General features: G+C 55.7%; 62 protein-coding genes, 4 tRNA genes and 1 pseudogene (1 of these 67 only partly in view). 60 read left to right on the top strand and 7 right to left on the bottom strand.

The window, feature by feature from the left end; genetic code table 11:
* The 4 genes in view from LF252_RS14085 to nadD are tightly spaced (at most 25 nt apart) and all read left to right on the top strand, a layout consistent with a single transcriptional unit that may run on beyond the window.
* On the top strand, positions 1-104 hold the final stretch of the coding sequence (locus LF252_RS14085) for a sigma-70 family RNA polymerase sigma factor (protein ID WP_226270210.1). Its footprint begins 538 nt before the window's first position; 104 of the gene's 642 nt are visible here — the last part of the coding sequence; its start codon lies beyond the left edge, outside the window; it ends in the stop codon at positions 102-104.
* Between the two features lie 25 nt (positions 105-129).
* A complete protein-coding gene (locus LF252_RS14080; RefSeq protein ID WP_226270209.1) occupies positions 130-423 on the top strand; it encodes a hypothetical protein in 294 nt (97 codons plus the stop codon).
* Positions 424-432: 9 nt separating this feature from the next.
* Positions 433-1,017, top strand: a complete 585-nt coding sequence (gene gmk / locus LF252_RS14075; RefSeq protein WP_226270208.1) for a guanylate kinase — start codon at positions 433-435, stop codon at positions 1,015-1,017.
* On the top strand, positions 1,014-1,622 hold the full coding sequence (gene nadD, locus LF252_RS14070; protein ID WP_226270207.1) for a nicotinate (nicotinamide) nucleotide adenylyltransferase: 609 nt from the start codon (positions 1,014-1,016) through the stop codon (positions 1,620-1,622). Before gmk ends, nadD begins: the two co-directional genes overlap by 4 nt.
* A gap of 105 nt (positions 1,623-1,727) precedes the next feature.
* Here the strand turns inward: nadD and frr are convergent, their stop codons facing one another.
* The 3 genes from frr to LF252_RS14055 form a co-directional block, all read right to left on the bottom strand.
* Entirely contained in the window at positions 1,728-2,291 is a 564-nt protein-coding gene (gene frr / locus LF252_RS14065; RefSeq protein WP_226270206.1) for a ribosome recycling factor, read from the bottom strand.
* Between the two features lie 97 nt (positions 2,292-2,388).
* Positions 2,389-3,177 carry a UMP kinase gene (gene pyrH / locus LF252_RS14060; protein ID WP_226270205.1) on the bottom strand — a complete coding sequence of 263 codons (789 nt, stop codon included), beginning with the start codon at positions 3,175-3,177 and terminating at the stop codon, positions 2,389-2,391.
* Between the two features lie 112 nt (positions 3,178-3,289).
* Positions 3,290-3,796: a biotin/lipoyl-containing protein gene (locus LF252_RS14055; protein WP_226270204.1), complete on the bottom strand. Its 507-nt coding sequence runs from the start codon at positions 3,794-3,796 to the stop codon at positions 3,290-3,292.
* A 100-nt stretch (positions 3,797-3,896) separates the two neighbouring features.
* Between LF252_RS14055 and LF252_RS14050 the strand changes: the two genes are divergently transcribed.
* From LF252_RS14050 to LF252_RS13775, 56 genes and pseudogenes are all read left to right on the top strand, one after another.
* Positions 3,897-6,491, top strand: a complete 2,595-nt coding sequence (locus LF252_RS14050) for a M1 family metallopeptidase (protein WP_226270203.1) — start codon at positions 3,897-3,899, stop codon at positions 6,489-6,491.
* A 251-nt stretch (positions 6,492-6,742) separates the two neighbouring features.
* Positions 6,743-6,825 (top strand) — tRNA-Tyr (locus tag LF252_RS14045).
* 87 nt (positions 6,826-6,912) lie between these two features.
* Positions 6,913-6,985, top strand: a tRNA-Gly gene (locus LF252_RS14040).
* A 92-nt stretch (positions 6,986-7,077) separates the two neighbouring features.
* Positions 7,078-7,149: transfer RNA gene (locus tag LF252_RS14035), tRNA-Thr, on the top strand.
* Positions 7,150-7,318: 169 nt separating this feature from the next.
* A complete protein-coding gene (gene tuf / locus LF252_RS14030) occupies positions 7,319-8,506 on the top strand; it encodes an elongation factor Tu (protein WP_226270202.1) in 1,188 nt (395 codons plus the stop codon).
* A 127-nt stretch (positions 8,507-8,633) separates the two neighbouring features.
* Positions 8,634-8,707: transfer RNA gene (locus LF252_RS14025), tRNA-Trp, on the top strand.
* Positions 8,708-8,770: 63 nt separating this feature from the next.
* The gene (gene secE, locus LF252_RS14020; protein WP_125428268.1) at positions 8,771-8,965 is read left to right on the top strand and encodes a preprotein translocase subunit SecE; all 195 of its coding nucleotides are present in this window, start codon (positions 8,771-8,773) and stop codon (positions 8,963-8,965) included.
* Between the two features lie 21 nt (positions 8,966-8,986).
* Positions 8,987-9,553 (top strand): transcription termination/antitermination protein NusG, encoded by a 567-nt coding sequence (gene nusG / locus LF252_RS14015; protein WP_125427631.1) that lies wholly within the window; start codon positions 8,987-8,989, stop codon positions 9,551-9,553.
* Between the two features lie 118 nt (positions 9,554-9,671).
* Positions 9,672-10,115, top strand: coding sequence for a 50S ribosomal protein L11 (gene rplK, locus LF252_RS14010; RefSeq protein ID WP_044003266.1), 444 nt, complete (start codon positions 9,672-9,674; stop codon positions 10,113-10,115).
* Between the two features lie 19 nt (positions 10,116-10,134).
* Positions 10,135-10,830, top strand: a complete 696-nt coding sequence (gene rplA, locus LF252_RS14005) for a 50S ribosomal protein L1 (protein ID WP_139925660.1) — start codon at positions 10,135-10,137, stop codon at positions 10,828-10,830.
* A gap of 20 nt (positions 10,831-10,850) precedes the next feature.
* Positions 10,851-11,405, top strand: a complete 555-nt coding sequence (gene rplJ, locus LF252_RS14000) for a 50S ribosomal protein L10 (protein WP_226270201.1) — start codon at positions 10,851-10,853, stop codon at positions 11,403-11,405.
* Between the two features lie 64 nt (positions 11,406-11,469).
* Positions 11,470-11,847 carry a 50S ribosomal protein L7/L12 gene (gene rplL / locus LF252_RS13995; RefSeq protein WP_226270200.1) on the top strand — a complete coding sequence of 126 codons (378 nt, stop codon included), beginning with the start codon at positions 11,470-11,472 and terminating at the stop codon, positions 11,845-11,847.
* A 290-nt stretch (positions 11,848-12,137) separates the two neighbouring features.
* The gene (gene rpoB, locus LF252_RS13990; protein WP_226270548.1) at positions 12,138-16,013 is read left to right on the top strand and encodes a DNA-directed RNA polymerase subunit beta; all 3,876 of its coding nucleotides are present in this window, start codon (positions 12,138-12,140) and stop codon (positions 16,011-16,013) included.
* 325 nt (positions 16,014-16,338) lie between these two features.
* Positions 16,339-20,691, top strand: coding sequence for a DNA-directed RNA polymerase subunit beta' (gene rpoC / locus LF252_RS13985; protein ID WP_226270199.1), 4,353 nt, complete (start codon positions 16,339-16,341; stop codon positions 20,689-20,691).
* Positions 20,692-21,002: 311 nt separating this feature from the next.
* Positions 21,003-21,356: a DUF3467 domain-containing protein gene (locus LF252_RS13980; RefSeq protein WP_226270198.1), complete on the top strand. Its 354-nt coding sequence runs from the start codon at positions 21,003-21,005 to the stop codon at positions 21,354-21,356.
* A 291-nt stretch (positions 21,357-21,647) separates the two neighbouring features.
* Positions 21,648-22,076, top strand: coding sequence for a 30S ribosomal protein S12 (gene rpsL / locus LF252_RS13975; RefSeq protein ID WP_045688446.1), 429 nt, complete (start codon positions 21,648-21,650; stop codon positions 22,074-22,076).
* A gap of 86 nt (positions 22,077-22,162) precedes the next feature.
* Entirely contained in the window at positions 22,163-22,630 is a 468-nt protein-coding gene (rpsG, locus tag LF252_RS13970) for a 30S ribosomal protein S7 (protein ID WP_110976705.1), read from the top strand.
* Positions 22,631-22,735: 105 nt separating this feature from the next.
* A complete protein-coding gene (gene fusA, locus LF252_RS13965; RefSeq protein WP_226270197.1) occupies positions 22,736-24,877 on the top strand; it encodes an elongation factor G in 2,142 nt (713 codons plus the stop codon).
* A gap of 22 nt (positions 24,878-24,899) precedes the next feature.
* Positions 24,900-25,205 carry a 30S ribosomal protein S10 gene (gene rpsJ, locus LF252_RS13960; RefSeq protein WP_022822123.1) on the top strand — a complete coding sequence of 102 codons (306 nt, stop codon included), beginning with the start codon at positions 24,900-24,902 and terminating at the stop codon, positions 25,203-25,205.
* A 175-nt stretch (positions 25,206-25,380) separates the two neighbouring features.
* A complete protein-coding gene (locus tag LF252_RS13955; protein WP_226270196.1) occupies positions 25,381-26,661 on the top strand; it encodes an O-antigen ligase family protein in 1,281 nt (426 codons plus the stop codon).
* 248 nt (positions 26,662-26,909) lie between these two features.
* On the top strand, positions 26,910-27,530 hold the full coding sequence (gene rplC / locus LF252_RS13950; protein WP_226270195.1) for a 50S ribosomal protein L3: 621 nt from the start codon (positions 26,910-26,912) through the stop codon (positions 27,528-27,530).
* Positions 27,531-27,539: 9 nt separating this feature from the next.
* Positions 27,540-28,178 carry a 50S ribosomal protein L4 gene (gene rplD / locus LF252_RS13945; RefSeq protein ID WP_044003254.1) on the top strand — a complete coding sequence of 213 codons (639 nt, stop codon included), beginning with the start codon at positions 27,540-27,542 and terminating at the stop codon, positions 28,176-28,178.
* Complete coding sequence (rplW, locus tag LF252_RS13940) at positions 28,178-28,465, top strand: 50S ribosomal protein L23 (RefSeq protein WP_226270194.1); 288 nt, start codon at positions 28,178-28,180, stop codon at positions 28,463-28,465. Before rplD ends, rplW begins: the two co-directional genes overlap by 1 nt.
* A gap of 40 nt (positions 28,466-28,505) precedes the next feature.
* Positions 28,506-29,333, top strand: coding sequence for a 50S ribosomal protein L2 (gene rplB, locus LF252_RS13935; RefSeq protein ID WP_226270193.1), 828 nt, complete (start codon positions 28,506-28,508; stop codon positions 29,331-29,333).
* Between the two features lie 3 nt (positions 29,334-29,336).
* Complete coding sequence (gene rpsS / locus LF252_RS13930) at positions 29,337-29,615, top strand: 30S ribosomal protein S19 (protein ID WP_110976712.1); 279 nt, start codon at positions 29,337-29,339, stop codon at positions 29,613-29,615.
* A 2-nt stretch (positions 29,616-29,617) separates the two neighbouring features.
* The gene (gene rplV / locus LF252_RS13925; protein WP_226270192.1) at positions 29,618-30,100 is read left to right on the top strand and encodes a 50S ribosomal protein L22; all 483 of its coding nucleotides are present in this window, start codon (positions 29,618-29,620) and stop codon (positions 30,098-30,100) included.
* A gap of 5 nt (positions 30,101-30,105) precedes the next feature.
* Positions 30,106-30,960 (top strand): 30S ribosomal protein S3, encoded by an 855-nt coding sequence (rpsC, locus tag LF252_RS13920; RefSeq protein ID WP_226270191.1) that lies wholly within the window; start codon positions 30,106-30,108, stop codon positions 30,958-30,960.
* A gap of 39 nt (positions 30,961-30,999) precedes the next feature.
* On the top strand, positions 31,000-31,425 hold the full coding sequence (rplP, locus tag LF252_RS13915; RefSeq protein WP_226270190.1) for a 50S ribosomal protein L16: 426 nt from the start codon (positions 31,000-31,002) through the stop codon (positions 31,423-31,425).
* Positions 31,426-31,429: 4 nt separating this feature from the next.
* Entirely contained in the window at positions 31,430-31,642 is a 213-nt protein-coding gene (gene rpmC, locus LF252_RS13910; protein ID WP_226270189.1) for a 50S ribosomal protein L29, read from the top strand.
* A 2-nt stretch (positions 31,643-31,644) separates the two neighbouring features.
* The gene (rpsQ, locus tag LF252_RS13905; protein WP_226270188.1) at positions 31,645-31,935 is read left to right on the top strand and encodes a 30S ribosomal protein S17; all 291 of its coding nucleotides are present in this window, start codon (positions 31,645-31,647) and stop codon (positions 31,933-31,935) included.
* A 1-nt stretch (position 31,936) separates the two neighbouring features.
* Positions 31,937-32,305 (top strand): 50S ribosomal protein L14, encoded by a 369-nt coding sequence (rplN, locus tag LF252_RS13900; protein WP_110976717.1) that lies wholly within the window; start codon positions 31,937-31,939, stop codon positions 32,303-32,305.
* A 3-nt stretch (positions 32,306-32,308) separates the two neighbouring features.
* Positions 32,309-32,557: pseudogene (gene rplX / locus LF252_RS13895) on the top strand (50S ribosomal protein L24); the annotation flags it as partial.
* Between the two features lie 29 nt (positions 32,558-32,586).
* Positions 32,587-33,147, top strand: a complete 561-nt coding sequence (rplE, locus tag LF252_RS13890; RefSeq protein WP_226270187.1) for a 50S ribosomal protein L5 — start codon at positions 32,587-32,589, stop codon at positions 33,145-33,147.
* Positions 33,140-33,409: a 30S ribosomal protein S14 gene (gene rpsN, locus LF252_RS13885; protein ID WP_088462455.1), complete on the top strand. Its 270-nt coding sequence runs from the start codon at positions 33,140-33,142 to the stop codon at positions 33,407-33,409. Before rplE ends, rpsN begins: the two co-directional genes overlap by 8 nt.
* Positions 33,410-33,608: 199 nt before the next feature.
* Entirely contained in the window at positions 33,609-34,007 is a 399-nt protein-coding gene (rpsH, locus tag LF252_RS13880; protein WP_044003241.1) for a 30S ribosomal protein S8, read from the top strand.
* A gap of 20 nt (positions 34,008-34,027) precedes the next feature.
* Positions 34,028-34,582 (top strand): 50S ribosomal protein L6, encoded by a 555-nt coding sequence (gene rplF / locus LF252_RS13875; protein ID WP_226270186.1) that lies wholly within the window; start codon positions 34,028-34,030, stop codon positions 34,580-34,582.
* Positions 34,583-34,591: 9 nt separating this feature from the next.
* Entirely contained in the window at positions 34,592-34,942 is a 351-nt protein-coding gene (gene rplR / locus LF252_RS13870; protein WP_226270185.1) for a 50S ribosomal protein L18, read from the top strand.
* 6 nt (positions 34,943-34,948) lie between these two features.
* Positions 34,949-35,551, top strand: a complete 603-nt coding sequence (gene rpsE / locus LF252_RS13865; RefSeq protein WP_226270184.1) for a 30S ribosomal protein S5 — start codon at positions 34,949-34,951, stop codon at positions 35,549-35,551.
* A 6-nt stretch (positions 35,552-35,557) separates the two neighbouring features.
* On the top strand, positions 35,558-35,737 hold the full coding sequence (gene rpmD / locus LF252_RS13860) for a 50S ribosomal protein L30 (protein ID WP_226270183.1): 180 nt from the start codon (positions 35,558-35,560) through the stop codon (positions 35,735-35,737).
* 13 nt (positions 35,738-35,750) lie between these two features.
* Positions 35,751-36,194 carry a 50S ribosomal protein L15 gene (gene rplO, locus LF252_RS13855; RefSeq protein WP_226270182.1) on the top strand — a complete coding sequence of 148 codons (444 nt, stop codon included), beginning with the start codon at positions 35,751-35,753 and terminating at the stop codon, positions 36,192-36,194.
* A gap of 12 nt (positions 36,195-36,206) precedes the next feature.
* On the top strand, positions 36,207-37,523 hold the full coding sequence (secY, locus tag LF252_RS13850; protein WP_226270181.1) for a preprotein translocase subunit SecY: 1,317 nt from the start codon (positions 36,207-36,209) through the stop codon (positions 37,521-37,523).
* 1 nt (position 37,524) lies between these two features.
* Complete coding sequence (gene map / locus LF252_RS13845) at positions 37,525-38,295, top strand: type I methionyl aminopeptidase (protein WP_226270180.1); 771 nt, start codon at positions 37,525-37,527, stop codon at positions 38,293-38,295.
* Positions 38,296-38,299: 4 nt separating this feature from the next.
* Positions 38,300-38,518 (top strand): translation initiation factor IF-1, encoded by a 219-nt coding sequence (gene infA / locus LF252_RS13840; RefSeq protein ID WP_022822146.1) that lies wholly within the window; start codon positions 38,300-38,302, stop codon positions 38,516-38,518.
* A gap of 9 nt (positions 38,519-38,527) precedes the next feature.
* Entirely contained in the window at positions 38,528-38,644 is a 117-nt protein-coding gene (gene rpmJ / locus LF252_RS13835) for a 50S ribosomal protein L36 (protein ID WP_045688470.1), read from the top strand.
* A gap of 27 nt (positions 38,645-38,671) precedes the next feature.
* Positions 38,672-39,049, top strand: coding sequence for a 30S ribosomal protein S13 (gene rpsM, locus LF252_RS13830; protein ID WP_045688471.1), 378 nt, complete (start codon positions 38,672-38,674; stop codon positions 39,047-39,049).
* A gap of 79 nt (positions 39,050-39,128) precedes the next feature.
* Entirely contained in the window at positions 39,129-39,521 is a 393-nt protein-coding gene (gene rpsK, locus LF252_RS13825; protein ID WP_044003231.1) for a 30S ribosomal protein S11, read from the top strand.
* A gap of 124 nt (positions 39,522-39,645) precedes the next feature.
* Complete coding sequence (gene rpsD / locus LF252_RS13820; protein WP_226270179.1) at positions 39,646-40,251, top strand: 30S ribosomal protein S4; 606 nt, start codon at positions 39,646-39,648, stop codon at positions 40,249-40,251.
* 148 nt (positions 40,252-40,399) lie between these two features.
* Positions 40,400-41,389, top strand: coding sequence for a DNA-directed RNA polymerase subunit alpha (locus LF252_RS13815; protein ID WP_125427659.1), 990 nt, complete (start codon positions 40,400-40,402; stop codon positions 41,387-41,389).
* Positions 41,390-41,612: 223 nt separating this feature from the next.
* Positions 41,613-42,206: a 50S ribosomal protein L17 gene (gene rplQ, locus LF252_RS13810; protein ID WP_226270178.1), complete on the top strand. Its 594-nt coding sequence runs from the start codon at positions 41,613-41,615 to the stop codon at positions 42,204-42,206.
* Between the two features lie 306 nt (positions 42,207-42,512).
* Positions 42,513-43,535 carry a sensor histidine kinase gene (locus LF252_RS13805; protein ID WP_226270177.1) on the top strand — a complete coding sequence of 341 codons (1,023 nt, stop codon included), beginning with the start codon at positions 42,513-42,515 and terminating at the stop codon, positions 43,533-43,535.
* A gap of 28 nt (positions 43,536-43,563) precedes the next feature.
* The gene (locus tag LF252_RS13800) at positions 43,564-44,355 is read left to right on the top strand and encodes a LytR/AlgR family response regulator transcription factor (RefSeq protein WP_226270176.1); all 792 of its coding nucleotides are present in this window, start codon (positions 43,564-43,566) and stop codon (positions 44,353-44,355) included.
* A gap of 74 nt (positions 44,356-44,429) precedes the next feature.
* Positions 44,430-44,738, top strand: a complete 309-nt coding sequence (locus tag LF252_RS13795; protein WP_226270175.1) for a hypothetical protein — start codon at positions 44,430-44,432, stop codon at positions 44,736-44,738.
* Positions 44,739-44,814: 76 nt separating this feature from the next.
* Complete coding sequence (gene eno / locus LF252_RS13790; RefSeq protein WP_226270174.1) at positions 44,815-46,086, top strand: phosphopyruvate hydratase; 1,272 nt, start codon at positions 44,815-44,817, stop codon at positions 46,084-46,086.
* Between the two features lie 179 nt (positions 46,087-46,265).
* Complete coding sequence (locus LF252_RS13785; RefSeq protein WP_226270173.1) at positions 46,266-46,580, top strand: FtsB family cell division protein; 315 nt, start codon at positions 46,266-46,268, stop codon at positions 46,578-46,580.
* A 113-nt stretch (positions 46,581-46,693) separates the two neighbouring features.
* Positions 46,694-47,731 carry a CARDB domain-containing protein gene (locus tag LF252_RS13780; RefSeq protein WP_226270172.1) on the top strand — a complete coding sequence of 346 codons (1,038 nt, stop codon included), beginning with the start codon at positions 46,694-46,696 and terminating at the stop codon, positions 47,729-47,731.
* 48 nt (positions 47,732-47,779) lie between these two features.
* A complete protein-coding gene (locus LF252_RS13775; RefSeq protein WP_226270171.1) occupies positions 47,780-48,193 on the top strand; it encodes a hypothetical protein in 414 nt (137 codons plus the stop codon).
* Positions 48,194-48,294: 101 nt separating this feature from the next.
* Here LF252_RS13775 and LF252_RS13770 read toward each other — a convergent pair whose 3' ends face one another.
* From LF252_RS13770 to hscA, 4 genes are all read right to left on the bottom strand, one after another.
* A complete protein-coding gene (locus LF252_RS13770; RefSeq protein ID WP_226270170.1) occupies positions 48,295-49,638 on the bottom strand; it encodes a RagB/SusD family nutrient uptake outer membrane protein in 1,344 nt (447 codons plus the stop codon).
* 29 nt (positions 49,639-49,667) lie between these two features.
* Entirely contained in the window at positions 49,668-52,721 is a 3,054-nt protein-coding gene (locus tag LF252_RS13765) for a SusC/RagA family TonB-linked outer membrane protein (protein WP_226270169.1), read from the bottom strand.
* A gap of 113 nt (positions 52,722-52,834) precedes the next feature.
* On the bottom strand, positions 52,835-54,046 hold the full coding sequence (locus LF252_RS13760) for an anhydro-N-acetylmuramic acid kinase (protein ID WP_226270168.1): 1,212 nt from the start codon (positions 54,044-54,046) through the stop codon (positions 52,835-52,837).
* Between the two features lie 190 nt (positions 54,047-54,236).
* On the bottom strand, positions 54,237-56,099 hold the full coding sequence (gene hscA, locus LF252_RS13755) for a Fe-S protein assembly chaperone HscA (protein ID WP_226270167.1): 1,863 nt from the start codon (positions 56,097-56,099) through the stop codon (positions 54,237-54,239).
* Between the last annotated feature and the right edge of the window lie 134 nt (positions 56,100-56,233).

The raw sequence follows: 56,233 nt of genomic DNA, 5'->3' as shown, positions 1-56,233 counted from the left end.
GGGCGCGCAACTTCCTCAAAGAAAAACTTGAAAAATATGCCAAGTCAATGGGCTATGGCTCCGATGATCATGGCGATGCAGACTCTTCCGACGAATCCGAATAATTTCCCTTCAGCCAAAGCCCCCGCTATGGAAACTACGTCTACAAAGCAAACCAACCAGAGCGGTGCCCCTGCTGCCAGCAGCGGCCCCGACTGTGAACGTGTGAATACCATACTCGATCAAATCATTGTAGGCCAGGAGCCCACGGCGGAGGATGCGGAGTACTTCGTGGATAACGCCAAAGACTGCTCACCATGCTTCGACAGCATTGAGAAGCAGCACATTTTCATCGATTTCGTGAACGAGCATTTGGGCCGTAAAAGCGCCCCCGCCACGTTATCGGATTCAATTCTTGCAAAACTTCAGAGAGAAATGGCCTAATTTTGCCTGATGCAGGGTAAAATTATCGCCTTTTCAGCCCCCTCGGGCGCTGGCAAGACCACCATCGTACACCGGCTGCTGGAGCGCATGCCGGAGTTAAGCTTCTCTATTTCAGCGTGTACTCGCGATAAGCGAGGCCGCACCGAAGCCAACGGCAAGGATTACTACTTCATATCCGTACAGGAGTTTCAGGAGAAGATCCGGCACGATGATTTCGTGGAATGGGAGGAAGTGTACGAAGGAGCCTTTTACGGCACACTAAAATCCGAGGTGGAACGCATTTGGGAAAATGGCCAACACGCCATCCTGGATGTGGATGTGAAAGGCGGGTTGAGCATTAAGGAGTTTTATAAGGAACGAGCCCTGGCCATCTTTGTGAAGCCACCTTCTCTGCAAGTGCTGGAGCAGCGCCTGCGTAACCGGGCTACCGATTCTGAATCCAGCATTTCGGCCCGCATCTACAAGGCCAATTTCGAGTTGACGTTTGAGGACCGATTCGACGTGGTAATCGTCAACGACGACTTGGACCGAGCCATTGATGAAGCCGAAAAGCTGGTGCGCGCCTTCATTACTTCCGAATCAGCCATTCTGTGAGCAGTCCTGCTGCCGTTGCCCCCGCGGGCCGGAAAGTAGGACTGCTTTTCGGTTCTTTCAATCCCATTCACGTCGGGCATCTAATCCTAGCCAACTTCATGGCCACCCAAACCGATTTGGATGAGGTATGGCTGGTAGTGTCGCCGCAGAGCCCGTTCAAGGTTGGGCAGGAACTGCTGCCAGAATCGGACCGTCTGTTGCTGGTTGAACTGGCCATTGCGGGCAACAATCGGCTGCGGGCGGTTGATATCGAGTTTGGCCTGCCCAAGCCCAGCTATACAATTGCTACGCTGGATGAGTTGCGCCGCCAGTACCCCGAACAGCAGTTTGTGCTGCTCATGGGCGGCGACAACCTGCCGGGGCTACCCCGCTGGAAAGAAGCCGACCGTTTGCTGAGCGAGTATCAGGTGTACGTATACCCGCGGCCCGGTACCGCACTTCCCGATGTTGCTCACTTATCAAAGATTGAGGTAGTGGAAGCACCCATGCTGGATATTTCGGCCACGTTTATCCGAGCGTGTGTACAGCAGGGCAAATCAATCCGGTATCTGGTACCAGATGCAGTAGAGCAGCAAATTGTCACGGCCGGCTACTGGCAGGAATAAACTAAGCGGCAACGAAAAAGCGGGGAGACGTTTGAGAAGGCTTTTTGGCCTGTACCCAAACGTCTCCCCGCTTTTTTGGCAGTTGAGCCTACCTGATGCCGGGCATTAGATGGTCATAATTTCTGCCTCTTTCTTGCTCAGCAGCTCATCCACCTTGCTGATGTAGGTGTCGGTGAACTTCTGCACTTTGGCTTCGGCATCCTTCACGGCGTCTTCCGAGGCACCTTCTTTCTGCAGCTTACGTAGCGACTCGTTCACGTCTTTGCGGATGCCCCGGATACGCACTTTGCCGCTCTCCGATTCGTTCTTAGCCTGCTTTACCAGGTCACGACGACGCTCCTCCGTCATGGGCGGAATGTTTAAGCGCACACCTTCGGCATCCGACTGGGGGTTCAGGCCTAGGTCGCTGTTTTTGATAGCCTTGGCAATTTCGCTGATCATGTTCTTCTCCCAGGGCTTAATAAACAGGGTGCGCGCATCGGGAGCAGCAACGTTAGCTACCTGGGCCACGGGCGTGGGCGTACCGTAATAATCTACGCGCAGAGAATCCAGCATGGCCGGAGTGGCCTTGCCAGCCCGGATACGGCCAAACTCTACTTGCGTGTGCTGTAGGGCCTTGCCCATTGATTCCTCGGCTTCGTCCAGGTAGAACTTAATTTCTTCGTCCATGTGTGTGAGTGAATTAAATAGTGAGAATTAAAAAGTGAAGACGGGCAAGCAGCATACTGGTACCGTTGCAGCCGTGCTTTTCGTTTTTAACTCTTTTTTAGGCTTGTTCAGAAGATCCACCGTCGGTGGCAGGCTGCAGGCTGCTGTGGTTAGGGTTCAGCTCGGCGGCTTTGCTACCGTGCATGCTTACCAGTGTGCCTACGCTTTCCCCATCAAGCAGGCGTTGCAAGTTGCCCTCTTTGTTCATGTCGAAAACAATTATAGGCAGGTTATTCTCTTTGCACAGCGTGAAGGCCGTCATGTCCATCACGTTCAGATTCTTCTCCATTACCTCATCAAAGGTAATTTCGGGGAAGCGCACGGCCGTGGGGTCTTTCTCCGGGTCGGCGGTGTAGATGCCATCTACGCGGGTGCCTTTCAGCACTACATCGGCCTCAATTTCGATGGCGCGTAGCGAGGCGGCCGAATCGGTGGTGAAGTAAGGTGAGCCAATGCCGGCTCCAAAGATGACCACGCGGCCTTTTTCCAAATGGCGCATAGCGCGGCGCCGGATATACGGCTCACACACGCGCTGAATGGTAACGCCGGAGAGCAGGCGGGTGCTCACGCCCAGCTTTTCCAACGCGCTCTGCAGGGCCATGGAGTTGATAACCGTCGCCAGCATGCCCATGTAGTCGCCCTGTACCCGGTCAAGGCCGAAAGCCTCGGCCTGTACCCCGCGGAAGATGTTGCCCCCGCCAATTACCACGGCCACCTGCGTACCGGTATCGGCCACGGCCTTGATTTCCTCGGCGTATTGCATGAGGCGGTTGGCATCAATGCCATACTGCTGCTGGCCCATCAGGGCTTCACCGCTTAGCTTGAGCAGAATTCGGTTGTACTTCAAGGTGAGAGAGGTTAAGCGTGAAACACGACTACACGTAGCAAGGCCGTAAGCAACTACCGGCGGCTAAGGCCGCATGGTATCCGCTTACGGCCCTGGGCAAAGAAGGTGCGGCTTAGCTGAACTGCACCAGTACCTGGCCCTTCGTTACGTTGTCGCGCAAATTGACTTTTATGGCGGCCACGGTGCCATCACCGGGGGCTTTCAGAATGTTCTCCATTTTCATGGCTTCCAGCACCAGCAGCGGGTCGCCTTTCTGCACCGTCTGGCCAGGAGCTACGCGCACATCCACAATCAGGCCGGGCATGGGGGCCTTCAGTTCGTTTACCTTCTGACTGGCAGCATTGCTCATGCCTAGCTTATCCAGTAGCAGGTCGAACCGGTCTTTGGCTTGGAGCTCAATACGCTGCCCATTCACTTTCAATATCACGGCCTTAGTGGCGTAGTCCGCCGAAATCAGCTCGGCTGAGTAGGAGCGACCCTCGTGCAGAATATGGTAGCGGCCGTTGCCCAGCGGGGCAATATCCCAGGCAAATGGCTGACCGTTGAGGGTGATGGTACCCGTGGGCTGATAATCGACTTCCCAGGCAGGCTGGGCATCGGCAGTGCGGATCTGGAGCATTGGGGGCTGGGCAGGGGGTAGGGCGGAAATGGGCTTAAAGATAGGCCAATTCTGAAATAAATTCGGAACTTGACCCTCCAATGTCCTAGTGCCTTTCCGCATGAAATATCCGGTCTTCGGTGCCTTGTTTATGGTGCTGATGTGTCAGCTACCCGCTTCCGCTCAGGCAGTTAAATCCAGCCGTCCCGCCTCTACTGTCAGCCATCCTACGCGCAAAAAAGTAGTTGAGCCAGCAGCGGCGGCGCCGGTAGCTGCCAGCGTAGCCGTGCCCAACTGGCTGCCGTCCACCAATCCGGTACAGACCTCGGCTACCATCCTGCACGACCTGTTCGATACGAAGCTGGACGTGCGGTTTGACTGGAACAAGCAGTGGCTGCTCGGCACGGCCGTCCTCACACTGCGCCCGCACTTCTACCCGCAAAGCCAGCTGGTGCTGGATGCCAAGGGATTCGACGTGAAAAGCGTGGAACTGATGAGCGGGTCCCGCAAAGGCCGGGACCTGAAGTTCAACTACGACAAGAAGAAGCTAACAATTACGCTCGACCGCCTCTATCAGCGGACCGAGCAATACCAAGTGCGGATTCAGTACGTGGCCAAGCCCAACGAACTGCCCAAAGGCGGCAGCGAGGCCATAACCGACGACAAAGGCCTGTACTTTATCAATCCACTAGGTACTGACAAGACCAAGCCCCGGCAGGTATGGACGCAGGGCGAAACGGAGGGTAGCTCCTGTTGGTTTCCCACCATCGACCACCCCAACCAGCGCATGACGCAGGAAATCAGCCTGACTGTGGAAAGCGGCCAGAAAACCCTGTCTAACGGTCTGCTGGTATCATCGCGCCGCAACCCCGATGGCTCCCGCACCGATACTTGGAAGCTCAACCAGCCCCACGCACCCTACCTGGCTATGCTGGCGGTGGGAAATTTTGCTGTAGTGTCCGACTCCTGGCGGGGTAAGCCCGTGGAGTATTACGTGGACCCGGCCTATCAGTACACCGCCAAGCAGGTGTTCGGCAATACGCCCGAAATGCTGGAGTTTTTCTCTAAAAAGCTGGGCGTTGATTTTCCCTGGGACAAGTACGCGCAGGTTGCCGTGCACGACTTCGTGTCGGGAGCTATGGAAAACACTACGGCTTCCACGTTTCAGCAGCAGCTAGTACAGTTTACCCCCCGTGAGTTGCCCGACGTAACGTACGATGGTTCCGAATCCGTTATTGCGCATGAGCTGTTTCACCAGTGGTTTGGCGACTACGTAACTACTGAGTCGTGGAGCAACCTCCCCCTCAACGAGTCGTTTGCCGATTATTCCGAGCTGCTGTGGGCCGAGCATAAGTACGGGGCCGATGCCGCCGCACTGGTGCAGCAAACCAAGCTGCGCAACTACCTGGAGGAAGCTCAGATGAAGCGGGAGCCCCTCATCCGGTACCGCTATGTTACCAATGAGGATATGTTTGACCGGCACTCTTACGACAAGGGTGGCCGGGTGCTGCACATGCTGCGCAAATACGTTGGCGATGATGCTTTCTTCGCTTCCATCAACCGGTATCTGGTCCACAACAAGCTGTCCAGCGTCGAAATTGCCAAGCTGCGGATTGCCTTCGAGGAAACAACCGGTGAGGACCTGATGTGGTTTTTCGACCAGTGGTTTATGCAGCGAGGCCACCCCGAACTGCGCGTAACGCACAGTTTCGAAAACAGCCAAGTGGTACTGCGGGTGCAACAGGTGCAGGACACCCTATACCAGCCAGTGTACCGGCTGCCGGTTACGGTGGCCACTTGGAACGGCAATCAGCCCACTGAGCACCGTATCCTTATCACCAAAGCTGACCAGACGTTCCGGTTGCCCGTCAATCAGCGCCCCAGCCTAGTAAAGTTCGATGATGAGGGCATGCTGCTAGCGGACATCGATGAAACTCAGAGCCAGGAAGAACTGCTGTACCAACTCAGCCACGCCCGCGGCTACTTGCAGAAGTACAAAGCTATTCAGGCCCTGCGCACCAAATCCGGCGACCTGCTAGTGAGTGCCGCTTTTCGTAATCTGCTCAACGACCCCTTCTGGGGTACCCGTATTGCGGCCCTCGAAGGGTTGCGCCGTTACCGCGGAGCCGAAGGCAGTGCCGTGCGGAAGGACTTGCAACGCGTAGTGCAATCGGAAAAGAACGGAGCTGTGCGCGCTACCGCTATTAAAGTCTTGGCGTCGTTCCCCAACGAAGATTACAGTGAACTATACAACGCGGCGCTGAAAGACAGCTCCTACTTAGTAGCCAGCGCGGCGGTAGAGGCGCTGTCCCACGCGCCTAACGTCAACACGCGTACCCAGATTGCCGCCCTCCAGAACACCAACAATCCGGCGCTACTCACGGCTCTCTCCACGTACTACGGCCTCAACGGCACGCTCGATGACTATCAATGGTTTCTGCAGCGCAGTAAAGATGCCCCGGCGGAGGTGCTATATGTGATGCTCGAAAACTTTGGCCTGCTGATGCAGCGGATTCCGCCCATTGAGCGGGAGAAGGGCATCCAGCGGCTCGAAACCCTAGCCCGTACCCACCCCCAGATGTACGTGCGCCTCGGCGCCTATAAAGGGCTACACGAGCTTGTGGCCAGCATGCCGGCTTTAAAGCCAACCCTACAGGACATCCGCAACAAGGAAAAGGACAGCAACCTGAAGGCTATGTACAGCCTCATCCAGTAGAAAAGCAGATTTTTTTCGATGATCGTCAAGTTTTTTTGCGGCAGCGCTTGTGCTAGGTAGTCAGATAATTACCTGCTGATAAGCTCTCGAAAGAGCCGTAGGGGATAATAAAAAGTTAAAACCTTTTTGGCGCAGGGCTTGACTTGCATCGGAAAGCCACTAATTTTGCAACTCCAATCGACACAGTAACGGTTTCGGCCGCCAAAGTTGAGAAGGACAAGTCCTGGCAATCGGCGTAGGAAATAATAGCTGGGGGCGTCGCATAGCGGCAATTGCGGGTGACTGTAACTCACCTCCTTCGGGTTCAAAGGTTCGAGTCCTTTCGCCCCCACCACAAAATAAGGTCTGAGTTTATGAGGGTAGAGGTGCATGAGGTTTACCTCACACACACTTGCCCTCATAGCCTCAAGCCCTATGAAATGCGGGAGTAGCTCAGTTGGTAGAGCGGCAGCCTTCCAAGCTGCAGGTCGCGGGTTCGAACCTCGTCTCCCGCTCGGTGTCAGGAATGACAGCGACGAAGTACATGGATAGCTTAGCTGGTAAATGTTTCTGCGCTGTTGTATCTTTGCCAAACAAAACAAAATAAGCCGTTTTAGCTCAGTGGTAGAGCACTTCCTTGGTAAGGAAGAGGTCATGGGTTCAAATCCCATAAATGGCTCAGAATTACGAGTACCAACGGGGCAGCGCGACTGCACCGTTTGGAAACTGTCAGCAAAGTAAAGCGACGTGCAGTCCCGACTAAACGGAGCTGTGTTTCGCTTTCTTACTGTATAGTCTAGTCGCGTTTTCCCCCTCATCACCTCAAAATTCCTCTTAACCTCTTTACAATGGCTAAAGAAACTTTTGACCGGTCCAAGCCGCACGTAAACATCGGCACGATTGGTCACGTGGACCACGGCAAAACTACCCTCACCGCTGCCATTACCACGGTTCTGGCTAACAAAGGTCTGGCTGCCAAGCGCGACTTCTCTTCGATTGACAATGCTCCCGAAGAAAAAGAGCGTGGTATCACCATCAACACCGCTCACGTAGAATACGCTACCGAAAACCGTCACTACGCTCACGTTGACTGCCCTGGTCACGCTGACTATGTGAAAAACATGGTTACCGGTGCTGCTCAAATGGACGGCGCTATCCTCGTAGTAGCTGCTACTGACGGCCCGATGCCCCAGACTCGTGAGCACATCCTGCTCGCTCGTCAGGTAGGTGTACCTCAGTTGGTTGTGTTCATGAACAAAGTGGACATGGTTGACGACCCCGAGCTGCTCGAGCTGGTTGAAATGGAAATCCGCGAACTGCTCTCGTTCTACGATTTCGACGGCGACAACATTCCGGTTATCCAGGGTTCGGCTCTGGGCGGCCTGAACGGCGACGCTAACTGGGTTCCGAAAATTGAGGAACTGATGGCTGCTGTGGACAGCTACATTCCGATTCCTCCCCGTCTGACCGACCAGCCCTTCCTGATGCCGGTAGAAGATGTATTCTCGATTACGGGTCGTGGCACGGTTGCTACCGGTCGTATCGAGCGTGGTGTTATCAACTCGGGTGAGCCGGTTGAAATCCTCGGTATGGGTGCTGAAAACCTCAAGTCGACCGTAACGGGCGTTGAGATGTTCCGCAAAATCCTCGACCGTGGTGAAGCTGGTGACAACGTAGGTCTGCTGCTCCGTGGTATTGAAAAAGAAGCCATCCGTCGTGGTATGGTTATCTGCAAACCCGGTTCGGTTAAGCCTCACCAGAAGTTCAAAGCTGAGGTGTACGTGCTGTCGAAAGAAGAAGGTGGTCGTCACACCCCGTTCTTCAACAACTACCGTCCCCAATTCTATTTCCGCACCACCGACGTTACCGGCATCATCTCGCTGGGCGAAGGCGTAGAAATGGTAATGCCCGGCGACAACGTAACTATCTCGGTTGAGCTGATCAACTCGGTAGCTATGGAGAAAGGCCTGCGTTTCGCTATCCGTGAGGGTGGCCGTACCGTAGGTGCCGGTCAGGTAACCGAAATCCTCGACTAGTTTTCGCAAGAAAATTGGTAAAACATCAAATCCGCCCTCGAAATTTTCGGGGGCGGATTTGTTTTGTTTAAAGAGTTCCATACATTTGCAGTCCCAATCCAGTACCTTGACTGGTAGGGACGTACACACGGGCGTAGTTCAAGGGTAGAATAGAGGTCTCCAAAACCTTTGATGGGAGTTCGAATCTCTCCGCCCGTGCCACCACAAAGAACTACGGCTGCTTCGGCAGCCGTAGTTTTACACCCCAAATCGGTGCTTTCCATCATGAGCAAGCTAACCAACTACTTCCGGGAGACTTCTGAGGAGATGCGTTACAAAGTGACGTGGCCGTCTTTGGAAGAACTGCAGAAAAGCGCCGGCCTGGTGCTGATCGGGTCGTTGTTGTTTGCGGCCGTGGTAGGGGTGCTGGACGTGGCTTTCAAAGAAGGCTTGGAAGCGTTTTATAACTCAGTCCGTTAATCGGTAGAATACACGACGACAATGGGTGAGTTGAAATGGTACGTAGTTCGCTCGGTTAGCGGACAAGAGAAAAAAGCCAAAACCTATCTGGAAACTGAGATTGGCCGTCATGGCCTTTCTGACTTGGTGCCCCAAGTACTGATTCCGGTGGAAAAGGTGTTCGAGATGCGCAACGGCAAAAAGCGCGTGCGTGAACGGAACCTGTATCCTGGCTATATCATCATTCACGCTGACCTGACCCACGGTGAGGTAGACCACATTATCACCAGCACGCCTGGCGTAATTGGTTTCCTGAGTGACAAGGAAGGCAAAGCAGCCAACCAGAATACGAAACCTGTTCCCCTGCACATTTCCGAAGTAAACCGCATCCTTGGGATTGTGGATGAAGTGGAGGAGCAGGCCGCTACGCTGGAAACCCCCTTCGTGGTGGGTGAACTGGTGAAGATTGTGGATGGTGGCTTCGCGGGTATGTCGGGCACCGTGTCCGAGGTATTCGAGGAACGGAAGAAACTGAATGTTATCGTGAAAATTTTCGGCCGTAGCACTCCTATGGAGCTCAGCTACACGCAGGTTGAAAAGGAAGCATAGCTGATACAACAACGTCACCGGTTATCCGCTCCGGACCGGTGGTGCTTCCACTTTTGGAGCAATTTTCATCTGAGGGTAGGTGCGAGTTACCGCACAAGCCCGAAGCCTTTCAAACCAAATGGCCAAGGAAATTAGAGGTTATCTGAAGCTTCAGATAAAGGGAGGCGCCGCAAACCCTGCGCCGCCGGTTGGACCTGCACTTGGTAGCAAAGGCCTTAACATCATGGAGTTCTGCAAGCAGTTTAATGCGCGGACCCAGGATAAGGCCGGCCAAGTTTGTCCTGTACTCATCACCATGTACACCGACAAGTCGTTCGACTTCGTGGTGAAGACTCCTCCGGTGCCGGTTCTGCTCATGGAAGCAGCCAAGCTCCAGAGCGGCTCGAAAGAGCCGAACCGTAACAAGGTAGGGTCGGTATCATGGGACCAAGTGCGCACCATCGCCGAGACCAAAATGCCCGACCTAAACGCCTTTAAGGTGGAGTCGGCCATGAAGCAGGTGGCTGGTACGGCTCGTAGCATGGGTATCACCGTGTCGGGCACTTCTCCCTTTGCTGAATAATTAACAACGGAGAAGACACATGGCAAAGATTAGCAAAAAGCGCAAGGAAGCCCTTGCCAAGCACGACCTGACCGAAGTTCGGAACTTGGTGGAAGCTGCCAAAGTGGTAAAGGACATCACCTATACCAAGTTTGACGCTTCTGTTGACATCGACGTTCGTCTGGGTGTTGACCCCCGCAAAGCTGACCAGATGGTACGTGGCGTAGCCACGCTGCCCCACGGTACCGGCAAAACAGTTCGCGTTCTGGCCCTCGTAACGGCCGACAAAGAAGCTGAAGCTACTGCAGCTGGTGCTGACTACGTTGGTCTGGACGATTACATCTCAAAAATCGAGAAAGGCTGGACCGATATCGACGTAATCATCACGATGCCGTCGGTAATGGCGAAGGTAGGCCGTCTGGGTCGCGTACTGGGTCCTCGTGGCCTGATGCCGAACCCCAAGTCGGGTACCGTAACTACGGACGTAGCCAAGGCCGTGCAAGAGGTGAAGGCTGGTAAAATCGACTTCAAAGTTGACAAAACCGGTATCATCCACTGCTCGGTTGGTAAAGTGTCGTTCGACGAGCAGAAGCTCGCTGAAAACGCCATCGAAGTAATCCAGACGCTCCAGCGTCTGAAGCCTTCGTCGGCTAAAGGCACCTACATCAAGAGCATCACGCTGTCGAGCACGATGTCGCCCGCCGTTCCGGTTGACACGCAAGTAACTTCCGCCTAAGTTTTAATCAACACGACGATATGATCCGGGAAGACAAACAAGCCCTCGTCGACGAGTTGAGCGAGAAGTTTCAATCGCACAACGCGTTCTACATTGCCGATGCCTCGGGAATGTCGGTGGCGAAAATCAACGAATTCCGTCGCCTGTGCTTCAACCGCGGCATGGAGTTCAAAGTGTACAAGAACACGTTCATCCGCAAGGCTCTCGACACCCTCGGTGCCGACACTACGGAAATGGACGCTGCACTGAAAGGCCAGTCGGGTATCCTGTTCTCGAAAGAGTCGGGCAATGCTCCTGCCAAACTGCTGCAGGAGTTCTACAAAGCTCAGGCATACGGCAAAGGCGTTGAGCCCAAGCCCTCGCTGAAAGGCGCTTACGTAGATGCCAGCATCTACCTGGGTGCTAACCAGCTCGAGACACTGAGCACGCTGAAAGGCAAAAATGAGCTCATCGGTGACATCATCGGTCTGCTGCAGTCGCCCGCCAAGAACGTTATCTCTGCTCTGTCGAGCGGCGGCAACAAACTGGCCGGTATCCTCAAAACGCTTTCCGAAAAAGAAGAGGTTGCAGGCTAACCGCTGCTCATCTTTTTCACTTTCAATTTCCTTCAACAACCCCCCTTTTTAACAATCTACAGAAATGGCAGATTTGAAAGCATTCGCCGAGCAGCTCGTTAGCCTGACGGTAAAAGAAGTAAACGAACTGGCTACCATCCTGAAAGACGAGTATGGCATTGAGCCTGCTGCTGCTGCTCCCGTAATGGTTGCTGGTGGTCCCGGTGCTGCTGCTGACGCTCCTGAGGAAAAAACCTCGTTCGACGTAATCCTGAAGTCGGCTGGTGCTGGCAAACTGGCTGTGGTGAAACTGGTGAAAGACCTGACCGGTCTGGGCCTGAAAGAAGCCAAAGAACTGGTTGACGGTGCTCCCAAGCCCCTGAAAGAAGGTGTTGCTAAAGACGAGGCTGAAGGCCTGAAGAAGCAACTGGAAGAAGCTGGCGCTGAAGTAGAAATCAAGTAATCTCTGCTGCCTGCTCGTAAAACCAGCAAATAAGGAGAGGCCTGGCAACTAAGCCAGGTCTTTTCCTGTTTGTAGGCAACAAACTAATCGGAAGTCCGTTTGCGCGCCGCTTTGCGGCTTTTTGTGCCTACGGCTGCCGGAAGCGCAAGGTTGAGGCTTTGCGCTTTCGTGCGCCCGGCGCTTCCGAAATTTTCTCAGATTTCTGGCTTTGCCGGGAGTTTGAGTTGGATTCACTCTGTATCCATTTCCTAACCCCACATACATTGGCTACATCGAAAGCACAGGCAGGGCTGCAGAAACTCTCAGCCGCTGACGAGCGGATCAACTTCGCCAAGATTAAAAAGGTTATTGAGTACCCGGATTTTCTGGACGTGCAGGTTCGCTCGTTCATGGATTTCTTCCAGTTGGAAACGGCTGCCGAGAACCGTACCGATGAGGGCCTCTTCAAAGTATTCGCCGAGAACTTCCCGATTTCGGACTCGCGCGAAAACTTCGTGCTGACCTTCCTCGACTACCACGTTGACCCGCCCAAGTACTCGGTTGACGAATGCATTGACCGGGGCCTCACGTACTCGGTTCCGTTGAAAGCCAAATTGCGCTTGGTCTGCAATGACTCGGACAACGAAGATTTTGAGACGATTGAGCAGGAAGTGTTCTTGGGAAACATTCCCTACATGACCGAGAAAGGCTCGTTCGTAATCAACGGGGCGGAGCGCGTAATTGTATCGCAGTTGCACCGCTCGCCGGGTGTGTTCTTTGCTCAGAGCAAGCACACCAACGGCACCAAGCTGTACTCGGCCCGTATCATCCCGTTCAAAGGCTCGTGGATTGAATTCGCCACGGACGTGAACAACGTGATGTACGCCTACATCGACCGGAAGAAGAAATTCCCGGTTACTACGCTGCTGCGCGCCATCGGCTACGGCACCGACAAAGACATTCTCGACCTGTTCGGGCTGTCGGAAGAGGTGAAAGCCGACAAGAAAAACCTGAAGAAGGCCGTAGGCCGCAAGCTGGCCGCCCGCGTGCTCCGCACCTGGACGGAAGACTTCGTGGACGAGGATACCGGTGAAGTGGTATCCATCGACCGGAACGAGGTTCTGCTGGAGCGTGACTCGACCATCGAGGAGGAGGATATCGACGTAATCCTGAACGCCGGGGCTAAGTCGGTAATTCTGCACCGCGAGAACGTAAACATTGCCGACTACGCAATCATTTACAACACGCTGCAGAAGGACAACTCCAACTCGGAGAAAGAAGCCGTGGAGCAAATCTACCGTCAGCTCCGGAACACGGAGGCTCCTGACGAAGAAACCGCCCGCGACATCATCCAGAAGCTGTTCTTCTCGGATAAGCGCTACGACCTCGGGGACGTAGGCCGCTACCGTATTAATAAGAAGCTGGGTATTGACACGAACTGGGACGCCCGCGTGCTGACCAACGAGGATATCGTCCTCATCGTGAAGTACCTGATCGGTCTGATCAACTCGAAGGCCATTGTCGATGACATTGACCACTTGAGCAACCGCCGTGTGCGCACGGTAGGGGAGCAGCTCTACGCCCAGTTTGGCGTGGGTCTGGCCCGTATGGCGCGTACCATCAAGGAGCGCATGAACGTGCGCGACAACGAGGACTTCAAGCCGGTTGACCTGATCAACGCCCGTACGCTGTCGTCGGTAATCAACTCGTTCTTCGGCACCAACCAGTTGTCGCAGTTCATGGACCAAACCAACCCGCTGGCCGAGGTGACGCATAAGCGTCGTGTATCGGCACTGGGGCCGGGAGGTCTGTCGCGTGAGCGGGCTGGTTTCGAGGTACGTGACGTTCACTACACGCACTACGGCCGCCTTTGTACCATCGAAACGCCGGAAGGACCGAACATCGGTCTGATTTCGTCGCTGTGCGTGCACGCCCGGGTAAACTCGATGGGCTTCATCGAGACGCCTTACCGCACGGTAGAAAATGGCAAGGTGGACACCACGGAAAACGTGAAATACCTGACCGCCGAGGAGGAAGATACCCACCACATCGCGCAGGCTAACGCCCGCATCGACGAGGAAGGTAACTTCATCAACGACCTGGTAAAGGGCCGTTTCGAAGGTGACTTCCCCGTGGTAGGTCCCGACGAATACAGCTACATGGACGTTGCCCCGAACCAGATTGTATCGGTGGCTGCTTCGTTGATTCCGTTCCTGGAGCACGATGACGCCAACCGTGCCCTGATGGGTTCGAACATGCAACGCCAGGCCGTACCGCTGCTGCGCGCTGAGGCGCCCATCGTAGGTACCGGTCTGGAAGGCCGCGTGGCCATTGACTCCCGCACCCTGGTAGTAGCCGAGGGCGAGGGCGTGATTGACTACGTGGACGCCAACAAGATTGTGGTGAAGTACGACCTGACGGAAGACGATATCCTCGTAAGCTTCGACGCTGAGAAGATTTCGTACGACCTGATCAAGTTCCGTCGTACCAACCAGGATACCTGCATCAACCTGACGCCCATCGTGAAGAAGGGCGAGCGGGTGAGCAAAGGCCAGCCCCTGTGCGAAGGCTACGGCACGAACAAAGGGGAACTGGCGCTGGGCCGCAACATGCAAGTGGCCTTCATGCCGTGGCAGGGCTACAACTTCGAAGACGCCATCGTTATTTCGGAGCGTGTAGTTCGGGACGACATCTTCACCTCGATTCACATTGAGGAGTTTGAGCTGGAAGTACGCGAGACTAAGCGCGGCGAAGAAGAGCTGACCTCGGAAATTCCGAACGTGAGCGAAGAAGCCGTGCGTAACCTCGACGACAACGGCATCATCCGTTTGGGTGCTGAGGTGCGCGAAGGCGACATCCTTATCGGTAAGATTACGCCGAAGGGCGAAACCGACCCGACCCCGGAGGAGAAGCTGCTCCGTGCCATCTTCGGTGACAAAGCCGGCGATGTGAAGGATGCCTCCCTCAAGGCGCCGCCGTCCCTGAACGGGGTGGTTATCGGCACCAAGCTGTTCTCGCGTCCGAAGAAAGACAAAAACCTGCGGGCCAAGTCGAAGAAGGAAGTAGAGGAGCTGAAGGAGTCGTATGCTCGTGAGTTGCGCGCCATCAAGGCTGTGATGATCGAAAAGCTGGTGGATTTGCTGGAAGGCAAAACCTCGCAGGGCGTGAAGCACAAGTTTGGCGACGAAATCCTGACCAAAGGGGCCAAATTCGGCAAGAAGAACATCACCGATGCCCTCTTCCCCGAGAAGAACCCCTACAAGGACGAGAGCAACTACGCCGTACCGGAAGAGGTGAACATGTTCAAAGACCTCATCCTGGAAAACTGGACCGCCGACGCGAAAGTGAATGGTATGCTGGCTGAACTGGTGAAAAACTACACCAAGAAGCGCAACACTATCACGGCTCGTTTCAAGCGTGACCGGTTTACGCTGGAGGTGGGCGACGAACTGCCTGCCGGTATCGTGCAGCTGGCTAAAGTGTACATCGCCAAGAAGCGTAAGCTGAAGGTGGGTGACAAGATGGCCGGTCGTCACGGTAACAAAGGGGTAGTAGCCCGCATCGTGCGTGATGAGGACATGCCCTTCCTGCCCGACGGCACCCCGATGGACATTGTGCTCAACCCGCTGGGTGTACCGAGCCGCATGAACATCGGGCAGATTTACGAGACCGTACTGGGCTGGGCTGGCCTGAAGCTGGGCCGTACCTACGCTACCCCCATTTTCGACGGTGCTACCGAAGAGGAAGTATCGAAGGAACTGGCGGAAGCCGGGCTGCCGCACTTCGGCCGGGCATACCTGCACGACGGTCTGACGGGTCAGCGCTTCGACCAGCCGGTAACCGTGGGCGTGATTTACATGCTCAAACTCGGTCACTTGGTTGACGACAAGATGCACGCCCGTTCAATCGGGCCGTACTCGCTCATCACGCAGCAGCCGCTGGGTGGTAAGGCGCAGTTCGGTGGTCAGCGCTTCGGCGAGATGGAAGTGTGGGCGTTGGAGGCCTTCGGTGCTTCCAACGTGCTGCAGGAAATCCTCACCGTGAAGTCGGACGACGTGGTAGGTCGTGCCAAAGCGTACGAAGCCATTGTAAAAGGCGACGTACTGCCCAAGCCGAATATCCCCGAGTCATTCAACGTACTCATCCACGAGTTGCGCGGTCTGGCCCTGGAAATCACGCTTGACTAAGACTTGAAAAGTGGCTGCTGATATGTGAGTATCAGCAGCCACTTTTCAAGTCTTACTATATAGAATACCGCAGCCGAAACTGCCGGCGTCGTTCCGAGATATGGTCAGAGCGACAACAGAAGCCGATAGTGAGAAGCCGCAACCCGGTTCAGCTTGCTGAACCACCCGCATACCCAGACCTGGCGGAAACCTACTGCGCGGCGTACCTATCCGACCCGCAGAGCACTTTTCGCAGAGTCGAACTGTTATGTTCTTTCCGACCGCTCTTAAGACTGGCGGAACCAACGAACAGATAAAAGCCACCAGCTAACAACAGCTACCCTACATGGCGTTTGCAAAAAACAAGAAACTGGTACAGGACTTCTCGAAAGTTACCATTTCGCTGGCCTCGCCCGAATCCATTCTGGAGCGGTCGAACGGTGAAGTTGTAAAGCCCGAGACGATCAACTACCGGACGTACAAGCCCGAGATGGGCGGCCTGTTTTGCGAGCGGATTTTCGGTCCCGTAAAGGACTGGGAATGTCACTGCGGCAAATACAAGCGGATTCGCTACAAAGGCATCATCTGCGACCGGTGCGGCGTGGAGGTGACCGAGAAGAAAGTACGCCGGGAGCGGATGGGCCACATCGAACTGGTGGTGCCCGTTGCGCACATCTGGTACTTCAAGTCCCTGCCCAATAAAATCGGCTACCTGCTGGGCCTGCCCACCAAGAAGCTCGATCAGATTATCTATTACGAGCGGTATGTAGTAGTACAGCCGGGCGTATTGGCCGAGGAAGGCGTGCAGCAGCTCGACTTCCTCACCGAAGACGAGTACCTCGACATCATCGACAAACTCCCCCGCGAGAACCAGATGCTGCCGAACGAGGACCCCAACAAGTTCATCGCCCGCATGGGTGCTGATGCCCTGCAGCTTCTGTTGGAGCGCATCAACTTGGACGAGTTGTCGTACTCGCTGCGTGACTCTGCTGCCCACGAAACTTCGCAGCAGCGTAAGGCTGAGGCGTTGAAGCGTCTGCGCGTAGTAGAAGCCTTCCGTGATGCTTCGACTCGCATTGAGAACAAGCCCGAGTGGATGGTAATCCGCATGGTACCGGTTATTCCGCCGGAACTGCGCCCCCTCGTGCCGCTGGATGGTGGCCGTTTCGCTACCTCCGACCTGAACGATCTGTACCGTCGCGTTATCATCCGCAACAACCGCCTCAAGCGTCTGATCGAAATCAAAGCGCCCGAGGTGATTCTGCGGAACGAGAAGCGCATGTTGCAGGAAGCCGTTGACTCGCTGTTTGACAACTCGCGGAAAGTAAACGCCGTGCGTGCCGAAGGCAACCGCGCCCTGAAGTCGCTGTCCGATATGCTGAAAGGCAAGCAGGGCCGCTTCCGTCAGAACCTGCTCGGTAAGCGTGTAGACTACTCCGGTCGTTCGGTTATCGTGGTAGGTCCTGAGCTGAAGCTGCATGAGTGCGGCCTGCCCAAAAATATGGCCGCCGAGCTGTTCAAGCCGTTCATCATCCGCAAACTCATCGAGCGCGGCATCGTGAAGACGGTAAAGTCGGCTAAGAAGATTGTAGACCGCAAGGACGCTGTCGTATGGGACATCCTGGAGAACGTGCTGAAAGGCCACCCAGTGCTCCTGAACCGGGCTCCTACGCTGCACCGCTTGGGTATCCAGGCGTTCCAGCCCCGCCTCATCGAGGGTAAAGCTATTCAGCTGCACCCGCTGGTATGTACCGCCTTCAACGCTGACTTTGACGGTGACCAAATGGCTGTGCACGTTCCCTTGGGACCGGCCGCTATTCTGGAAGCCTCCATGCTCATGCTGGCCTCGCACAACATCCTGAACCCGGCGAACGGCGCACCCATTGCGGTACCGTCGCAGGACATGGTACTCGGGCTGTACTACGTGACCAAAGGCAAGCGCAGCACCGACGAGGAGAAGATTGACGGCGAAGGCCGCATGTTCTACTCCGACGAGGAAGTGGTAATTGCCCTCAACGAAGGTCAACTCTCGAAGCACGCCTATATTAAGGTGCGCACCAAAGTTCGGGACGAGAACGACGAGCTGGTAACCAAAATCATCGAAACCGTAGCCGGTCGTGTGCTGTTCAACCAGCTTGTGCCCGAGGAAGTAGGTTTCGTGGATGAACTGCTGACCAAGAAAAAGCTGCAGCAGATCATTTCGATGGTGTTCAAGCGGACCGGCATGGCCCGCACCGCGCAGTTCCTCGACGACATCAAGACGCTGGGTTTCCAGTCGGCTTACAAAGGTGGTCTGTCGATGGGTCTGGGCGACATCAACATCCCCGCTGAGAAAGACGCCCTCATTGCCCAAGCCCAGGCCGACGTAGCTGCCGTAACGCAGAACTACCAGATGGGTCTGATTACAGACAACGAGCGGTACAACCAGGTTATCGACATCTGGACCCGCATCAACAACCAAATCACTGAAACCCTTATGGGTCGCCTCGAGAAGGAGAACCAGGGCTTCAACTCGATTTACATGATGATGCACTCCGGTGCCCGTGGTTCGCGCGAGCAGATTCGTCAGCTCGGCGGTATGCGGGGTCTGATGGCTAAGCCGCAGAAGTCGCTGCAGGGTTCGGTAGGTGAGATTATCGAAAACCCGATTCTGTCGAACTTCAAAGAAGGCCTCGACGTAATCGAATACTTCATTTCGACCCACGGTGCTCGGAAAGGTCTGGCTGACACGGCTCTGAAGACGGCTGACGCCGGCTACCTGACCCGTCGTCTGGTAGACGTTTCGCAGGACGTAATCGTGAACGAAGTAGACTGCGGTACCCTCCGCGGTATCGAAACCTTCGCGCTGAAAGACAACGAGGACGTAGTGGAGCCGCTGGCTGAGCGTATCCTGGGCCGCGTAGCAGTGCACGACATCGTGGACCCGCTGACGGACGAGGTTATCCTGCCCGCTGGTGAGGAAATCACTGAAGAAGTAACCCGTCGTATCGATGCCACCAGCATCGAGTCGGTAGAAATCCGTTCGGTACTGACCTGCGAAAGTAAGCGTGGTATTTGCGGTAAGTGCTACGGCCGTAACCTGTCGTCGGGCCGCATGGTACAGAAAGGGGAGGCTGTAGGCGTAATTGCTGCTCAGTCGATCGGTGAACCCGGCACCCAGCTGACCCTGCGTACCTTCCACGTAGGTGGTACGGCTTCTAACATTGCGGTAGAAGCCAGCCTGCGCGCCAAGTTCAATGGTGTAGTTGAGTTCGAAGACATCCGGACCGTGGAAACGGCCAACGCCGAAGGCGAGGCTGTGAAAGTGGTAATGGGTCGTTCGGGCGAGATTCGCATCGTGGAAAAAGGCACCGGCAAGGTGTACATCACTCACCACGTGCCGTACGGCTCGTTCCTGCTGGTTGACGAAGGCCAGGAGGTAGAGAAAGGCCAAGAGCTGAACAACTGGGACCCCTACAACGCCGTTATTCTGGCCGAGTTCGACGGTACCGTTCAGTACGACGCCATCACCGAGGGCATTACCTACCGTGAGGAATCGGACGAACAGACCGGTCACCGCGAGAAGGTAATCATCGAATCGAAGGCCAAGGACCAGAACCCGGCCATAATCGTTCGTCCCGGTAAGAAAGGCGACCTGGAAGGCTCCAAAGCCTACTCTATCCCGGTTGGCTCGCACTTGAACGTGGAGAACGGCGAGAAAATCAAGGCTGGTCAGATTCTGGCCAAGATTCCGCGTGCCGTGGGCAAAACCCGCGACATTACCGGTGGTCTGCCCCGCGTTACCGAGCTTTTCGAAGCGCGTAACCCCTCGAACCCGGCCGTTGTGGCCGAAATCGACGGTGTAGTAACCTACGGTACGGTGAAGCGTGGTAACCGTGAAATCTTCGTGGAGTCGAAAGACGGCGTGAAGAAAAAATACATGGTGCCGCTGTCGAAGCACATCCTCGTGCAGGATAACGACTTCATCCGGGCCGGTGCTCCGCTCTCCGATGGTGCCATCACCCCGACCGATATCCTGAACATTCAGGGTCCCGGCGCGGTGCAGGAATACCTCGTGAACGAGATTCAGGAAGTATACCGCTTGCAGGGTGTGAAAATCAACGATAAGCACATCGAGGTGGTAGTTCGCCAGATGATGCAGAAAGTGGTTATCCTCGATGCCGGCGACACGACCTTCCTGGAGCACCAGGTGGTGGACAAGATTTCCTTCATGGAGGAAAACGACACCATCATCGACATGAAGGTGGTTACCGAAGCTGGTGACTCCAGCAACCTGAAACCTGGCCAGATTGTAACGGCCCGCCGTCTGCGCGACGAAAACTCGTCGCTCAAGCGCCGTGACCTCAAACTGGTAGAAGTTCGGGAAGCCCAGCCGGCCGTTTCGCGGCCCACGCTGCAGGGTATCACCCAGGCTTCGCTGGGTACTCAGTCGTTCATCTCGGCCGCATCCTTCCAGGAAACGACCAAGGTGCTGTCGGAAGCTGCCATCCGTGGTAAGGCCGACGAACTGCTGGGCCTGAAGGAGAACGTAATCGTAGGTCACCTCATCCCGGCTGGTACCGGTCTGCGCGAGTACACGCGTCAGATTGTGGGCTCGAAGGAAGAGCTGGAAGCCGCCCAGGCTGCCAAAACCGACGATACGCCTGCTCCCGCCAAGCGTGGCGCCCGCGCCTCGCGTCGCGAGTCGGTTTCGGAGTAATGTGAATCGGGGTAAATAAGGAAAGCCGGCTGGGGAGACCCGGCCGGCTTTTTCTTTTGTAGATAGCAATAGATTTGCACGATGACACGATACTTACTGCTTATCATAAGCGCGAGTTGGTTACTTGCTTATCAACTGATACTTGTCGTATTCTCTCTCGTCAATGGCTATACCTCTGGGAGAAGCTTAAGCTTTTTTGACTTGATGGACTATGTTAGCATGTTGATAATCGTTGTTATCTGTCTGTTCACCATTTCTACTGCCAAACAAAAGCATCGGCACATGCAGGCCGAACGCAAATAATAAATACCATGGCCCAACAGAATCAACCCGAAAGCACGCCCGAGACCACACAACCCCAAGACCCCAACGCCATCAGCATTGAGCTGTCAGAGGAAATTGCCGAAGGGGAATACGCCAACCTTGCTATGATTGCGCATAGCAACAGCGAGTTTGTCATTGACTTCATTCGGCTGATGCCCGGCTTGCCCAAGGCCAAGGTAAAGTCGCGTATCATCCTCACACCGGAACACGCTAAGCGGCTAGTAGCTGCCCTAAACGAGAACATCGAGCGGTTTGAAAAGACCAACGGTACTATCAAGGAGCAACCCAATGAAGGCCCGCTGTACCCGATGGGGTTCGGTGGTAAAATGGGAGAAGCCTAAGAACTAGGAATAATACAGCACAGGAAGCGGCTTTTATCGGAAAGATAGAAGCCGCTTCTTCGTTGAATACAAACTGGAAGAGGCAGGAGAGGGGGAGAGGGTGAATGAGCCTGCAAAGGTTCCTTGGTTAGGCTGCGGCAACGCTCTAAGTCAACCGTAGCAAGGGCGTTAGCCACTGCCGGAGTACTCTAAAATTAACTAATTCAACCTGTTTGCTATTTCCAGAACACTTGTCTACCTTTGCAAGCCTAATTTTTGGGAGAGAACCCTCCTTGACAAAACCTACCGTAGATGCCTACCATCAACCAGTTAGTACGAAAAGGCCGCGAGAAGCTGACGACCAAGTCGAAGTCGCCGGCTCTTGACTCGTGCCCGCAGCGCCGTGGCGTTTGCACCCGTGTGTACACCACCACGCCTAAGAAGCCGAACTCGGCTATGCGTAAAGTGGCCCGTGTGCGCCTCACCAACGGCAAAGAAGTTAACGCCTACATCCCCGGTGAAGGCCACAACCTGCAGGAGCACAGCATCGTGCTGATCCGTGGTGGCCGTGTGAAAGACCTTCCCGGCGTACGTTACCACATCATCCGTGGCGCTCTTGACACTGCCGGCGTAAACGGCCGTCTGCAGCGTCGCTCCAAATACGGCGCTAAGCGTCCGAAGCCCGGCCAAGCTGCAGCAGCTGGCAAAGGTGGCAAACCCGCTCCCGGCAAGAAAAAATAAGTGAAACCGAGGGCGGCAGCGCCCGGCGCCGGCTAGCAAATGGTTCTTAGTCCGTTGCCTGCTGTCCGTCGCTCATTTCTACACCCATGAGAAAGTCAAAACCGAAAAAGCGCATCCTCCTGCCCGACCCTAAGTTCAAGGAGACGCTGGTGACCCGTTTCGTCAACTACATGATGTACGACGGGAAGAAAAACCTGGCCTACACCATTTTCTACGATGCCTGCGAACTGGTTGAGCAGCGCACCAAAGAAAGCGGCCTGGAAATGTGGCGTAAAGCCCTGAACAACGTAATGCCGACCGTGGAGGTGAAAAGCCGCCGCGTAGGTGGTGCTACCTTCCAGGTGCCCACCGAGGTTCGTCCGGACCGTCGTATTGCCGTTGGCTCGAAGTGGCTGATCCAATATGCTCGTCGTCGTGGTGAGAAAACCATGAAAGACAAGCTGGCCGGCGAAATCATTGCCGCCGCCAAAGGTGAAGGTGCTGCCGTGAAGAAAAAGGACGACACGCACCGGATGGCAGAAGCCAACAAGGCTTTCTCGCACTTCCGCTTCTAATCAGACCAGCAGGAGTTCTAGAAGTTTTGCGCGGCTGGAATGCGAAAAGCATTTTTCGCGTTCTGCCAGCTCAACTACTAACCTTCCTACGTCACAACAAAAGCAATGGCTGTTAATAAAGATCTGCAATACCTCCGGAACATCGGGATTATGGCTCACATCGACGCCGGTAAGACCACCACGTCGGAGCGCATTCTCTACTACACCGGTAAAACCCACAAAATCGGGGAGGTGCACGAAGGTGCCGCCACGATGGACTGGATGGAGCAGGAGCAGGAGCGTGGTATTACCATCACGTCGGCTGCTACTACTACCTTCTGGAACTACCCGACCGTACAGGGCGACCCGACTCCGGAGACCAAGCAATACAAAATCAACCTGATCGATACCCCCGGTCACGTGGACTTCACCGTAGAGGTAGAACGTTCCCTGCGTGTTCTGGACGGTGCCGTAGCTCTGTTCTGCGCCGTTTCGGGCGTTGAGCCGCAGTCGGAAACCGTATGGCGTCAGGCTGACAAGTACAAGGTGCCCCGCATCTGCTTCGTCAACAAGATGGACCGTGCCGGTGCCGACTTCTTCAAGGCTGTTACCGAAATCAAGGAAAAGCTCGGCGCTAACCCCGTGCCGCTGCAAATTCCGATTGGGGCCGAAGACACCTTCAAAGGTGTTGTAGACCTGCTGACCGGTAAGGCTATTGTGTGGGATGATGCCACTCAGGGCAAAACCTACAAAGAAGTAGAAGTTCCCGAGGACCTCGTGGACACGGTACAGGAGTGGCGTGAAAAGCTGGTAGAAAGCGTAGCTGAGTACGACGATACCTTGATGGAGAAATTCTTCGAGGATCCGGACAGCATCACCCGCGAAGAAATGATGACGGTAATCCGCAAAGCGGTTATCGACATGAAGTTCTCACCCGTAATGTGCGGCTCGGCCTTCAAAAACAAGGGTGTACAAGCTATGCTGGACGCTGTTATGGCGTACCTGCCTTCGCCTTTGGATATGCCTGCCATCGTGGGTACTAACCCCGACACCGGTGAGGAAATCGAGCGTCACCCCGACAACGACGAGCCTTTCACCGCGCTGGCATTTAAAATTGCTACCGACCCCTTCGTAGGTCGTCTGTGCTTCTTCCGTTGCTACAGTGGTCAGCTGGATGCTGGCTCCTATGTATTCAACAACCGCACCGGCAAAAAGGAGCGTATCTCGCGCCTGATGCAGATGCACTCGAACAAGCAGAACCCCATCGACAAAATCCAGGCTGGTGATATTGCTGCTGGCGTGGGTTTCAAAGACATCAAAACCGGCGATACACTGACCGACGAGAAGTCGCGTGTAGTACTGGAATCGATGTCGTTCCCCGAGCCCGTTATCGGTTACGCTATTGAGCCGAAGACGCAGGCTGACGTGGATAAAATGGGTATGGCTATTGCCAAACTCGTAGAAGAAGATCCGACCCTAGTGGTACAGACCGACCAGGAAACTGGCCAGACCGTACTGAAGGGTATGGGTGAGCTTCACCTGGAAATTATCATCGACCGTATGCGTCGGGAGTTCAAGGTGGAAATCAACCAAGGTGCTCCGCAGGTTGCCTATAAAGAGGTTCTCACCAAGAAAGTTGAGCACCGCGAAACCTACAAGAAGCAGACCGGTGGCCGCGGTAAATTCGGCGACATCGTGTTTGAACTTGGGCCGCGCGAAACCGATCCGGAGAAACCCGGTCTGGAATTCGTGAACGACATTACGGGTGGTGTAATTCCACGCGAATTCATTGCTCCGGTGCAGAAAGGCTTCGAAGAGGCTATGAAGAACGGCCCGCTGGCCGGCTTCCCGCTGGACAACATGAAAGTGCGTCTGTTCTTCGGTTCGTACCACGATGTTGACTCGGACGCCCTGTCGTTCGAACTGGCTGCCCGCGGTGGTTTCCGCGAAGCTGCCCGTCAGGCTGGTCCGAAACTGCTCGAACCCATCATGGCCGTTGAGGTGGTAACCCCCGACGAGTACACGGGTTCGGTAACCGGTGACCTGAACCGTCGTCGTGGCATCATGAAGGGCATGGACACCAAGGGTGGTGCCAACGTGGTGAAGGCTGACGTTCCGCTGTCAGAACTGTTCGGCTACGTAACCTCGCTGCGTACCATCACCTCGGGTCGTGCTTCGGCTTCGCTGACCTTCTCGCACTACGACCAAGTTCCCACGAACCTGGCCGACGGCATCATCGCTAAGCAAAAGGGCAACGCTCCTCGCTAATCCGCTTTCCGACTTTACAGACATGAACCAGAAAATTCGCATCAAACTGAAATCCTACGACCACAACTTGGTGGACAAATCGTCGGAGAAGATCGTGAAGGCGGTGAAGGCTACGGGCGCTATTGTTAGCGGCCCCATTCCACTGCCCACGGATAAAGAAAAATTCACCGTGCTCCGTTCGCCCCACGTGAACAAGAAGAGCCGGGAGCAATTCCAGCTGTGCACCTACAAGCGTCTGGTAGACATCTACTCGACCTCGTCGAAGACGGTAGATGCCCTGATGAAGCTGGAACTGCCCAGCGGTGTTGACGTTGAAATCAAAGTCTGAGGATCCGACTTCATTGTCTGAATAAGGTAAGCGCCCCACTGGTTCTTCGGAGCTGGTGGGGCGTTTTCATTTGAATTCGTTGCAACTTGTGCGTTAAGTAAAGGCTCGTTGCACCGTGGAGCTTAGAAGTAATGCCGCATGGCTGCTTCAGTAGGCTAGCTCCTAATTCTACTTCATGACATCTTCTCTGGGAACCATCCTAACACTGCCTCGACTGCTGGCGGCCGCTACATTTTTCTGCGGCTGTATTCTGGTAGGTCTGTATACCAGCAGCTTTTTCAGGGTATTGCCCAGCATTGGTATGATAGGAATGCTGGTGACGGGAGGTATGAGTTGGTTCCTGCACGGTAATCAGTACCAACGCAGCCCCCGGGGTAATTACCTGCCGCTACTGCTGATTTTCGGAATGCACGTAGCCGCCGGGGTATTTACATCGGCAACACAACTAAAAGAGTACACCCGGGATATTGTGCTGCAACTGCCGTTTCTGGCATTGCCGTTGGCCTTTTGGCTGCTGCCGGCTCTGCCTACTCGCAACTTGCGGTGGCTGTGGTTGCTGCTGGTGGGTACTACCACAGTGGCTGCTCTGCTCAGCACAGCTAATTATCTGGCCCATTTCGACCAAATCAACGAAATGTACCTGCATTCCAAGGTGATGCCCACGGAACCGGACCATATTCGGTTCAGCTTACTGATTTCGCTGGCAGTTGCGGCAGGCGTATGCCTATTAGCTCACCGGAGTGTAATCGGGCGGGCTGCCTGGGTGCTGTGGGCGGCCATTATATTTCTGGCTTTCTACCAACATCTGCTGGCTGTGCGTAGCGGGTTGGTAACGCTATACGCAGTAGGTATTGCCGCGCTGCTGTGGCTGGTGTTCCGGAAGCGGCAATACCAACAGGCCCTGATTCTAACGGCGGGCCTAGTGCTGATTCCGGCGCTGAGCTATTCCGTGTTTCCGACGCTGCAGAATAAATCGGCCAATACCCGCGAGGATGTGGGCCGGGTTGAAAACACGGCTTCCGCCAATAACTACTCTTTGGTAGGCCGGGTGTATTCGTATAAGGTAGCGCTGGAGGTAGTGAAAGATAACCCGTGGCTGGGCGTAGGCCGGGCTGATATCGAACCCGAAATGGCCGTGCGCTACAAGCGGGACTATCCGAACATCCAGCCGCAAGCCTACATCCAGCCGCATAATCAGTTCCTGTTTTCGGCCGTGGCGTTTGGGCTGATTGGACTACTCGTGTTCATTGTGGGATTCTATTATCCCGGCATCAACGTGTGGCCCGCATATGCCCCCCTCTTGCTGTCGCACTACCTAATCGTTACACTGTCGTTTCTGGTAGAATACACGTTGGAAACCCAGGTAGGGCTTGGGTTTGCGCTGTTCTTCCTGCTGTTAGCATTGGAAGGCCAGAAGACTTCTCGTCTGCTAGAATCAGAGTGGCGCCCTGTGTAACTATGGAAGTAAAGGGATGCATGTCAGTCTACCCATATTAATTGAGCAGACTGATTTTTGTATGGAGCAAGGCTAAGCTATGAAAGTGGGCCAAGCAACTGATGGAGTAGGAGCGAGGCTAACTCACTAACATTAAAATATTTCGGAAGGCAGTTAGATTATGCCGTAACAATTTCCTAGCTTTGCACTCCATTTCCGAAAACGCCACTCGGGCGTTTTCGCTGTGTCTTTTCTAAAACCCCAATCGAATGCCTGGCATCATCGGTAAAAAAATCGGTATGACAAGCCTCTTCACTCCGGACGGGAAAAACATTCCCGTAACGCTCATCGAAGCGGGTCCGTGTGTGGTGACGCAGGTTAAAACCCTCGAAACGGACGGCTACTCGGCCATCCAGCTCGGGTACGGCGAGAAAAAGGCGAAGAACACCACCAAAGCACTGGCTGGTCACTTCGCTAAAGCCGGTACCACCCCTAAGAAAAAACTCGTTGAGTTCCGCACCGACGAGACCAGCAGCTTCGCCGCTGGTGCAACCGTTGACGCTACCCTCTTCGAAGAAGGTGAGTTCGTTGACGTAGTGGGCACCTCAAAAGGTAAAGGTTTCCAGGGCGTTGTAAAGCGCTACAACTTTGCCGGTGTAGGTGGCCAAACCCACGGCCAGCACAACCGCGGCCGTCACCCCGGTTCTATCGGTGCATGCTCTTGGCCCTCCCGCGTGTTCAAAGGAATGCGCATGGGTGGCCGCATGGGCAACGACCGGGTGAAAGTGCAGAACCTGAAGGTGATGCGCATTGTAGCCGACAAAAACCTCATCGTGGTGAGCGGCTCGGTTCCCGGCGCCAAGAACTCTTTCGTGGTCCTGGAAAAATAAGCTAGCAAGATGGAACTGTCAGTAATCAACATCAAAGGCGAAGACACCGGCCGCAAGGTTACCCTGTCTGACGCCATCTTCGGCCTCGAGCCGAACGAGCACGTGATGTACCTCGACGTGAAGCAGTACCTGGCCAACCAGCGCCAAGGCACGCACAAGTCGAAACAGCGTAACGAAGTACACGGCACCACCAAGAAGCTGAAGAAGCAAAAAGGTACTGGTGGCGCCCGTGCCGGCTCCATGAAGTCGGGTGTATTCGTGGGTGGTGGCCGCATTTTCGGTCCTCAGCCCCGCGACTACGGCTTCAAGCTGAACAAGAAAACCAAGCGTCTGGCTCGTCTGTCGGCTCTGTCGGCGCTGGCCAAAGACGGCAAGGTGTCGGTAGTGGAAAACATTTCCCTGTCGACCCCCAAAACCAAAGAGTTTGCCGCCATCCTGGCTGGTCTGAAGCTGAACAACGGCCGCAAGACCCTGCTGGTAACCGGTTCGGTTGACAAGAACGTGGTTCTGTCGGCCCGCAACATTCAGCGCGTGAGCGTGGCTACCCCCGTAGCCCTGAACACCCACGACCTGCTGAACACCGACACCCTGCTGCTGTCGGAAGATGGGTTGAGCGCACTGGAACAACTCTATACCACTGCTGAGTAATGAGCATCCTGAAGAAACCCATCGTAACTGAAAAGGCTACGGGTCTGAACGAGAAAAGCCAGTACGCTTTCGACGTGGCTATCGACGCCAACAAGGTTCAGATCAAGAAAGAGATTGAGCAACTGTACGGGGTAACGGTAACGGGCATCAGCACCATCCGCACCATCGGCAAAGTGAAATCGAAGTTCACGAAAGGCGGTGCCGTTTCCGGCCGTCGTCCTCATGGCAAAAAAGCCATCGTGACCGTGAAAGAAGGCGACGTAATCGACTTCTACAGCACGCTGTAAGCCTGCCTTCCCGCCAAGAATTTTTTCCTAAGCAAGAGTAATGGCACTCAAAAAACTAAGACCAACATCACCGGGTCAGCGCTTCCGCATCGCCCCGGCCTTCGACGAGATTACCGCGTCGACGCCGGAGAAGTCGCTGTTGGCACCCCTGAAAAACTCCGGTGGCCGTAACAACTCGGGCAAAATGTCCAACCGCTACATCGGCGGTGGTCACAAAGCCAAGTACCGTATCATCGACTTCAAGCGTGACAAAGCTGGTGTTCCGGCCACGGTGAAGACGATTGAGTACGATCCTAACCGCACTGCCCGTATTGCCCTAGTGCAATACGCTGACGGTGAGAAGCGCTACATCATTGCTCCCGCCGGTCTGACGGTTGGTGCTTCGGTAGTGTCGGGTTCGGGCGTAGCTCCGGAAGTAGGCAACTCTCTGCCCCTGCGCGAGATTCCGCTGGGTACCATCGTACACAACATCGAGCTGATGCCCGGTGGTGGTGCTGCCATGGCCCGCTCGGCTGGTACCTACGCTCAGCTGGTAGCCCGCGAAGACAAGTACGCCACCCTGAAACTGCCCTCCGGCGAAATGCGCATGGTACTGGTTACCTGCATGGCAACGGTTGGTACCGTTTCGAACGGTGACCACATGAACGTACGTCTCGGCAAAGCCGGTCGTAACCGATGGTTGGGTCGTCGTCCGCGCGTACGTGGTGTGGCTATGAACCCCGTTGACCACCCCATGGGCGGTGGTGAAGGCAAATCGTCGGGTGGTCACCCACGCAGCCGTAACGGTATCTTCTCGAAAGGCCAGAAGACCCGTAACAAGAACAAGTATTCCGAGAACCTGATCGTAAGCCGGAAAGGCAAGAAATAAGCAATGGCACGTTCACTAAAAAAAGGGCCGTACATTGACTTCCGGCTCGAGAAGAAAGTATCGGCAATGGACGAGTCCGGCAAAAAGTCGGTGGTGAAGACCTGGTCGCGCCGCTCGATGATTTCGCCTGATTTCGTTGGCCACACCTTCGCTGTGCACAACGGCAATAAGTTCATCCCGGTGTATGTAACGGAGAACATGGTAGGGCACAAACTCGGCGAGTTTGCTCCCACCCGCAACTTCCGTGGCCACATCGCCAAGAAAGATAAAGGCAAGCGCTAATCATGGAAGCAGTAGCTAAACTCCGGAACGTGCCCACCTCGCCGCGCAAAATGCGCTTGGTGGCCAACCTGGTACGCGGTCAGAAAGTGACCCGCGCTCTGGGCCTGCTGAAATTCGAGGCTAACTCGGGTGCCGCCAAAGTGGAAAAACTGCTCCTGTCGGCTCTGGCTAACTGGCAGCAGAAGAATGAGGACGAGCGTATCGAAGACGCCAACCTCTATATCAAAGAGATTTTCGTGGATGAAGGCCGTCAGCTGAAGCGTCTGCGCCCCGCCCCCCAGGGCCGTGGCCACCGCATCCGCAAGCGCAGCAACCACGTGACGCTGGTAATTGACTCGAAAGTAGAACCGCTGGGTAGCAAAGCTGCTGCCAAGCAGGCTGCTGAAACCAAACCAGCTACCGAAGCTGTTAACGAGGCTCCCAAAAAAGCCCGTCGTAGCTCGGCTAAGAAATCCAACGAAACCACGGCAGAAGCCACCGCATAAGCACTATGGGACAGAAAGTAAATCCGGTTGGCTTCCGTCTGGGCGTCATCAAAGGATGGGACTCGAACTGGTACGGCGGCAAGGACTTTGCCGACAAACTGGTTGAGGACGAAAAAATCCGCAAATACATCAACGCTCGTATCCCGAAAGGTGGCATCAGCCGCATCGTTATCGAGCGTACGCTGAAGCGCGTTACCATCACCATCAACACGGCTCGTCCGGGTGTGGTAATCGGTAAAGGCGGTCAGGAAGTTGACAAGATCAAAGACGAGCTGAAGCAGATCACCGGCAAAGACGTTCAGATCAACATCTTCGAAATTAAGCGTCCGGAACTCGACGCTAAGCTGGTAGGTGAGAGCATCGCTCAGCAGCTGCAGGCTCGTATCTCGTTCCGTCGGGCCATGAAAATGGCTATCCAGGCTGCTCTGCGCGTTGGTGCCGAAGGCATCAAAATCCAGTGCGGTGGCCGTTTGGGCGGCGCTGAAATTGCTCGTTCGGAGCAATACAAAGAAGGACGTACTCCGCTGCACACGCTGCGCGCCGACATCGACTACGCGCTGTCGGAAGCTCAGACGGTGTATGGCAAGATCGGCATCAAGGTGTGGATCATGCGCGGTGAAGTGTTCGGCAAGCCCGACCTCTCGCCGAACCAGCAGCCCGCCGGTGGTCAGGGTGGCGACAGCCGCAACGACCGTGGCCCGCGTGGTGAGCGTGGTGACCGTGGCGGCGACCGTGGCCCGCGTCGTGACCGTAACGACCGTGGCGGCGAAGGCCGTGGCGAGCGTGGCGGCCAAGGTGGTGGCCAGCGCCGTGGTGGCCAAGGCGGACAAGGTGGTCAGGGCCGTGGCCCGCGTCGCTAGTCCTTTTCTTTTCTCTCGAATTTCAATTCAAGATAACTCATGTTACAACCGAAAAGGACCAAGTATCGCAAGATGCAAAAGGGTCGCGTGCACGGCTTAGCCCACCGCGGCAGCTCCATTGACTTCGGTTCGTTCGCTATCAAGTCGCTGGAACAGGCTTGGATTACGGCTCGCCAAATTGAGGCAGCTCGTATCGCCATGACCCGCGCCATGAAACGCGAAGGTCAAGTTTGGATCCGCATCTTCCCCGACAAGCCTATTACCAAGAAGCCTGCTGAAGTGCGGATGGGTAAGGGTAAAGGTTCGCCCGAGTATTGGGTAGCCTGCGTGAAGCCCGGCACTATCATGTTCGAATCGGACGGCGTTTCGCTGGAAGTAGCGCAGGAGTCGCTGCGTCTGGCGGCTCAGAAACTGCCCGTTCGTACCTCGTTTGTTGTTCGTCGTGACTACGTAGAAAACAAGTAAGAAGATGAAGAACGCCGAAATCCGCGCCCTCTCCCTGGAGGACCTCAAAAACCAGATCAAGAACGAGCAGACCAACGGTCAGACCATGCGTTTCGCGCATGCCATCTCGCCCCTGGAAAACCCCGCTCGTCTGAAGCAAGCCCGCAAAAATGTCGCCCGTCTGCTGACCGAGTTGAAGCGTCGCGAGAACGAGCAGGCTACTAACTCTGCTAACTAACGATGGCAAGCAACGAAGAACAGCAAGGCACCACCGCCGTTGAGCGGAACCTGCGCAAAGAAATCATCGGGCGCGTTACCTCTACCAAAATGGACAAGTCCATCACGGTAATGGTAGAAAGCAAAATGAAGCACCCGATCTACGGTAAGTTCGTTACCAAGTCGACCAAATTCATGGCTCACGACGAGAATAACGAATGCGGCGAAGGGGATACGGTTCGCATCATGAGCACCCGCCCCCTGAGCAAAAACAAACGCTGGAGACTGGTAGAAATTCTGGAACGCGCCAAGTAAGATGATACAGCAAGAATCCCGTCTGACCGTCGCTGATAATAGCGGCGCCAAAGAAGTTCTCTGCATCCGTGTCCTCGGTGGCACGGGCAAGAAATACGCCAGCGTAGGCGACAAGATTGTAGTAGCCATCAAATCGGCTATTCCTTCCGGCAACGCTAAGAAAGGTGCAGTTTCGAAAGCAGTAGTGGTTCGCACGAAGAAAGAAGTACGCCGCAAAGACGGTTCGTACATCCGCTTCGACGACAACGCTGCCGTACTGCTCAACAACAACGACGAGCCCCGCGGTACCCGCATCTTCGGCCCCGTGGCCCGTGAACTGCGCGAGAAGCAGTTCATGAAGATTGTTTCGCTGGCTCCTGAAGTTCTCTAAGCAATGGCAACGAAAACGAAAGCAACGCCCGCGAAACTGCACGTGAAAACTGGTGACACCGTACTGGTGATTGCCGGCGACGAGAAAGGCAAAACCGGTGTAATTAAATCGGTGAACCGTTCGACGCAGCGTGTTATCGTGGAAGGCCTGAACCTGGCAACCAAGCACAACAAACCCAGTGCGAAGAACCCCCAGGGCGGCATCACCAAGATCGAGGCACCGATTCACGTGAGCAACGTGAAGCGCGTAGACTCGGCTAACGCCTAATCCGCTCTACGACCATGGCTCGACTGAAAGATAAATACCAAAAAGAAGTAGTACCGGCGCTCCAGGAGAAATTCCAGTTCAAGAGCATCATGCAGGTACCGCGCCTCACCAAAATCTGCATCAACCGCGGTATTGGTGCGGCCGTAGCCGACAAGAAGCTGGTTGACAATGGTGTGGACGAGCTGACCATCATCACCGGTCAGAAAGCTGTTCCTACCATCGCCAAGCGTTCGGTTTCGAATTTCAAGCTGCGTGAAGGTATGCCCATCGGCGCCCGCGTAACCCTGCGCGGTGAGCAGATGTACGAATTCCTCGACCGTCTGCTGACGGTGGCCCTGCCCCGTGTTCGTGACTTCAAAGGCATCAACGACAAAGGCTTTGATGGCCGTGGTAACTATACCCTGGGCATCAAAGAACAAATCATCTTCCCGGAAATTTCGATTGACAAAATCAAGTCGATTGCCGGTATGGATATTACCTTCGTAACGACGGCCGAAAACGACGAGCAGAGCTACGAGCTGCTGAAAGGTTTCGGAATGCCGTTCGCTAACGCCAAGAAACAGAACAATGGCTAAGGAATCAATGAAAGCACGGGAGCGGAAGCGTATTGCTACCGTTGCCCGTTACGCCGAGAAGCGCAAGGCTCTGAAAGAGGCTGGCGACTACGAAGGTCTGGACAAACTGCCGCGCAACGCGTCGCCCGTGCGTCTGCACAACCGCGACAAAATTGACGGCCGTCCCCGCGGTTACATGCGTAAGTTCGGCATCAGCCGCGTGCGTTTCCGCGAAATGGCTCTCGCCGGCAAAATCCCCGGTGTAACCAAGTCCAGCTGGTAGTCCCGCTGTTCTTCCTGCCAACACAGAGCTGTCTGTAAGGCATTGTTACTTGGCAGGTTGCCACAAGAAACCATCAGCCGAGCCCTCAAAAGCCGAGTTGAGTAGTCTTAACCGAAAATTTCGTCGCCTCTTTCCGTGGCGGCGAAATTTTCATATCTTTGCGGCTCCCTAAAAATGGGCGCTTCATTTTCATAATCGAATGAACACAGATCCAATTGCCGACTACCTGACCCGGGTACGCAATGCCATCAAGGCTAACCACCGGGTGGTAGAAATCCCGGCCAGCAACATCAAAAAGGAGATTACGAAGGTGCTCTATAAGAAGGGCTACATTCAGAGCTACCGGTTTGATGATGCCGCTGTACAGGGCACGATTAAAATCGCGCTGAAGTACAACCCGGCTACCAAAAAGCCCGCCATTACGAAGCTGGAGCGCATCAGCTCGCCTGGTCTGCGCACGTATGCTCACGTGGAGAACCTGCCCCGCGTACTCAGCGGCCTGGGTATTGCAATCCTGTCGACGTCGAAAGGCGTGATGACGGAGAAAGAGGCGAAAGCCGAGAACGTGGGCGGCGAAGTGCTGTGCTACGTCTACTAATCTGAAAGGAAAACGAGACTATGTCACGCATTGGTAAACTGCCCATCAGCCTGCCCAGCAACGTGCAGGTTGAAGTGAGCAACGAAAACACGGTTACCGTGAAGGGCCCGAAAGGCACTCTGTCGGTTCCGGTTGACCGCGACATCACCGTAGCTACCGAAGACGGTCAGCTGGTAGTGACTCGCCCCACCGAACAGAAGCGCCACAAAGCCATGCACGGCCTGTACCGCGCCCTGCTCAACAACGCCATCAACGGCGTGAGCAATGGCCAAGAGGTGAAGCTGGAGCTGGTAGGTGTAGGTTATAAGGCTTCGATGTCGGGCTCTACGCTGGAACTGTCGTTGGGTTACTCCCACAACATCTTCCTGTCGCTGCCAAAAGAAGTTACCGCTACGGCTGTAACCGAAAAAGGTAAGAACCCCATCGTTACCCTGAGCAGCATCGACAAGCAGCTGCTGGGCCAGGTGGCCGCTAAAATTCGCTCACTGCGCAAAGTTGAGCCCTACAAAGGCAAAGGCGTGCGCTTCGTGGGTGAGCAGATTCGTCGTAAGGCTGGTAAAACGGCTTCGAAATAACATCACACCATGGCTTTCGATAAAGCAACTAGAAGAAAACGGATCCAGCGCATCATCCGCACTAAGGTCGCTGGCACGTCCGAGCGCCCGCGTCTGTCGGTCTTTCGTAGCAACACGGGCATTTATGCTCAGATCATCGATGACACGACGGGTCACACGCTGGCGTCTGCTTCCTCGAAGCACGTTTCGGTGGAAGGGGGCAACGGAGTAGCCCTCGCCGCCGCAGTAGGCAAAGAAATTGCCTCCCGTGCTCAGGCAAAAGGAATTTCGAAAGTGGTATTTGACCGTTCCGGTTACCTCTACCACGGCCGCGTAAAATCATTGGCAGAAGGAGCCCGCGAAGGCGGCCTCAATTTCTAACTCATCATGGCAGAATTTAACAACGGCAACCGTGGTGGTGGCAATGACCGTGGCGGTAACGACCGTCGGGGTGGTGGCAACGACCGTCGCGGCGGCAACGACCGTAAAGAGGAGTCGCGCACTGGTGATTCCGACCTGAAAGAGAAAGTGGTTGCCATCAACCGCGTAGCTAAAGTAGTAAAAGGCGGTCGTCGCTTCAGCTTCTCGGCTATCGTAGTTGTTGGTGACGGCAACGGCACCGTAGGCTACGGCCTGGGCAAAGCCAACGAAGTAACCGACGCCATTGCCAAAGGCATTGACGACGCCAAGAAAAACCTGGTGAAAGTGCCGCTGTACAAGCACACGGTTCCGCACATCATGGAAGGCAAGTTCTCGGGCGGTTACGTACTGGTTCAGCCGGCTGCTGCCGGTACCGGTGTAATTGCTGGTGGTGCCATGCGTGCTGTGTTTGAAAGCGCTGGTATCAAAGACGTACTGGCTAAGTCGAAAGGCTCGTCGAACCCCCACAACGTGGTAAAGGCTACCTTCGACGCCCTGCTGAAGATGCGTGACCCCATGCAAATTGCACAGGCTCGCGGCATTTCTCTCTCCCAAGTTTTTAACGGCTAAGAGCAGATGGCGCAGATCCAAATTAAACTCGTGAAAAGCGTTATTGACCGCCCTGAGCGTCAGAAGCGCACTGTGAAGGCCCTGGGCCTCGGCAAACTTAACAGCACCAAGAGCGTGGAGAACACGCCCCAGGTTGCTGGCATGATTGACGCCGTGAAGCACCTGTTGGAAGTAACCGAACTCTAGGAATCTCCCGAAAATGAATCTCAGCAATCTCCAGCCCGCCGCTGGCGCCACGCGCAACGAAAAGCGCATTGGCCGCGGTACGGGTTCCGGCCGTGGCGGCACCTCGACGCGCGGTCATAAAGGTGCCAAGTCCCGCTCGGGTTACTCCAAGAAGTCGGGCTTTGAAGGTGGCCAGATGCCCCTGCAGCGCCGCGTACCGAAGTTTGGCTTCAAGAACATCAACCGTGTAGAGTACAAAGCCGTCAACCTCGACGTGCTGGCTGCTCTGACGGAGAACGGCACCACTACCCTGGACGCCAACTTCTTCGTAACGGCTGGTCTGGCTTCGAAGAACGCTAAAATCAAAGTTCTGGGCCGCGGTGAAATCACCAAAGCTCTGGAAGTACATGCTCACGCTTTCTCGAAGTCGGCTGTTGAAGCCATTGAGAAAGCCGGTGGCAAAGCTGTTACGCTGTAAGCCTGACTGGCAATGAACAAGTTCATCACCACGATTAAGAACATTTTTGCGATTGAAGATCTGCGTATGCGGATCTTCAATACGCTTTTTTTCATTGCCATCTACCGGCTGGGTTCTTACGTGGTGCTCCCCGGCGTCGATCCGACTCGGCTAAAGCAGGGCGGTGCTACTGGTGTGCTGGGTATCTTGGATACCCTGCTCGGTGGTGCGTTCAGCCACGCGTCGATTTTCGCGCTGGGCATCATGCCTTACATCTCGGCGTCCATCGTGTTGCAACTGCTCACGATTGCCGTGCCTTACTTCCAGAAACTCCAGAAGGAAGGCGAATCGGGACGTAAAAAGATCAACCAGTACACGCGTATCCTCACTATTCCGATTGTAGCGCTGCAGTCAGTAGGCTTCATTGCCACAATTAACGCGGAGGCTATCATCAATCCGGGTGTTTTCTTCACGGTTTCTACGGCCATGATTGTAACGGCGGGTACGCTGTTCTGCATGTGGCTGGGGGAGAAGATTACTGATAAAGGTGTTGGCAATGGCATTTCCATGATCATTATGATCGGGATTGTATCGCGCCTGCCTGGTGCCATTATTGGTGAAGGTCAGGCCCGCGGTATGAACGGTGCCCTAATCTTCTTGATTGAGCTGGTGCTTCTGTTCGTAGTGGTAATGGCAGTTATCATCCTGACTCAGGCCGTTCGCCAGATTCCGGTGCAGTACGCCAAGCAAATTGGCGGTGCTGCCAGCCTCAGCTCGCAACGCCAGTACATCCCGATGAAAGTGAATGCTGCTGGGGTAATGCCCATCATCTTCGCGCAGTCATTGATGTTTGTGCCGGCTATTGCAGCTTCAGCCTGGAACAAGGATAGTGAAACGGCAGGCCTGATTGGCACGTGGTTCCAACCGAACCACTGGGTGTATAATGTGGTGTTCGGCTTACTGATCATCATCTTCACGTACTTCTACACGGCCATCAGCGTCAACCCCAACCAGATTGCGGATGACCTGAAGCGCAGTGGTGGTTTCATTCCGGGTGTGAAGCCTGGCCGTGATACTTCGGAGTACATTGATGAAGTTCTCACCCGCATTACCCTCCCCGGTGCAGTAGCTTTGGCAGTAATTGCTATTCTGCCTTCACTGGCTACCGTGGCCGGAGTAACCCGTCCTTTCGCACAGTTCTACGGTGGTACTTCCCTAATCATCATGGTGGGTGTAGTGCTGGATACCATGAACCAAGTAAAGAGCTACCTGCTCATGCGTCATTACGATGGCATGATGAAGACTGGCAAAGTGCGGGGCCGTTCCCAAAACATTGCCCTCGCTTCGTAAGATGATTTTTTACAAGACTGAGGAAGAAATAGAACACATGCGAGCCAGCGCGAAAGTGCTGGCTCAGGCCCACGGTGAAGTAGCCAAACTCATCCGGGAAGGAATTACCACGCGTGAGCTTGACAAGCGAGCCGAGGAGTTTATCCGGGATAACGGAGGCTCACCCTCATTCAAAGGGTACAATGGATTTGAGTACAGTCTGTGCATTTCCCCTAACTCGGTGGTGGTGCACGGCTTTCCGGGCGACTACACGCTGAAAAGCGGAGATGTTGTCTCAATTGACTGCGGAGTTCAACTCAACGGCTACCACGCGGACAGCGCCTATACTTACCCGGTAGGGGAGGTGGCTCCGGAAGTGAAGCAGTTGCTGGAGGAAACCAAAAAGTCGCTGTATCTGGGCATTGAACAGGCAGTGGCGGGTAACCGAATGGGCGACGTAAGCTACGCCATCCAGAGCCACGTTGAAAAACTAGGGTATGGCGTGGTACGGGAACTGGTCGGCCATGGCATTGGCAAAAAGCTACACGAGCGGCCTGATGTGCCGAACTACGGTAAACGAGGTTCGGGACTAAAGCTGCAAACGGGCTTGGTGTTGGCCATCGAACCGATGGTGAATCTGGGGACGAAAAGCGTGGTGCAAGAAAAGGATGGATGGACCATTCGCACCAAAGACTTCAAACCCTCGGCCCACTTTGAGCACACCGTAGTGGTGCGGAAAGACAAGGCGGAAATACTTACCTCCTTCGAATACATAGAAAAAGCCTTACAGTAGCCTTATGGCCAAACAAACTTCCATTGAGCAGGACGGTGTTATCCTGGAAGCCTTATCCAACGCCATGTTCCGCGTGGAGCTGGAGAATGGTCACCAGCTGATTGCCCACATCTCGGGTAAGATGCGGATGCACTATATCAAGATTCTGCCGGGAGATAAGGTAAAACTCGAAATGTCGCCCTACGATTTGTCGAAGGGACGAATTGTGTACCGTTACAAATAACCCGACGACATGAAAGTCAAAGCGTCAGTAAAGAAGCGTAGCGTTGATTGCAAAATCATCCGCCGCAAAGGCAAGCTCTACGTAATCAACAAGAAGAACCCGCGCTATAAGCAGCGTCAGGGCTAGTAGCACCAGACCTTTTTAAGAAAGCACATGGCTCGTATTGCAGGGGTAGATATCCCAGACAACAAGCGCGGCGAAATCGCGCTGACCTACATCTTCGGCATTGGCCGTCCTTCTGCTCAGCAGATCCTCACCAAAGCAGGCGTTGACCTGAACAAAAAGGTGAAAGACTGGACTGAAGCGGAAGCTGGCGAAATCCGCGGCGTGATTGCCGCCGAGTATAAGACCGAAGGTGTTCTGCGCTCAGAAGTGCAGTTGAACATCAAGCGCCTGATGGACATCGGTTGCTACCGGGGTCTGCGTCACCGCAAAGGTCTGCCAGTTCGTGGTCAGCGTACCAAGAACAACTCCCGTACCCGCAAGGGCAAGCGGAAGACCGTTGCTGGCAAGAAAAAGGCTACTAAATAATCTGTAGCGGGAATCGAAGCCCAGCTTCTCGTGTTAGAGGCGGGCTTCAACACCTTCCGCAGTTTTTTGCGATAACCAAATGGCACAAAAAAGAAAAGACAAAGCCAAGAAGCGCGTTGTCGTTGTAGAACCCGTAGGTCAGGTACACATCAAGGCCTCGTTCAACAACATCATCATCTCCATTACCAACAACAATGGCCAGGTAATTTCCTGGGCTTCGGCTGGTAAAATGGGTTTCCGTGGTTCTAAGAAGAACACGCCCTACGCCGCTCAAATGGCTATGACGGATTGCGGCAAAGTTGCTCACGACCTGGGCATGCGCAAAGCCGAAGTATTCGTGAAAGGTCCGGGTGCTGGTCGTGAATCGGCTATCCGTACGCTGGGTAACGTGGGTATTGAGGTAACGACCATCAAGGACGTGACGCCGCTGCCCCACAATGGCTGCCGTCCTCCCAAACGTCGTCGCGTTTGATTTATTGAACCTGTTCGCCTGGCGGACTTCCTGAGCCGGTTGCTGCAGCTGCTTCTCACCCTTGCGAAGCCTGTTTCCGTCCGGTTCGAACGGTTCAACCCCTTCAACACTCAACAACTCCGAAATGGCACGTTATACTGGTCCTAAAACCAAGATTGCCCGTCGCTTCAATGAGCCGATTTTCGGCCCGAGCAAGGCACTCACCAAGAAAGCATACCCCCCCGGCCAGCACGGCCGTGGCCGTCGTAAGAAGCAAAGCGAGTACGCTGTCCAGCTGATGGAAAAGCAGAAAGTGAAGTACATGTACGGCGTACTGGAGAAGCAATTCGAGAACCTGTTCCACAAGGCTGCCACGATGCCCGGCATCACCGGTGACAACCTGCTGGGTCTGCTCGAGTCGCGCCTTGACAACACGGTATACCGCTTGGGCATTGCTCCTACGCGTCGTGCCGCTCGTCAGCTCGTTCTGCACAAGCACATCACCGTAAACGGTGAAATCGTAAACATTGCTTCGTACAAACTCCGCGCTGGTGACGTAGTTGCCGTTCGTGAAAAGTCGAAGTCGCTGGAAGCCATCACCACGAGCCTGAGCGCCCGCAACGCGCGTGCTTTCTCGTGGCTGGAGTGGGACGGCAAAGAAATGGTGGGCAAGTTCATCAGCGCCCCCGCCCGTGACCTCATCCCCGAGAAAATCACGGAGCAGCTCATCGTCGAGCTGTACTCGAAGTAATCAGTGGAACGGCCCGGCAGTCCGGGCCGTTTCTCTGCTTCGACTTTTTTCCTTGTTATATCTGGAAATGGGTAGCAGGCGGTAAGAAATTAGGCTACATTGGCCCCATTCTTACGGTCTGCTATTCACTACTTCAAACGCCCCACTTATGTCAATCTTAGCTTTTCAAATGCCGGAGAAGGTAGTGATGGAGAAATCCGACGACTTCTACGGAACATTTGAATTCAAACCGCTGGAGAAAGGCTACGGCGTCACGATCGGCAACGCTCTGCGCCGCATCCTGCTGTCGTCGCTGGAGGGCTATGCCATCACGTCGGTTCGCACCAACAGCGTGCTGCACGAGTTCATGACCATTGAAGGTGTGATTGAGGACATGTCCGAAATCATCCTGAACCTGAAACAGGTTCGCTTCAAGAAAGTGAGCGACGCCATCGAAGACAAAATTACGGTGCGCGTTAAGGGCCAGGACACCTTCTCGGCTGGTGACATCAACAAGTTTACGACCGGTTTCCAGGTGCTAAACCCGGAGCTGGTTATCTGCAACGTGGACCCCAGCACTGAGCTGGAATTTGAATTCACGATTCAGAAAGGCCGTGGCTACGTTCCCGCTGAGGAGAACAAGCCCGCTGACCAGGTTTTCGGTCAGATTGCCATTGATGCCATCTTCACGCCCATCAAGAACGTGAAGTACAGCATCGAGAACACCCGCGTGGAGCAGAAGACCGACTATGAGAAGCTCGTTATCGAGATTCACACCGATGGTTCGATCCACCCGGAGGACGCGCTGAAAGGTGCCGCCAACATCCTGATCCAGCACTTCATGCTGTTCTCGGATAGCACCATGACCTTCGAAACGGTGAAAGCCGAGGAAGAGGAAACCGTGGACGAGGAAACTCTGCACATGCGCAAGGTGCTGAAGACGCCGCTGGCCGATATGGATCTGAGCGTACGCGCCTACAATTGCCTCAAAGCCGCCGACATCAAAACCCTCGGCGACCTGGTACAGCTGGACATGGCCGACATGATGAAGTTCCGCAACTTCGGTAAGAAGTCGCTGACCGAGCTGGAAAATCTGGTAGAGGAAAAAGGCCTGACCTTCGGGATGGACCTGAGCCGCTACAAGCTCGACGAAGAATAGAAGCCTATCTTCGGGAAATGTGCTGATAGTGAAGGATGTGTCTTGTACACATTTTCACTTCAGCACATTTTTTTTGCCTTAGGTTTTCCTACCTTTGCACCCCATTCACACTTTCAACCCAGTGGGCCCCAAGGGGCAGCGGTTCTAATGTGAGAATAGCCAGCCAGTGGCTGCCTGTTTTCCGCCGTGGTCGTTGCTCGCAAGCCCACACTTCTTCACTTTTATGCGTCACGGTAACAAAATCAACCACCTAGGTCGGACGACCTCGCACCGCAACGCCATGCTCTCGAACATGGCTTCGTCGCTGATCCTGCACAAGCGCATCACTACCACAGTGGCTAAGGCTAAAGCCCTGCGCAAGTTTGTGGAGCCCCTGCTCACCAAATCGAAGAACGACACCACGCACTCGCGTCGTCTGGTGTTCTCGGAAATCGGTAACAAAGAAGTACTGAAGGAACTGTTCGGTACGGTAGCCGCCAAAGTAGCTGGCCGTCCCGGTGGTTACACCCGCATCATCAAGCTGAGCCAGAACCGTCTGGGTGACAACGCCGAGCTGTGCATCATCGAACTGGTTGACTTCAACGAAACACTGCTGGAAGCCAAAAACGCTGGCGAAGCTAAAGCTACCACTACCCGTCGTTCGCGTCGTGGCGGCAGCAAGAAAGCTTCGGAAGGCGAAATGTCGGCTGAAGTAGTTGCTGAAGCTAAGCCCGCTAAGAAGGCGAAGGCTGCTACCACGGAGGTTTCGGCCCCCGAGGACACGGCTACTGAAACGCTGAAAGACGGCGAAACCCGCGAGGAGAAAGCTGCTGAGTAGTATTATCCAGCCCTAGGGCTGAAATTGAAAGGGCGTTCCTGCAATCAGGAACGCCCTTTTTTTGTGCTGTGCACGGAGCAGACGATAAGTTAAGTGGTAGCAGATAAATAGAATTCGAGGCTGATTTACCCCATTTCGTGGGATTTTTAACGCAATTAAGAGGTGTCGTATTGGCGCCATAAGGGCTGGCGGCTTGCTTTGTGAAGTGATACACTTATAAACTTCAGTAGCCGCAGAAGAGAAGCCATTCACGGGTTTCTGCCTTGTTTTGTCAAGTTGTATTCGTTCTCTGGAAGCCGTTTTAGCATGATGCATCTCCCGCGACCTTCTCGCTCCGACTGGTTTGCCGTTGCCATGTACTGGCTACTGGCCACGCCTTTCGTGATGAGCAGCTACGTGCACGAGTTTGGATGGCTTCGGGCAGTAGCTGGCATGGCGTACAACATTGTGCTGGACTCAACGGCCGTGTATGTACTGGTGTTTCTGATTCTGCCCAAAGCCTTATCGGGGCACCAAGGGCGACAGGCACTACTCTTGCTGGTGCTGTTTATAGCGGGGAGCATCTTGCTGTATGGCTACGGTTACTACTTCACGCTGGGGCAGCGGCTGCCCGTTACCGTAGGGGGCTGGCTGATTGGGGTAACCATTCGGCATGCTATGAGCTACGCACTGCTGGCCATCTTCATCACCATGAAGCGGTATTTTGAGATGCAGAAGCGGCTACTACTGGTGCAAAAGGCCCAGGCGGAAAGCGAGCTGCGCAACCTCAAAGCGCAGATTGACCCGCACTTCCTGTTCAATAACCTGAACGTGCTACGGGGCCTGATTCAGCAGAGTCCGGAAGAAGCGAATGAGTATCTAAACCGGTTTGCCGCTTTGTACCGGTTTCTGATTCGACATAAGGACGAGGATATTGTGAGCGTGGCTGAGGAGTTGCGGTTTGCGGAGGAATACATATACCTGCTGCGGCACCGCTTTGGTAATGCCTACTTGTTCCGGCAAGAACTGGAACCGAGTATTGAGTGGGAAAACCTGATGGTGGTGCCCGGTACACTACAGCTACTACTTGAAAACGCCATCAAGCACAATGCCGGCAACGAAGACTTTTCGCTGTGCATTACCATAAATGCTACCGCCACCAGCCTGGGAGTCCGGCACGCACGCCGGCCAAAGCTGACACCGGTGGAATCAACGGGTACAGGGCTGGCCAACCTGCGGGAGCGGTATCGGCTGCTGTTTGAGCGGGATATTGTAGTGGTCAATTCCGCGAACCAGTTTGCGGTAACGGTTCCGGTGCTACCCCAGTCACGGGCGTGGTCGGCGGCGTAATGCACAGAACTTCATCAGCGGAAACTATATGCGTATTCTGATTCTGGAAGATGAAGAACTGGCCGCCCGGCAGGTGCAGCAGTTTCTGACGCAGGCCGGATTGGCCGGGGAGCAGACGCCCGTGCTACGCAGCGTGGAAAAGGCTATGCTGTGGCTGCAGCAAAACCCCATGCCCGACCTGATTCTGTCGGATATTGAGCTGCTGGATGGTAACGTGTTTTCGCTCTACGAGCGGTTTCGGGTTACCTGTCCCATCATTTTTACCACGGCCTACGACCAGTTTCTGCTGGCCGCTTTCCGGGGCAACGGCATTGCCTATTTGCTCAAGCCTTTCGATTACGAACAGTTTCGGGCGGCGCTGGAGAAGTACCACGTGCTACGGGCCAGCTTTGCGCCAGCTGAACCTGCTGCCTCGGCCCCGGTGCTGAGCCCCGACGTGGTGCGGGAGCTGAGTCAGGCATTGCGCCACAATGCGCACCCCCAGTACAAGCAGCGCTTTTCGGTGCGGATGCGCAACGGGCTGTACGTGCTGCAAGTGGAGGACGTGGCGTATGTGCAGGCCGACGAGGGGGTGGCGTTTGCCGTGGATGCCGCCGGTACCCGGTTTCCACTCAATGGCAGCCTTACGGAGCTGGAGCGGCAGCTGGACCCCGCCCGCTTTGGCCGGATGAACCGCTCGGAGCTGGTCAATATTGCCTTTATCGAAAGGGTTGAATCTTACTTCAACAACCGGCTGGTGGTGAAGCTGCGCAACACCGATACCACCCTGATGACCAGTGCGGCCCAGACCCCGGAATTCCGGCGGTGGCTGGAAGGGTAGGAGTTTTCCTTCAGTTTCTTATTTCTCACAATCCGCCTGCTGACAGGTGGCGGGCTTCTTATTGTCAACAGTTTATGGAAAGAGTGGTTATTGAACTCGACCTGTACACGCACCCCAGCAAGGCTGCCCAGCCCCACCTGTATGCCCGCGTTTGCGTGTACGAATCGGCCGGCGGGTTTACCCGTATGCGGCTGGAGAGCGAATACTGCCTGCACGAAGAGGTGGCCCTGCATCTGTTTCTGCTGGAGCAGCGCTATCGGGTGGAGCGCCTGACGCTGGTGAAGCCCGGGCAGCGGCCGTGGCTGGCGTATTACCCGGAGCTGCAGGAAACCTACAACCGGCTTTCGGGCTGGGACCAAATTCTGGGAGTGAAAGGTCGGTGATACTATTTACCTTGCAGCCTAATGGCGTGGGAGCCATTACGCAAAACTGCATTCTGTTTCACAAACCCATTTCCCCATGAGCATTATCACCGAAATCCACGCTCGTCAGATCTTCGATTCGCGCGGCAACCCGACGGTTGAGGTAGATGTAACGACCGAAAGTGGCACCGTGGGCCGCGCCGCCGTTCCCTCTGGAGCCAGCACGGGCAAGCACGAGGCCGTGGAGCTGCGCGACGACGACAAGTCCAAGTACATGGGCAAAGGCGTGCTGAAAGCCGTGGAAAACGTGAACAGCAAAATTGCCGAAGAGCTGGTGGGCTTCTCGGTATTCGAGCAGGGCCTGCTCGACAAAATCATGCTGGAGCTGGATGGCACGCCTAACAAGGCAAACCTGGGCGCCAACGCCATTCTGGGGGCTTCGTTGGCCATTGCCCGCGCCGCCGCCGCCGAGGCTGGCATGCCGCTGTACCGCTACGTGGGCGGCGTAAACGCCACCACGCTGCCCGTACCCATGATGAACATCCTGAACGGCGGCTCGCACGCCGATAACAGCATCGACTTTCAGGAGTTCATGATTATGCCGGTAGGCGCTCCTTCTTTCTCAGAGGCGCTGCGTTGGGGTACCGAAATCTTCCACCACCTGAAAAACGTGCTCAAAAAGCAGGGCATGAGCACCAACGTGGGCGATGAAGGTGGTTTTGCCCCCAACATCAAGAGCAACGAAGACGCTATTAAAGTGGTGCTGCAGGCCATTGAGGCGGCTGGCTACAAGCCCGGCGACGACGTGATGATTGCCATGGATGCTGCCGCTTCGGAGTTCTACGACGGCTCGCACTACCACTTCAAGAAGAGCACCGGCGACAAGCTGACTTCTTCGGAAATGGTGAGCTACTGGACCGACTGGACCAAGAAGTACCCCATCATCAGCATTGAAGATGGCATGGACGAGGACGACTGGACCGGCTGGAAAAACCTGACTGACAGCATCGGCTCGACCACCCAACTGGTAGGCGACGACCTGTTCGTGACCAACGTAAACCGCCTGCAGCGCGGTATTGATGAGCAGATTGCCAACGCCATCCTCATCAAAGTAAACCAGATTGGCACACTTTCGGAAACCATTGATGCTATTAACCTGGGCCGCCGCAACGGCTACAAGAGCATCATGAGCCACCGCTCGGGCGAGACGGAGGACAACACCATTGCCGACCTGGCCGTGGCCCTGAACACGGGCCAGATCAAAACCGGTTCGGCTTCGCGCTCCGACCGGATGGCCAAGTACAACCAGCTGCTCCGCATTGAGGAGGAACTGGGCGAGGTGGCCTACTTCCCCGGCCGCAAAATGTAGTTGACCGGGTAGCGTGGATATCCCGCGCCGCCCACAAAAAACGGCACCGTTGCCCCAGGGGCGGCGGTGCCGTTTTTTTTGTGGGCGGTGGCGGCAGGCAACAAGCAGGTATGCCGAGAATAGCGGATATTTGCTGAGGCCGGTTACAGTAGCCGCCTCACCAGTAAGCCACCTTGTTTATGCAAGCTTCGGACATCTTCGAGCGAGTACCCCGTTTCCTACGTAGCTTTTACTTTCTGGCCGGGCTGGCGTTTCTGACGTGGATGTTCCTGTTTGACGCCAACGACTTCGTGAAGCAGTACGACATGTATGCCAAGTACCAGGAGCTGAACACGGACAAGGAATACTACCTGCGCGAGATTGACAAGGTGAAGAAGGAGCGGGCCGAACTACTGAGCAGCCCGGAGCTGTTGGAGAAGTTTGCCCGCGAGAAGTACATCATGAAGCGCCCCGGCGAGGACGTATTTGTGCTGGTGCCGCAGGAGAAAGAGTAAAACAACAGCACTTTACCAACGAAAATACCTTATATCCACTGATGCGTATGACTACACGTTTCCTTCTATTGCTCGTTGTGGTGATGACCTGGTTATCAGGGCAAGCTCAGACCATGAATCGTCCTGATTTGGTGATTGTACCGCCCTTTACAATACCAGCTACCGTTACGGCCGGCGGTACGGAGTGGGTGTCAGCGGACATTAAGAACCAGGGTACGAATGGCGCCCAGTTCAATTGTATTGGCTACTACTTTTCCAAAGATGCGGTATGGGACGCTACCGATACCTACCTCAATAGTACATGCCAGTCGTTGCTATTCCCCGGTCAATCAGGCACCTGCTCGGCTACGGTGCGCATCCCGCAAGTGCCAGCAGGTAGTTATTATTTAGTATTAGTGGCTGACCCGTTGAACGCCGAGCAGGAATCGGATGAGACGAACAATGTGGTGAGCTTTCCGGTCACGGTGCGAACTGGTGCCGTGTCGTTACCAGATATGGGGTTGTGGCGCCCGTCGTTGTCGTTCAGCACGTTGCCAGCCGGGGGCAGCACGGGTGTATTCTCCTTTCTGCAAAACTACGGTCCGGCCGGTACGGGCCCTTTTGAGATAGGGTACTATCTATCAACAGATACCGTATTCTCCGCCAGCACCGATGTGTTGCTGGGCACTTCTTTACATGCTGGCATAAGTGGTACGGGCGGTACGGGTGGTACTGCTTCCGGCACTGTGTTTTCGATGCCAGTACTAACCGTTCCGGCCAGTACGCCGCCTGGGGCATACTATCTGGTTATTATGATTGACCCCCGTAATCTGGTGGTGGAGTCGAGCAAGGCCAATAACTCCCGGGCACTGTCGTTGCGTGTTACCAGCAGTATTACCAGCATGCGTGCTGGCTTGCAAGAGGAGCCAAGCGTCTACCCCAATCCGGTTGAGGGCCACGCAGACGTAACAGTAGTGTTGCCGGGCCAACTGAGCCAAGCACCAGTGACCACTCAGCTGCTGGATGTGATGGGCCGTACCGTAGCAATTCAGCCCCTGCTCTGGCAGCAAGGTCGGGCCAGGTTCAGTACGCAACACATACCCGCAGGTACGTACTTGCTGCGGTTAATCAGCCCCGGCTGGCAGTATACCCGGCGCATTTTGGTTCAGTAGTTATAAAAGGCAGAAGTGATGGTGGTACAACTGCGGCGAGTAGCACTTTTGAGCCTTGGCTTGATCCTGAGCCTGTGTGCACCCGCAACTCCCCGCCAGCAGGTAGCTAACTCGCAGGTGCAGGTAGCGCGGCAGTTTCTGCTGGCGGTACTGGCCGGTAACTGGGATGCGGCGTATCAGCACCTGAGCCCCACGGCCCGGCAGCAGCTGCCGCTACCGGCTTTTCGGGCGGCCACCCAGCCCATCATCGAGCAGGCCCGCCTCTACGGCCCGGTTATCGACTTGTACAAGCTGGGATACCGCCTGCGCGAGGATGATACGGTGCAGCCCTTCGTGGCCTTCCAGTACCGCACCGATAGTCTGAGCCCCGGCCCCCACGTACAGCTCGACGTGACGTTTCCCGACTCGGCGTCGCGGCAGATTCAGGCGTTTCGGGTAGTGCCTTTGCGGACATCCAAGTGAACCAGAAAAAGCCCTTCCTGCAAGCAGCAGAAAGGGCTTTTTATATTGTAACAGGCTCTGGTGAGAGGCAACCTGTTGAAGCACCTATTCAGTAGCAGAAGCTAAATGGCAGGGTCAGCGGGCACGTTGGGATTATTGACACGTTCCTGCTGTGGGTAGGGGTAGAAGTTACGAGTGCGTTCTGTAAGCGTAGTAGGTGGAGCAGGGCGGCCGAAACGGCGGTTGTCTTCCAGGCGCAGGCCACTGAGAAATAGTTCAGCGCTGCGTTGCTTGTAGACTTCCAGCAGCAACGCATCTACGGTTTGCGGACCGGAATAAGCTGGTAAAGCGGCATACACCCCAAATGGGTCGCCGGTAGTTTGCGTGCGCACTGCATTAATATCGGTGAGGGCTGCGGCTACATTTGGAGTAGCAGACCGCAAATTAGCCTCCGCCCGAATCAGGCGCATTTCATCGGGCAGATAAGCCGGTATAGCGCTGGTTTGGGACGTGAAAAAGCCTCCCAACGTCCGTAAGTTGTCGGAGCTGCCGTTGTTGTTATCGACAACCACCGGGCCAGTGAGGTAAAAAGCCAGGCGGCCGTCACCGGCTTCTACCAGGCTTGCCGGGAGGCCAAATCGGTCGCGTGGCCGGAAGTTGGCCCCGGCCAGCACCGCTGTTTGATACACCGGGTTGGGGTTCTGGGCTGAGTACGTGAAGGTAGACGCAACGGTGAGGTTTACGAGGTTGGCGGCCGTAATAGCCGCAGCATAATTACCGGCTAATAGGTTGAAGCGTGCCCGATATGCCTGCACCGTATTGGGCAGGTTAAAAGCAGTACCCAATACCTGCGTAGTAAACTCGGTGGAGGGAGCCGTGGCCGACAATTCTTGAGCGGCTTGGTCCAGGAGGCGTATCGCCTCAGTAAGCAACTGCTGGCGGGGCACAAAGCCAGGAGTGCCTGCACCGGCGTCCAGAGGCCCTTGTTCGAAGCCGAGGGCTACGGCACCGAGGGCAGCTGCCTTGAATAGGTAAGCATGAGCCAGCACACCACTCCGGGCACCAGCATCGGCGGCCAGCACGCCGGGGGCGGCGCTGATGAGCTGGTCGGCAATGGCTACTACGCGGTAGGGACGGGCAAACAGTGCGGATGTGTTGCCGTTGTTAGGGGAAAGCTGCACCCCACCCTGTTCCAGCTCAATGATGTTAGCGAAAGTGGTTACGCCTTTCACTTCCCGGCTGGTGGTGCCCGTTGTCAGGATGATGGGCTCCAGCGCGGTGGTAGAGTATAATTGGCGCAGCCCTACGCTTAGGGCAAAAATACCTTCCCGGGTGCCCAGCGTTTGTTCATCAGTGGCGGCGTTGGGATTGGGTAAATCGAGCTGGCAGGCCGGTGTGGCTAGCAGCAGGCTACTAAGCAGTAGCGGTAGCCCAAACCGGCGCGAGTGATTTTGAAGGAAGTTCATATCAACAAGAAGAAAAGCCGGAGGAATAACTAAAATGAGGCGTTGAAACCCACCGTAACGGTGCGAGGGATGGGTACTTCCACAAAGTCAAAGCCGCGCACAGCGTTGCTCTGGCCGGCGGCGTTTACTTCGGGGTCATAGCCACGGTAGTCGGTAATTACCCACAGGTTGCGGCCCGATACTGAGAGGCGCAGCTCCCGCATACCCAGCAATTTGGGCCGAATGAGGTAGCTGGCCGAGGCTTCCCGCAGTTTGATAAAAGACCCATCCTGCACCCACTTATCGTAGGTGGTGTAGGTGGCTACGCTGGTGCCCTTGGGCACTTCACCGCGCAGCTCGGGCTCGTACACGGCCAAGCCGCCAAATGTTTCGCGGCTGCCCACGCGCTCCGTGAAGTTGAACACGTCAAAATCCTGCTGGGTGTCAAACTGTACCCGTAGGGATAAGCGGCCTTTCAATAGGGCCACTTCGTTGATGAGCGAGGCCACGTAGCGCGGGTTGGGGTTGCCAAGCACCGCGTTGAGCAATGTGCCCGATGGCTGCCCATCGGCGGCGCGTTGGGGCACGCTAGGGACACCATTTACGCCCTGTACGCCTCGCTCCCGCTGGGGCAGGCCACCCGGCGTGAGCAGCAGAGACCCATCGGGGTTGCGGGCTGAATACGTGCCGTAGTAAGTGCCCAGCGGATTCCCTTCTACGGCGGCTACCAACCCGAACCCATTGGCAAACGTGACAAGCCCGCCCGGAATATTGGTAATCCGGTTCTGGTTGTGCGAGAACGTGCCCGTAATGGTCCAGATTACCTGCTCGGCCTGAACCGGGGTGCCGCGTATCAACAGCTCCACGCCCCGGTTGCGCATGTTGCCAATGTTGTCGTACCGGTTGCTGAAACCGGAACTGAAGTTCAGGTCACGGAGCAGCAACAGGTCGGTTACGCGCTTATCGTAATAGGAAAACTCCAGCCCCAGGCGGCCGTTGAACAGGCTCATATCTGTGCCCACTTCAAACTCCTTTTGGCGCTCCGGCTTCAGGTTGTTATTGCCCTGCTGAGTGGAAGTTATGAGCCCCGGTAGCGTGCCCTGTACAACGGGCACAAAGTTGGTAAATCGGTCGTAGGGCCCAATGGCCGTGAGGTTGCCGGCTTCACCGTAAGAGGCCCGAAGCTTGAACTGAGGAACGAACCGCTGCAGCGTTCCTTCCCGCCAGAAGGCCTCATCGGAAAGAACGTAGGAGCCACTGATTTTAGGGTAGTACTGGGTGCGTACTTTAGTTCCATATACCGAGGCCGCGTCCACGCGCAACGCCCCGGTCAGGAAAAACCGGTTGGCCAACCCAAAAGTCTGCTGCACAAATGCTCCTCGGATGGTACGCTCCGTGCGCGGCTCCGTGGTGGTGATAGTGCCGCTGGCCGTAGTCTGGATTACGGGGGCCAGGTTGATGGACTGGATGCTGGTTTGGAACGCCCGCTCGTATTGCAGTGTGCCTCCTAACGTGGTTGTGCTGGCCAGCCACTCGGTAACGTCGCGGCGGTAGCCCAACGTCAGGTCGTTGTTAACCAGGAAGGCAGTACGGTCGGCCCGGCGGGCAAGGCCGGTTGTGTAGGTAGGAGCGGTGCTACCGGTGGGTATAAAGCCAGTGGCAACCTGCGTGCTGGCATCGTAACCCAGTACATAATCTGCGGTGAAGCCGGCAAAGGGCGTCAGGTTAAGTTGGGCGTCGCCGATGAAGCGGGACGTACGTTGCTGAAAATCGAAGCGGTTAATGGCCTCCAGCGGGTTTGTACGGGCAATATTGAGGGCGGTGCTTGGGTACCGGCCCGTTACGGGGTCCTGAGCTGGGTCTATATAGTTGTTGGCGAAGATGAAACCGGTCAGGGCGCCATAGGCCTCATTGATGCCCCCGTTGGGTACTTCCCGGCTGTGCGTGAGCGAGTAATTGGCCCCCGCACTCACGCTGGCCTTGGTACCCAGCGTCTGCTGCAGGCGGATACGGCCACCTCCCCGGTTGAAATCTGTATTGTCCACAATACCCTGGTTGCGGAAATAGTTGCCGGAGGCAAAATACTTAGTGCCGCCGGCCCCGCCCGTAAGCGACACATAGTTATCCGTGCCCACGGCAGTCCGGAAAATGTCCTTCTGCAAGTCGTAGCGCTGCACGGGTACCTGGGTCAGGTCGGTGGTGTTGCCGGTAGTGGTGAACCGGAAAGGGTACTTGTTATAGTCCAGCTCCCGGCGAATTTGCGAGGTCAGGAATTGCGAGGATACTGTAACCTGGGGCTTGCCTTCCTGGCCGCGTTTAGTAAAAATCTGTACTACGCCATTGCTGGCCCGTGAACCATATATGGCAGCAGCGGCAGCCCCTTTAATTACTTCAATGCGCTCTACATCATTGGGGCTGATATCAACCAGGCGGTTCTGCGCGTACCCGCCCAAGTCCAGTAGCTGGGGCGAGTCGTTGTTGATAATTACCCCATCAATGATATATAGTGGGTCGGAGGAGCCTGCCACGGTGCTGGGCCCACGCAGGCGCACAGAAATGCCTCCGGCGGGGTTGCCCGAGTTCTGAGTAATCTGCACCCCCGAGAATTTCCCCTGCAACGCCTGATCAATCTGGGTGGGCACAGCCGTACGCAGTTCCTCGCCGCTTACCGTTGCAATGGTATTCCCGAGCTGCTTTTTGCTGGTAGCCACCGAGGTGCCGGTTACCACCACATCATTCAGGCGCACCAAATCCTCCGCCAAAGTGGCATCGGGTACCGTTACGGTAGCATCAGCCCCAAGTGTTACGGAGCGTCGCAGCGGCGTATAGCCTACCGAGCTAATTTCCAGTTGGTACGTACCTGGGGCAAGGCTGGGAGCCAACTCAAACTGGCCTTGCACATTGGTACTGGCCCCAAGAACGGTGTTAAGAAGCCGCACAGTAGCCCCCGGTAAGGCTTCCCCGCGGACGTCCACTACCCGGCCCCGAATGATATAGCGTGTGTTCTGAGCCGAAGCCGAAAAGGCAGTGCCAACCAAGGGCACTAAAAGTACCAGTCCGGCCACTTGACTTCGGTACCCGGCAAAAGAGTAGGTGTGCGGCATAGAGTAAAAAATAGGGGTGAAAAAGAACGGCTTGCCACCAGCCCCTTAGGCACTGATGGCAAGCCATTAAACATACTGAAAAGAAGGATAAATTGTACTCAGTGAGGCCGAGGCTACTTCGGGAAAGAAATCTTGCCCATACTCACAGCGGGTACTCGTTGGCGCCCGGCCCCAATACTTACAGGCTGACCCGCCACGGCTTCGTTGGCCAGCAGCGCAAACAGAATGGCCTCCTTGGCATCGGGCAGGACGCCTAACGCCTCAGTTGTGGCAAACGTGCAGCCGGGCAAATGCCGTTGCAAGGCGGCCTGCAACGCCGGGTTGTGAGCCCCGCCGCCACTGGCATACACAGCCAGTGCGGGCTGCAAACCAAATACCTGCTGCACAGCGCGCGTTACGCCCACAGCGCTTAGCTCTGTAAGAGTGGCCAACATATCTTCCAGGCTCAACTGCTGGGTATGGCTCCGGGCCTGAGCATCGCGCAGGTAGGCCGGGCCAAACAACTCGGGGCCGGTGGTTTTGGGTAGTGGGGCAGTGAAGAACGGGTGTGCCAGCAGTTCCTGTAACAATCCTGCGTGCACGTGGCCGGCTAGGGCCAGGCGGCCATCTTCGTCATAGGCCAGTTCGGGGCGGTGCTGGCGCACGGTGGCATCGAGCAGGGTGTTGCCGGGGCCGGTATCGGTGCTGAAGGCGGTACTGGCGTCCTGACCGGTGCGGGGCAGGTAGGTGAAGTTGGCAATGCCGCCCAGGTTGAGCAGCAGCCGCTCCTCGTGGGGGCTGCTGAGCAGCAGATAGTCACCGTAGGCAGCCAATGGTGCCCCCTCGCCGCCGCCGGCAATGTGCTTCTGCCGGAAGTCGCTGAGGGTGATGATACCGGTGCCCACCGCCACGTGGTCCCCGTCGCCGAGCTGCAGAGTGGCGTTCAGGCCCGCAAAGTCGGGATGCTGGTGCTGGTGGGCGGGGGCGTGGTACACCGTCTGGCCGTGGCTGGCTACCAGATCAACATCCGAAGCAGTTACCTGCCACTGCTTCAGGCACTGCGTAATCATGGTGGCGTGCAGGCTACCCAGCCAGGGGTTCAGCAAGGTGAGGTACTCCAGGCTTACCTGCTCGCGGGCAAATACCTCCCGGATGCGGCGGCGCACGTCGTCGGGGTAGGGTACGGTGGCAAACTGCTCCAGCTCCAGCCGCGTGCCGGTACCGTGCCCGTGCAGGCGGCACAGGGCCACATCCAGCCCATCCAGGGAAGTGCCCGACATCAGCCCGATGATGCGGCGGCTGGGTTGCTGGGCTAGGCGGTGCAGGCGGGCGAGGTGCGGATTCATGGGAACTTTATGTGCTGTTTACTGCTGCTTCGGGAACCCAATGTAACCCCCAAATGTGCTTTGTGCCTTTTAGTGCCGGCCGCCGGATGATACAATGAGATGAGCAAGCCTACGAATCGGAAATGAAAAAGCCCGGCGGTCAAGGCTGACCGCCGGGCTTTTACCGGTTAATTGTGCTCAGAAATACTCGTTAGCCAATTTTTTTACCCGCCATGGCCTGGCTGATGCTGATGTTCATCACCCGCTCGGCGAAGGGGCGGGTAAGTTCTTCCAGCTCATCCACGGCTTTCAGGATGACATCTTTTTCCTTGGTTTCGAGGGCGGCCTTTAGCTTGGTTACGCCGGCCTGGGTCTGGGTAACTTCCTCGGGCGTGAGGTGCTGCCCATTTTTGGCCACGAAGCGCTCTACCTGGTACAGCATCTGCTCGGCTACGGTGCGGGCCTCAATTACCATGCGGGCGGCAATATCCTCACGGGCGTTGGTCATGGAGTCCAGCAGCATCTGCTCTACCTGTTCATCGGTAAGGCCGTACTGGGGCTTGATTTCCACGCTCTGGCGGGTGTTGGAGCGCAGCTCAATGGCTTCCACCTTCAGAATGCCGTCGGCGTTGAGCAGGAAGTTCACATCTACCTTGGGCAGGCCGGCAGGCATGGCCGGAATGCCGCGCAGGTCGAACTCGGCCAGCTTGCGGTTTTCCTTCACCAAATCCCGCTCACCCTGGAACACCGATATTTTCAGGTTTACCTGCCCGTCTACCGAGGTGGTGTACTGGCGGCCGGCTTTGGTGGGGATTTTGGAGTTGCGCGGGATAATGGGGTCCATCAGCCCGCCCATGGTTTCAATGCCCAGCGTGAGGGGCGTCACGTCCAGCAGCAGCACGTCGCGGCGGTTGCCGGCCAGGATGTCGGCCTGAATGGCAGCTCCCAGAGCCACTACCTCGTCGGGGTTGAGTGAGTTGTTGGCGGGCTGCCCGAAAAACTGGCTTACGCTGTCGTACACCAGCGGCACGCGGGTGGAACCGCCCACCAGCAGCACGGCGTCGAGCTGCTGGGGCGTGAGCTTGGCGTCGGCCAGGGCCTGGCGGCAGGCCGCCAGGGTGCGGTCTACCAGGGGCTGCACCAGCTGGTTGAACTCGGTTTTGGTGAGGCGCACCACCACGTCGTCGCCCAGGTTGCCGGCAAAGTCGTCGTGCTGGCTGAGGTAGCGCTTGGCCGATTCGGCCAGCAGGCGCAGCTCCTGCTGCAGCGGGCCGTTGCCCTGCAGGCGTCCGCCGAGGCTGTGTTGGGTGGTCCAGTGGTCGGAAATGGCGCGGTCCAGGTCGTCGCCGCCCAGGTAGGTGTCGCCGTTGGTGCTCAGCACCTCAAAAATACCCTGGTGCAGGTGCAGGATGCTGATATCGAAGGTGCCACCGCCCAAATCGTACACGGCCACAGTTTTCTCCTCGTCGGGCGAGAGGCCGATGCCGTAGGCTAGGGCCGCGGCGGTAGGCTCGTTCACAATGCGCAGCACCTCCAGGCCCGCCAGGCGGCCGGCGTCGCGGGTGGCCTGGCGTTGCGAGTCGTTGAAGTAGGCGGGCACCGTAATAACGGCCTTGTTCACGGGCGTTTTGAGGGCGTGCTCGGCCCGGGTCCGCAGCTCCTTCAGGATTTCCGCCGACAGCTCGATGGGGGAGTAGAACGTGTCGCCCACGCGGATTTTTACCAGCCCTTCCGAGTTGTCATCAATCACCTTGTAGCCCAGGTCGGCGGCGTGCTGGCCCAGGTCTTTGTAGCTCTTGCCCAACAGGCGCTTTACCGAGTAAATGGTGTTCTGAGGCTCGGTGAGCAGGTATTCTTTGGCCTCGGTGCCCACAATGGGGGCAGCGCCTTCGGTAGGGAAGTGCACCACTGAGGGCACGATGGTACCCCGGCCTTGGTCGTTGATGGCCTGGGGCTGGCGGCTGTCGGGGTGGATGTAGGCCACCAGTGAGTTGGTAGTGCCCAGGTCGATGCCCACAATGATTTCTTCTTGCTGCAGGCTCCCGGTGGAGAGGTTAATTGCGACTTTGGCCATGTAGTATGGGGAGGCGCCCCGCAGAGCGCCGGAGAAAAGCGGAGAAAAAGCCCAAAAAACAAGAACCGTTTTGGGCCGGAAGTGGCACAAAAATACGGAACAAAAATGCGCCAGCCGGGCACCTTGTCTACGCA

Origin of the sequence: Hymenobacter pini (assembly GCF_020421205.1) — a bacterium.
GTDB classification, from domain to species: Bacteria; Bacteroidota; Bacteroidia; order Cytophagales; family Hymenobacteraceae; genus Hymenobacter; species Hymenobacter pini.
The sequence above is the reverse complement of the archived record's forward strand: the minus strand, read 5'-3'. Positions and strand labels throughout refer to the sequence as shown.

Coding starts and splice junctions, on each gene's coding strand:
- LF252_RS14080 (WP_226270209.1), top strand. CDS start 130: ATGGAAACTACGTCTACAAAGCAAACCAACCAGAGCGGTGCCCCTGCT.
- gmk (WP_226270208.1), top strand. CDS start 433: ATGCAGGGTAAAATTATCGCCTTTTCAGCCCCCTCGGGCGCTGGCAAG.
- frr (WP_226270206.1), bottom strand. CDS start 2,291: ATGGACGAAGAAATTAAGTTCTACCTGGACGAAGCCGAGGAATCAATG.
- LF252_RS14055 (WP_226270204.1), bottom strand. CDS start 3,796: ATGCTCCAGATCCGCACTGCCGATGCCCAGCCTGCCTGGGAAGTCGAT.
- LF252_RS14050 (WP_226270203.1), top strand. CDS start 3,897: ATGAAATATCCGGTCTTCGGTGCCTTGTTTATGGTGCTGATGTGTCAG.
- tuf (WP_226270202.1), top strand. CDS start 7,319: ATGGCTAAAGAAACTTTTGACCGGTCCAAGCCGCACGTAAACATCGGC.
- secE (WP_125428268.1), top strand. CDS start 8,771: ATGAGCAAGCTAACCAACTACTTCCGGGAGACTTCTGAGGAGATGCGT.
- nusG (WP_125427631.1), top strand. CDS start 8,987: ATGGGTGAGTTGAAATGGTACGTAGTTCGCTCGGTTAGCGGACAAGAG.
- rplK (WP_044003266.1), top strand. CDS start 9,672: ATGGCCAAGGAAATTAGAGGTTATCTGAAGCTTCAGATAAAGGGAGGC.
- rplA (WP_139925660.1), top strand. CDS start 10,135: ATGGCAAAGATTAGCAAAAAGCGCAAGGAAGCCCTTGCCAAGCACGAC.
- rplJ (WP_226270201.1), top strand. CDS start 10,851: ATGATCCGGGAAGACAAACAAGCCCTCGTCGACGAGTTGAGCGAGAAG.
- rplL (WP_226270200.1), top strand. CDS start 11,470: ATGGCAGATTTGAAAGCATTCGCCGAGCAGCTCGTTAGCCTGACGGTA.
- rpoC (WP_226270199.1), top strand. CDS start 16,339: ATGGCGTTTGCAAAAAACAAGAAACTGGTACAGGACTTCTCGAAAGTT.
- LF252_RS13980 (WP_226270198.1), top strand. CDS start 21,003: ATGGCCCAACAGAATCAACCCGAAAGCACGCCCGAGACCACACAACCC.
- rpsL (WP_045688446.1), top strand. CDS start 21,648: ATGCCTACCATCAACCAGTTAGTACGAAAAGGCCGCGAGAAGCTGACG.
- rpsG (WP_110976705.1), top strand. CDS start 22,163: ATGAGAAAGTCAAAACCGAAAAAGCGCATCCTCCTGCCCGACCCTAAG.
- fusA (WP_226270197.1), top strand. CDS start 22,736: ATGGCTGTTAATAAAGATCTGCAATACCTCCGGAACATCGGGATTATG.
- rpsJ (WP_022822123.1), top strand. CDS start 24,900: ATGAACCAGAAAATTCGCATCAAACTGAAATCCTACGACCACAACTTG.
- LF252_RS13955 (WP_226270196.1), top strand. CDS start 25,381: ATGACATCTTCTCTGGGAACCATCCTAACACTGCCTCGACTGCTGGCG.
- rplC (WP_226270195.1), top strand. CDS start 26,910: ATGCCTGGCATCATCGGTAAAAAAATCGGTATGACAAGCCTCTTCACT.
- rplD (WP_044003254.1), top strand. CDS start 27,540: ATGGAACTGTCAGTAATCAACATCAAAGGCGAAGACACCGGCCGCAAG.
- rplW (WP_226270194.1), top strand. CDS start 28,178: ATGAGCATCCTGAAGAAACCCATCGTAACTGAAAAGGCTACGGGTCTG.
- rplB (WP_226270193.1), top strand. CDS start 28,506: ATGGCACTCAAAAAACTAAGACCAACATCACCGGGTCAGCGCTTCCGC.
- rpsS (WP_110976712.1), top strand. CDS start 29,337: ATGGCACGTTCACTAAAAAAAGGGCCGTACATTGACTTCCGGCTCGAG.
- rplV (WP_226270192.1), top strand. CDS start 29,618: ATGGAAGCAGTAGCTAAACTCCGGAACGTGCCCACCTCGCCGCGCAAA.
- rpsC (WP_226270191.1), top strand. CDS start 30,106: ATGGGACAGAAAGTAAATCCGGTTGGCTTCCGTCTGGGCGTCATCAAA.
- rplP (WP_226270190.1), top strand. CDS start 31,000: ATGTTACAACCGAAAAGGACCAAGTATCGCAAGATGCAAAAGGGTCGC.
- rpmC (WP_226270189.1), top strand. CDS start 31,430: ATGAAGAACGCCGAAATCCGCGCCCTCTCCCTGGAGGACCTCAAAAAC.
- rpsQ (WP_226270188.1), top strand. CDS start 31,645: ATGGCAAGCAACGAAGAACAGCAAGGCACCACCGCCGTTGAGCGGAAC.
- rplN (WP_110976717.1), top strand. CDS start 31,937: ATGATACAGCAAGAATCCCGTCTGACCGTCGCTGATAATAGCGGCGCC.
- rplE (WP_226270187.1), top strand. CDS start 32,587: ATGGCTCGACTGAAAGATAAATACCAAAAAGAAGTAGTACCGGCGCTC.
- rpsN (WP_088462455.1), top strand. CDS start 33,140: ATGGCTAAGGAATCAATGAAAGCACGGGAGCGGAAGCGTATTGCTACC.
- rpsH (WP_044003241.1), top strand. CDS start 33,609: ATGAACACAGATCCAATTGCCGACTACCTGACCCGGGTACGCAATGCC.
- rplF (WP_226270186.1), top strand. CDS start 34,028: ATGTCACGCATTGGTAAACTGCCCATCAGCCTGCCCAGCAACGTGCAG.
- rplR (WP_226270185.1), top strand. CDS start 34,592: ATGGCTTTCGATAAAGCAACTAGAAGAAAACGGATCCAGCGCATCATC.
- rpsE (WP_226270184.1), top strand. CDS start 34,949: ATGGCAGAATTTAACAACGGCAACCGTGGTGGTGGCAATGACCGTGGC.
- rpmD (WP_226270183.1), top strand. CDS start 35,558: ATGGCGCAGATCCAAATTAAACTCGTGAAAAGCGTTATTGACCGCCCT.
- rplO (WP_226270182.1), top strand. CDS start 35,751: ATGAATCTCAGCAATCTCCAGCCCGCCGCTGGCGCCACGCGCAACGAA.
- secY (WP_226270181.1), top strand. CDS start 36,207: ATGAACAAGTTCATCACCACGATTAAGAACATTTTTGCGATTGAAGAT.
- map (WP_226270180.1), top strand. CDS start 37,525: ATGATTTTTTACAAGACTGAGGAAGAAATAGAACACATGCGAGCCAGC.
- infA (WP_022822146.1), top strand. CDS start 38,300: ATGGCCAAACAAACTTCCATTGAGCAGGACGGTGTTATCCTGGAAGCC.
- rpmJ (WP_045688470.1), top strand. CDS start 38,528: ATGAAAGTCAAAGCGTCAGTAAAGAAGCGTAGCGTTGATTGCAAAATC.
- rpsM (WP_045688471.1), top strand. CDS start 38,672: ATGGCTCGTATTGCAGGGGTAGATATCCCAGACAACAAGCGCGGCGAA.
- rpsK (WP_044003231.1), top strand. CDS start 39,129: ATGGCACAAAAAAGAAAAGACAAAGCCAAGAAGCGCGTTGTCGTTGTA.
- rpsD (WP_226270179.1), top strand. CDS start 39,646: ATGGCACGTTATACTGGTCCTAAAACCAAGATTGCCCGTCGCTTCAAT.
- LF252_RS13815 (WP_125427659.1), top strand. CDS start 40,400: ATGTCAATCTTAGCTTTTCAAATGCCGGAGAAGGTAGTGATGGAGAAA.
- rplQ (WP_226270178.1), top strand. CDS start 41,613: ATGCGTCACGGTAACAAAATCAACCACCTAGGTCGGACGACCTCGCAC.
- LF252_RS13805 (WP_226270177.1), top strand. CDS start 42,513: ATGATGCATCTCCCGCGACCTTCTCGCTCCGACTGGTTTGCCGTTGCC.
- LF252_RS13800 (WP_226270176.1), top strand. CDS start 43,564: ATGCGTATTCTGATTCTGGAAGATGAAGAACTGGCCGCCCGGCAGGTG.
- LF252_RS13795 (WP_226270175.1), top strand. CDS start 44,430: ATGGAAAGAGTGGTTATTGAACTCGACCTGTACACGCACCCCAGCAAG.
- eno (WP_226270174.1), top strand. CDS start 44,815: ATGAGCATTATCACCGAAATCCACGCTCGTCAGATCTTCGATTCGCGC.
- LF252_RS13785 (WP_226270173.1), top strand. CDS start 46,266: ATGCAAGCTTCGGACATCTTCGAGCGAGTACCCCGTTTCCTACGTAGC.
- LF252_RS13780 (WP_226270172.1), top strand. CDS start 46,694: ATGAATCGTCCTGATTTGGTGATTGTACCGCCCTTTACAATACCAGCT.
- LF252_RS13770 (WP_226270170.1), bottom strand. CDS start 49,638: ATGAACTTCCTTCAAAATCACTCGCGCCGGTTTGGGCTACCGCTACTG.
- LF252_RS13765 (WP_226270169.1), bottom strand. CDS start 52,721: ATGCCGCACACCTACTCTTTTGCCGGGTACCGAAGTCAAGTGGCCGGA.
- LF252_RS13760 (WP_226270168.1), bottom strand. CDS start 54,046: ATGAATCCGCACCTCGCCCGCCTGCACCGCCTAGCCCAGCAACCCAGC.
- hscA (WP_226270167.1), bottom strand. CDS start 56,099: ATGGCCAAAGTCGCAATTAACCTCTCCACCGGGAGCCTGCAGCAAGAA.